Source organism: Pullulanibacillus pueri (genome assembly GCF_014639255.1).
In the GTDB taxonomy this organism is placed as follows: Bacteria; Bacillota; Bacilli; order Bacillales; family Sporolactobacillaceae; genus Pullulanibacillus; species Pullulanibacillus pueri.
In genome coordinates this window covers 1-46,316 of sequence record NZ_BMFV01000037.1, presented here as the reverse complement: position 1 = coordinate 46,316, position 46,316 = coordinate 1, and the positions used below count along the sequence as shown (strand labels likewise).

The window sequence follows — 46,316 nt, the reverse complement described above, 5'->3', positions numbered from 1 at the left end:
CCGGCCGGTAGTTTAGGCTTATAGCCTTTGTGCAAACCACCCTTTGGAAGGGTGGTTATGATTTTAGCATTTATAAGTTGTCTTTTATTATTTATTATGAGTGCCCTTTTTTGTTTAAGAAAAGAAAATTCTGAATGTCGCTAGAATGGACGGTGTTGATCTCCTCTCCAGAATGCTCGTTTTCCTCATGCCCACACGACTAAGGAAAGCTGCTAAGAGAATAATCCTCGCAGAAAAATCGTGTTTTTACGATTTTTTGATGTGGGTAGGGTCGGCGTTCGACGCACCATCGGGGTCCCCGAAAAGTGTTCTTTACTTTTTGGGGTGGTTGAGGTGCTAGCTTCGACGTTGTCACACGGATGGGACGGTTTTAGTCGAAGTCCCTTAATGACGTGACGTTTTTAGCCGATCGTCCTTAGGGGCCTCAGCTAACTTGGGAATGGAATATTTGTTTTCCCAAGTGGATCTTCGGACGCGTGCTGTTCCCCCAGGAGTCTCGCATCTTCCGTTCCGATCAACTTGTTTACCGAGGGGACAACTTTGTATAAAAAATTATTTCAGTGGTAAGACAAGAACCAGGGGCTTGGTTTATTGTCTATATGCTTGAATAGAGAAAACCATCCTTCTTTTATCAGCTATTTATCCTTAGCCATCAGTTTAGGGATGGTTTTACTTTTAGTTGGATTTCAAGCCTTTATTTTTCTGTGGAATCATGCAACAATGTAAAAAATATGCAAAGTAAAATGATTAATTTAACATTAATTGGTAAAAATGAACATCCTGCCATTCGCTAAATTTTAGACCGGCTTCTTTTATAACCCCCGTATGGTGGAAGCCAAACCTTTCGTGAAGTTTGACACTTCCTTCATTTCCACCAGTAATGATGGCGATAATCGTATGAAAACCTTTTTGTTTAGCCAAATCAAGAATTTCCTTGATAAGTGGTTTTCCAATACCTTGTCCACGAAATTTTTCTGAGAGGTAAATAGAGATTTCTGCCGTATACGCGTAAGCTTGTTTCGGACGATAAGGGCTGAGTGAGCAATAGCCGGCAATCTCTTGATCAATCACCGCAACAATAAGGGGATAATTCTCACCATGGGCTTCGAACCAAATCTTTCGTTCTTCCAGTGTTTGTTCCTGTAGATCAAAAGTGGCCGTTAAAGTACGGATCGCCTCGTTGTATATCTCTAATAGTTGTGGTAAATCTTCTTTTTGCGCTTTTCTAATTTCCATAGTCTAGACTCCTACTCCTCTTAACGACAATAATACTAATACTATAATTTTTTTAGATATATTTCATCATCTATGGTGATTATAAATACTTATGGCTGTTGATTAGAATGTTATATTACAGCTTATGTTAAGAGGGCGCTACAATCAATAAAAAGGAGGGAGAAGGATGAAGGCCGTTCTTGTTACAGCAAATGGGAGTCCAGAGACTATGTAGCTCACAGAAGTGGCATGTCCTGAGATTAGTAAGGGGCAGGTCTTAATACAGGTGGCTGCAACAAGTGTTAACTTTGCTGATATTAAATCACAAAATGGCAAAAAGGTGGCGGGCGCTTTACCCTTTATTCCAGGTCTTGATGCCACTGGAACCATTGTCAAAGTGGGTTCAGATGTACAAAACTTTAAGAGTGGTGATCGTGTGATTGCTTTTCCTAAAAATGGCTCTTACGCCGAGTTGTCGTGGCGGATGAAGCTCTAACGTTTAGTCTCCCTGATAATATAAATTTTGAAACCGCTGCGGCTTGTCCTGTTGTCTCTTTCACAAGTTACACATTACTCGCGGATGTCGCCCGCTTGGTGCCTGGGGAAACGGTGCTTATTCATGCTGCAGGGGGTGGGATTGGAACAACAGCCATTCAACTTGCGAAATTACTAGGAGCTGGTTTGGGTATTGGAACAGTAGGAAGTGATCAGAAAGTCGAGATAGCGTTAAAGGCTGGGGCAGACTATGTGATCAATTACGAGAAAGAAGATTTTGCTGAAAACGTCAATAAGTTAACCCACGGACAAGGAGCAGACATCATTTTGGATTCTATTGCTGGAGGTGTTTCTGAAAAAAGCCTAGACTGTTTAGCCTATTACGGGCGATGAGTCCACTTTGGCAACTCTAGTGGTGAGGTTGGCAGGTTTCGCACAGATGAACTGCATGCAAGCTGTCGATCGGTATTAGGCTTCAGCTTTGGAACCACGCGGAAAAGACGACCGGACTTATTGCAGGAAACAGCTAAGCGGGTTTTACATTATATTGCCGTGGAAAGTTTAACTATAAAAATAGGAAAAATCATGGCTCTTGAGGAAGCTTCCCTGGTTCATAAATGGGTGGAGAGTCACCAAAGTACGGGTAAAATTGTTTTAAAAGTAGCCTATTATAATAGAGGGATAGCATAAAAATTATCGTCCTCAGCGAAGAGTATACGGGAAGATATAACTGAGGAAATATTAACAAAGGACTCTAAAATATTTCCCTGGCAAGCGCAGGATTCGTCAAAGACCGACAAAATGATTGAATATACCGAATATTTAAGACGTTTGCTATTTAATATATAAGATGGAAATAGAAGATAAAGTTATAGAGCTTTGGGAAGAAGGAGTTCCTAGTAGCAAGCTAGGAATTTAGAACGGATGGGCAAGCCTTGATAAAAGAACAAGCGGGCTCTCTAAGTTGAGTGATTATGTTGTGGCTGCACGCGCAGGACATATTAAAGATAGGAATTGAAGCTTAGAGGGGTTGCTTTCTCTTAAACGCTTTAATATAATAAACACGAACTAACATTCCTATTTGAGTTTAAAAAGTGAGGGTCTATGAATTGCCAAACGTTGTTAATGTTAGTCTCGAAGGGTACCAACCTAAATACAGAGAAGTTTTAGAGTCATTTGTATTATCTGAGGAGCAAACGCAATTTACTGCTCTCCCTATTGAAAAGCTACAGGAATCGATGGATGAGGCGCAAAAGGTCGTGATTTTAGCAGATCAACGGCCTGTAGGTTTCTTTGTATTACAAGAGGGTGAAGAGGTTTTGAATTATACTAAGAATGCAAAGGCTTTGTTATTAAGAGCGTTCTCTATCAATTTTTCTGAACAAAGAAAAGGCTATGCGAAAATGGCGATGCAAGTTTTACCTGAGTTTGTTTCTAAACATTTTTCTAGGGCAGATGAAGTGGTGTTAGCGGTGAATGAGAAAAATAATGCAGCGCAACAACTCTATAAAAAAGCCGGTTTCCTTGACCAAGGTAAAAGAAGAATGGGAAGGAATGGCAGGCAGCTCGTTCTACATTTACCTATTAGTCAAAAGAGAGAAGATGAGCGTCAAAGATAAAGAGCACCTTCATAGTGTCCCTCAATGAATCAATGACTTATGTTAGACTAAATATATAATAATTGTAAATCGTTATTCGGGGAGAGCATGTGATCTTACATCGAACCATTTTTGGGGATGGCGAGCCGATTGTTTTTTTGCATACAGGATTAGAAACGGGTTTAAGCGATTTTGAGTTTCAAAGAGACTATTTTAAGGAACATTATAAAATCATCTGTCCTGATTTACGTGGGCATGGAAAATCCGTGTGTGATGATGTGTCTAATTTTTTCGAAGACTCTGTGGAGGACTTGATCGCAACATTAGAAGATTTAGCAATAGAAGCAGCACATATTGTCGGTTGTTCGTTAGGTGCTTCTTTGCTAAACGGCATCCTGAGCGGGTGAGGAGCTTAACGTTATCAGGGATCACGGCAAAAAGGACAAGCGCTTGGTCTGAATTACAAGAAAAGGATATCAATAATCAACAAAAATTATTAGAAAATGAAGAAGTCGTTAATTATTTCAATTCCCTCCATGATACTGATTGGCGAAAATGTTAAAACTTTCACAGCATCAAGACTGGTATCCCTTTCATGAAACGGGTGATGTATCAAAATTGCAATGCCCGACACTATTAATGGTCGGAGAGGATTTTGCTCATGAAACTCAAGGGGCTATGATATACCCGAAGATGAACAAGCATATCCATGTCGCAATTATCCCCTTTGCCGGTCATTTGGTTCATGATGAACAGCCTGAACTTTATACAAGCATATTGGAAAAATTCTTAAGTCATATTTCTAGCCGTAAAACAACCAGCTATTTAGAGGTGAGATAACTGTTATGAAACCTAAAGCTGTGAGTCTTCTGTTAAGGGATCTAATATGACTTGTTGCTTGTTTGCGTGATACTCAAACATTGGACGTGCCTGAATCCGATCAGGTCATTTTAGTTGAGAAGATCAGTAACAATAAAGCTGTGGATTCCAAAAGGGTGAAAGGTGTTCAAAAGGGAGAAAAAATTAGAAAACGGCTGAAGGGTCTCAAAGGTTCAGAAGGAACACTCAATGAATATCAGCATACATTAAAGAGTAACACAAGCTATCTCCTCAGTTTTGCGAGCAGTGAAGACGCATTAACATCCGACATGCATCCTTTCACTCTATGGATGGCGAATAATGGGAGGGGAATGTTTTCAGACTCAAAGAATAATACAAAGCCATTAAAATTTATAACAAATAAAAAACATCCGCAATTAGTGAAGGACATTAAGCATATTTTAGGGGTATAAAAGACTTTTGATTCAGGAGGAACGGTCGTGCGTCATGTCTGGGGATGGCTCGTTATCGCTAGTTTTGGCCTGGCCCTTATAGGGATATCTCATTATGGGGCTTCCAAGCCGCCTGATATTGTTGTGAAATCAGGAAATATCTCTCTTATAACCAAAAGTGGAGGATATGAGTGGCGTGATGATCACCAAGCGCTGGTTGCTGATGGGACCGCTCCGGAGCAAATCGCAGAGAAAATGAAGGGCGATGAACTAAAATCTAAAACACCAATAATACTTTCTTTTGCTGATGACTCTCATCCCCAAGTCAAGCTTTACTTGTGGAAAAATGAGAAGCGTGAGCGTGTAAAGTCTGTGACTTCTCAAGCATTTACGACTCCTGATGAAGGTGGACGCTATATTTATGAGGCGACAGCTTTATGGGAAAAAGGGAAGGCCACTTATATTTTTGTGGTCAATGTGAAGGAGTAAGAGCTATGTCCTGGTTAATGGACTATGCTTATCGTTGGGAATAGGAAACGAGTGACACCCGAGTGTTTACATAGTGTAAAAAATGTAGAGCTGACTTACCTGCTGTTAAAATGATTTTGTTGACGATCTGAAGAGAGGCTACCCTATGAAAATATCACAACTTGAGCCTGAGCATTTAACTCAGGAACAGATCACACAATTGATATTTAATGGATTAGAGGATGATCAGAAAAACGGAGACTGCATTATGGTCTTTGGGAGTAGTTTAGCCCACAAATATAGACTCCCTAAAGCGATAGAACTGTATCAACATGGTCGGGCAGGGAAACTGCTTTTTTCCGGTGGTGTCACATGGAAAGGAAATGCGCACCCAGAAGCCATATGTTTAAAGGAACGTGCTTTAGAATTAGGTATACCAGAAAAGGATATATTGATTGAGACGCTTTCGAAACACACAAAAGAAAATGTCCTTGCTTCTTTATTAGTTTTGGATCGTGCATTTAACCTTCATCATATTAAAAGACTGCTTGTGGTTACTACAAGGTATCATATAAAGAGAGCCTATCTCACTTTGAAAACCTATATGCCAGATTGGATTGAGTTTTCCCTTTGTCCGGTTGATGATCAACTGACACAAGAAGCCCATTGGTTTTTGACGCCAAAGGGTTACAAACGAGTCGAAACTGAAGCGAAAAAACTTATCCAGTATGTCCAACAAGGCGTGATTGTTGATGATGAGGTATAACTTTTACTATGATGGGAGCGGCTTAACAAAACCATCCCGACATGAGATGGTTTTGTTAAGCAATCCTATTTAGGAATTGTTTAATAGCCCACCCAATAACAATTCCAGGTAAGACAAGCGAAATGGGGAGAAAAACAGGGCCCAACAATATGCCGAATAATGTCCATTTCTCGGAAAAAATCAGCCCTAAGGTCACCAAATATCCACTACAAACATATGGAAGAAAGGCATATGGATTTTTTCCTCCACCTGAATCCTTTACTGCATCCCATATAGAAAAAAAGTATACACACGGATAAAACATTAACCATTGATAATTAGTTAGATGTATAGCATTACTGATTTCTCCATGAAAACTTTGAAGAATAATCAGATTAAAATGTGATTTTATATTAATTAGAAATTCGAGAGTCAAAAAGACAGTACCTTTAATATATTTTTTGTTTAAATATTGCCCAAGTCCTGGTAGAGCAATACTCCACATTAATCTTTCTATAAAATACTTATTCACTTGAATATACCCTCGCATAGAGCAGTCACTGTTGTTTGGAAATTTCCTTTCTATTGGGAGCCAGAGGGGGTTGTTCTAACCAATTATTTTTCACCATAATATCAAACCAATTTTTAGTCACCATTAGATTTTTGAGAATAACCTTTTCATACGAAGCCACAAGATCTGTTCGCATAGCAGATGCTAGTCCAGCCCCATGAAACACTTGGGAAACTTGAAACAAAAATCCCATGTGGTACATTATTAATTTATCCGAAAAAGGAGAATCTCTTGAGGTTGTGACTTCTGTTTCCCATGATGTAGGAACTGGCAAGTTATCTTTATGCATAAGTTTTGCAAACGATTGAATCTGCTCATCAGCTGTTTTCTCTGTTTCCATTAAAAACTTTCTAACCTCTTTAGACTGAGCCACTTGACTAAATCCAATTGAGAGGGTTTTGGACATAATATTTTTCTTTAAATTGAATGAGAGACTCATTATTTCTGGTGCAGATAAGCGTCTTCCTTTGCCAAAAAAACCATCTATAAAATCCTCGTCAGATATAAATTGAGGGTTTGCCTCGGGATAAATAAAGGGATCGCGTTGAAATTTACCTTTTTTTAGTAAAAGATCAATTGTTTCATGATACATTTTTTTGGCGTCATTATCACTGGCATCATAAAAATCGCGGAGGTCTTTTCTTACTGAGACAGATAACGCATTAGTATGCCCTAATAACCCATGAAGTGTCATTATATGTAAATAATTCAAACAAAAGATATCAGAAAATAATCTACTTGTTTTTTTGTTGATATCTGAATCAGTAAATCCGACGGGAATTGGAAAGCCTTCTTTTTCTATGAAGAATTCAATCTGCTCTTTTTGTTTGGCGAAGAGCATGATCGCCTCCTCGAAAACCGCTTTTATTTCTTCATCCTCAATTATTGAAACCATATATTTATTTACCGTGTCAGTCATCGTTCCATTAATGTATTCTCCCCATAATGTTCCTATCTCAGAAGATGTAAGTTTTATTTTATTTTCTTCCATGTGATCACCTCATCAGTAGTATTAACTATTTTAAGGTTATCATGATTTTTTTAATGTCTTTTTTTATAGAGAGAATTTTATCCTTTCAAATTCGCTAAATAAGTATATCCTTAAGTGAATAGAGCCATTTATTTCTTTTGTTTGAAATGTCATAGGACATATTCTAGTCAATGCATTGAAAAATGTCTAAGGGTCGAAAAAAGTATCTATATCTGATAATCTTAGTAAATAATCTTAATAATAAGGGGGGCTCAGATAGTTTGATGACACCTCAAATAAAGGAACAGAATTTGTAACTGAAAATAAAAAAAGTGAAATGTATATTTTGATACATAGCATAAATTCATTAATTATGGAGGAAATCGAAATGAGTAAAGTAGGTTTTATCGGTTATGGAAGTATGTCTTCAATGTTGGCAGCAAAAGTGCTTAAACATCAAGTGGTTGCTGAAGAAAACGTCGTGGTGTTTTCAAGATCCCGACATGAGGGAGTCTTGCAATTTAAGAAGGGCTTTCCAGGTATCGTGTTAGCAGAATCAGCTCAGGATTTGGCACGATCGTGTGATCTTATTTTTATTTGTTTAGAGCCTTTTGATGTTAAAGAGGTGGTGAAGGAGATTGCCTCTGAACTGAACCCTTCAAAGCATCTTATTTCGATTGCAGCAGGGATCACACTTGATCAACTTAGAGCGCTTGCAGATGTGCAGGTTTCGAAATTAATGCCCTCACTCTTGTTTGAGGTGGATTCAGGGGTTGCTCTGCTCGCTCATGATGATAATGTCATTCCAGAGGAAAAAGCCTTTCTTGAACAATGCTTAGCATCGTTTTCAACTGTAAAAGTCATTCGGGAAGAGGATATGGAAGCGGCAACCAACTTGACGGGTTCCTCTCCAGCCTATATAGCAGCAATCCTACAGGAATTTATTCAGGCAACAGTGGATCGTAGTGGCTTATCAGAATCAGATGCTTTTATCATGTTGCTTGAGTCTATGATTGGAACAGGAAAATTGCTAAAAGAAACGCATATGACGTTTGCAGAAACTATTGATCGTGTCGCGACGAAAGGCGGAATTAGTGAAGAAGGGGTCAATATCTTGCACCGTCATTTACCTAATGCCTTTGGTGAGCTTGTTGACAAGACATTAGGGAAATACCAAGCGTTCAAGTTAGAAGTTGAAAAGCAGTAGATCTATCCGTCCCCATCATTAAAATGAGGGGACTTTTATTTATTTGTCGCAAAGGCTTGGCATAATGTATACTATTAGAATACATTATAAATTTAAAAAATTATAATCCTTGGAGGCTTTTTGTGATAAACTATTACTAATTTACTTTTGAAAACGCCACCAAATGAATAGGAGACTTCCCTGGTCGGAATGTGTTTGCGATATAAAGTTTCAAAAAATCATGGGAGAGAGGAGAATCCATGTGTCTCATCAGTCATTTATTGATCTTCAACAACAGATCATTGATTTTACAATTGAAGGGAAATATAAGGCCGTTCAACAATTATTAAATGAAAAGGAAAGTGAATTTGCTGAGAAAGTAGATCAAATGGTCTTCTGGAAAGCATGTGTACTAGCTTCATTAGGTCAAAAGTCGGAAGCCGTTCAAGTTTTGGAAGAAGCAGTGGATAATGGGGTATGGTGGCATCCCGACCTTTTAAAAAAGTCAGCGGATTTATATTCATTACAGGGTGATCGGAGATTCAATAAAATCATCGAACGATGTGAACAAATGGATGCTCTAAAACTGCGGTAAAGTGAACATCAATTAAATAAAACTGTTAAATAGAGGATGTCATAATGGTTAAAAAAACAGCTATAAATAATACTCCAAGAATACCTAGTGGATTAGAACCATTGATATTTCCTGAGGCGCTTGATGAAGCCCGTTATTTTAATATTGGTTTGATTTCTGACTGTGAAATTTTTGAAAAGGACATTGAAAAGCTTTGTTTTGAACAAGTTATTTTTCAAAATGTGACCTTTATTGATGTTTCGTTTCGTTTTATTGAATGTGTGGATGTGATATTTGAAAAATGCGATTTGTCCAATGTGGATTTCAGTGATGCCATTATACATAGGGTACAATTCAAAGACTGTAAGTTATTAGGCATAAACCTTTCGGAATCAACCCTACATCATGTTGTTTTTGAGCATTGCTATAGTGATTTTGCAACTTTTGGTTACACCGATTTTAAACACGTTAATTTCGAAAGGACGTCTTTACGTCAAGCGGATTTTGGACAGTCAAAGTTCCAATTGGTTAAGTTGCAAGAGTGTTCCATAGATCAGTGCAATTTTACAGGCGTTGTTTTAGAGGGAGTTGATCTTCGAAGTTGTTCTTTTGAGAGTTTAATGGTGAGCCTAGAAAAACTAACAGGTTGTTTAATCAAATCTGAGCAAGCCATTGGGTTTGCTAGAGCATTAGGGTTGGTGGTTGACTCTGAAGAAGATTAAAAATTGTAAGGAAATAAGAAATTTCAATTGGTCATAAACCATTCTTGGCTATGTAGTAAGCGCCCGTTATAGGATCAATGGTGATGCTTTGTACTAACTGTTTAAAGTTTTTCTGTAAAAATCGTCTTTTAAGATTTTCAGTGATCCACTTGGAGTTAAAGAGACCGCCACTTAAATATAAAGGGTGTTCCCCAATCTTATGCATGACAACTAAACAGTCGTTAACGAGATGATCGATTGCTTGGTTCAAAATTTCAAGACAAATCGGATCATCTTTTTTAGCAAGGGTTTCAACAATGGGAACGATATGAGCAATTTTTTTATCAGAAATTTCCCCGGAATAGATGGATGAAATTAAATCCCATTCATCATTATAATTTAGAAAGTTTTTCAATTGGACTTCAAGAGATGTTTTTTTACGGGTGACTCTGGCACTGCCCTTTAATGCAGCTTTTATTGCTTCTATACCTATCCAATAACCACTACCTTCATCCCCTAATAGATGTCCCCAGCCACCAAAACGGTAAGAGGCGCCATCTGAATTTTTTCCATAAACAACCGTCCCACCGCCACAAATAATTATAATTCCGGGTTTTCCTCTTGTAGCTGCGAACCAATTTCCAATATAATCGGGAACAATATGAAGGCTATTTGTAAAGATTCCTTTTTCCCTAATGGTCTGTTTAATTAAATTTGGAACAACATCATTTTCACCATGATAGCCGCTTAAACTAAAGCAAATAGAGAGCTCATGATCTTTATTCACATCTTTAAGCATGTCACAGAGAGATAAAGTTATCTCTCTGAAACTATTCAAACCACCCGCTTTAGCTGGATGAATGATGGGAGAATCCTCCTTTTTACAAAGGACTTCGGCATTCTCATTAAGTAGGCAAAGGGTTGTTTTGGTTTGACCCGCATCAACACAAGCAATCATCATTCAATGACCTCCCCATCTTTATTCATTGTTAGGGCCTCTCGGTACCAGGTTGTAATGGCTAAAGGATCTGTAATCGCAGTACCAACAACAGCAAAGAAGGCCCCACAATCTATTGCTTTTCTTGCTTGCTTGGGAGATTTAATGTGCCCCTCACAGACAGTTCTAACGCCTTGTTCGGATAATCTTGAAACCAATTCAAAGTCAGGTGTGCTTCGACTTTTGCTGATATCAGTGTAACCCGATAGAGTGGTCCCCACTAAATCTACACCGATTTCCCATGCGCGGAGACCTTCATCAAAGGTTGAAATGTCCGCCATAACGGGGATATTTAAATCCTTTTTTATTGATTTAATTAATTCTCTCAAGACATCTGAATTCGGCTGGTTTTGAAAGGTTGCTTCAAGGGCAACAATGTTAGCCCCAGCCTTAACTATAGCCTTTGCGTGCTCAAGCGTAGGGGTAATAAAAAAGCGAGAATCATAAAGATGCTCCTTGTAGATACCAATAACGGGGAGGTTTGTGCCGTTTTTTATAGCGGAAATGTGATCCACACCATTAGCTCTTATAGCAACTGCTCCACCAAGTTCAGCACATTGAGCGAGTGCAGTGATGTAGGATGGTCGATTGAATGGGTGATCAAAATGGGCTTGGCAAGATACAACTAAACCACCTTTTAAACGTTCTAAAATCATATTTTTAACTCCCTCAGATAAATATAGTTTCCTTTATATTTTTTTTGAAGAACCATGAACCCATCAAATTAAAACAGAGCTAATATAATTTTCTACTTGTTGCTTTAGCCGTTAACCTAATCATTTCAATACCTTTATCTCCTAGTTTATTTAAGAGCTCAATAAATAAAACATCTAACACGTGAAGTTGGGAAATAGCGGAGGAAAAGGCACTGCCTTCTGTTGGTGTTTCCCTTGAGGCACTGAGTAAAACAATATCTGCATATCGCGTTGCGGGCGATTTAATATGACTTGTCATACATATGACCTTAGCGCTACTTTCATTTGCTCTTTTTGCAATTTCCACAATATCGACAGTACTTCCTGAAACAGAAATAATGACGGCGAGGTCATTTTCAGTTAATAGCGTTGCTCTGATCATACCGAGGTGACTATCAGTAATAACTTCTACTGGTAATCCCGTTCTAGCAAATCTAAAATTGGCAAATTCAGCAGTAAGACCGGAGGATCCTACTCCGAAGAAAACGATTTTACTTGCAGACAGAAAAAGTTCCACAACTTCATTCAATACATTTTCATTCATCAACGAGGTTGTTTCTTCAAGAGTTTGAATATTTTTTTTCATGATCTGAAGCGGAACTCTGTCAGAAGAATCAACCTCGGATGGCGTCTCTAATTCTTGAGCTAGGGCTAATTTAAACTCTTGAAACCCTTTATATCCAATATGTCGGCAAAAGCGTAAAACAGAGGTATCACCTACATTTGATTTTTCGGCTAAATCTGTAAGGGAGTTATAAATTATGTTTTTTTCCTCTACAAGAACAACATCCGCTACCTTTTTTTCAGCCTTTGTTAAAGAAGGATAAATACTTCTTATGAGTGCAATAATGTTTCCAGAATGGTTTTCGTTCTTCATCATTTTCACCTTTATTTTCCTTTTTGTGATTATTAGTAGATTAGCATACTAGGTTTAGTGCAACAAAGAATACGATGTATGTAACACGATGAATGGACCAGATTTAAACTATTTTCTGCTCTAGAATGTGTTTTAAATAATGCATTGATTTTATTGATCCTTCTTTTTCTTCTTCAGTACCTTCAAATTCAACGACAAGCCAGCCATCATAGTGTATTTTCATTAGTGTTTCTAAGATAAATGGGAGATCAATCTCTCCAGCACCAGCAATTTTCCCGAGATAAAGGTTACCATTTGTAGACTTCAAAGCATCTTCATGATGTGTTACTTGTTGGAAATCTTTAATATGGACATGACTAATTAAATCACTCATATCAACAACAGCATCAGTAGGGTTTTGACCAACAAGTAAAAAATTTCCTGTATCAAAAGTGCTTCGCACATTTGGTGAGCCAACTTGTTGAATAATTTCCCTCATTTGATTACTTTTCCCAGCAAAGAGACCGTGGTTCTCAATACAAAGTAGGATTCCTTTGTTCTCGGCATAGGAAGCTGCCCGTGATAAGCCCTCAATAACGTATTGAAGTCCTTCTTCATATGTGATTGAGGGCTCCGTTATGTGTCCTGAAAAAACACGGACAATATTTGTTTCAAAATGTTGGGCTAAGTCAATAGCATCCTTAACCTCCATTAATTGTTTTTCTCGTTCCTCACTATCTCTATGAACAAAATTATTGCTCGCTGCGTAACTTGAGACTTTTAAACCATTTTTCCTCAATGCCTGATCCACCAAAGGGAGTTCCTGAGCAATATCCTTCCAAAAAACGCTGAGAAGTTCGACCCCTTTTGCTCCAGAGGAAGATGCGAAATCAAGAAAGTCACAAATTTCTATTTGATGATTGTACCAAGCTTTATGAAGACTCCACATGCTTAGACTAATTCTCATGCTTAATCGACCTCCAATATGAATTTGATTTATTTTATCACAAAACTCTTTATTTTAGGAGTATTTTTTTATTTTATTAAAAAAAGAGGAATAAAACTTTATTTTTATCTTTACAAATATAAAAAATAAAAATATAATTGTGTAAAATTGAGATAATTAAGAATACTGTTTGGGTTTTACTATCAATTGAATGATTGAATTTCTTAAAGAGGTGAGTTGTTATGCTGTCACTAGATGGCAGTTAAATCTATCATGATTGTTTCGTATATCGAAAATGTAAAACCGAAAAAAGGAGGGTGTCTTTCATGGCTTTTACAGTTTCTGAGGCAAGTAAGAGAAAGCATTCAAAAAAGGAGTGGCATAAATTTTGGCTAGGGTTGGCTTTTTCTTCACCGTTTATCATTGGGTTTTTAGGACTGACGGTATTCCCATTTATTGAATCTTTTTATTATAGTCTGACAGACTATGACCTATTCAATTCTCCAAATTGGGTTGGTTTTCAAAACTATTTAGATATATTTCACGATGATGCGTTTTATAAATCTATTATAAATACAATGTTTATGGCATTTATTGGAACCCCAGTCTCTTTGATCATAAGTTTGTTAATAGCACTTCTGCTAAATATGAAAGTAAAGGGTGTTTCGATTTATAGAGCTATTTATTACTTACCTTCCGTTATTCCTGTGGTCGCAAGTTCTATTTTGTGGATGTGGGTTTTTAATCCTCAGTATGGAATAATAGATACTTTTTTAAGAGCAGTGCATCTTCCAGATCCTTCTTGGTTTTTAGATCCAAATTTTACAAAGCCAGCTTTAATCATTATGGGGTTGTGGGGAACGGGAGGAGGAGCCCTTATATATTTAGCTGCCTTACAAGGCATTCCTAAGGAACTATATGAAGCAGCATCAATAGATGGAGCGACAATGTGGCATAGGTTTCGTTTTATCACATTGGCAGCACTATCGCCAATTACGTTATTTCAATTAATTATGGGTTTAATTGGATCATTTCAAATATTTACAGAATCATTTATTCTTGCTGGAAATTCCGCTCAAGGTGGGCCTGATCAATCCATGCTATTTTATGCAGTTAATCTTTATCAAGAGGCTTTTGTAAACCTACATATGGGTTATGCTTCGGCACTAGCTTGGATTTTGTTTGTTATTGTTATGTTGATTACTCTAATCATATTTAAAACGTCACTTCGTTGGGTCTACTATGGGGGTGAATAGTGTGGAAACTAAAATTTTGAGTTCAAAACCAATTCATTCGAGAACTAAAAGAAGTTTTTCGTTTAGGTTAAGAAAACAAATTATTCCTCATGTTGTTTTAATCCTACTTGGGCTAGTATTTTTATTTCCATTTATATGGCTTATCCTTACATCCTTAAAATCTGAAACTGAAATATTTGCGATGCCACCAACAATATTTCCTAGTCATCCTCAATGGAAGAACTATGTGGATGCTCTAACATCAATGCCTTTCTTGCTTTATATAAAAAATACACTTGTTTTGGTGGCGATTAACATTATAGGACAACTATTTTCGGCACCTTTAATTGCTTATTCAATCGCTAAAATCAATTGGAAGGGACGCAATATCGTATTTGCATTAGTCATTGCAACCATTATATTACCTCCTCAAGTAACAATGATCCCGGTTTACATTATTTTTTCACAATTAGGTTGGGTTAACACATATTTGCCTCTAACTATTGGGAGTTTTTTAGGGACGGCATTTAATATTTTCCTTTGTCGACAATTTTTACTAGGAATTCCTAATGAATATTCAGATGCAGCACGTGTGGATGGAGCAGGGGAATTTCGTATTTATTGGAATATTATGTATCCCCTTTTGAAGCCCGCTTTAGCCACTGTTTCAATATTTACCTTTGAAGCTGTGTGGCATGATTTTTTAAGTCCACTTATTTATCTAAATGATCAAAGCTTATGGACGATTTCATTAGGTCTACAAGGTTTTCTTAGCCAACATGACACTCAATGGGAACTACTAATGGCGGCAGCTACCATGTTCACAATACCATCAGTTCTTGTTTTTTTCTTTGGTCAGAAATATTTTTTGCAAGCGGGAACGTCTCTTACCCAATTTAAATAGATAAACAAAAATAAGTTTGTGGGAGGTGAAGTTCCAAAAACTAAAAGCATTATAGAAAGGATCAAAATTTTGCTTACAATAAAAGGGAGGTTTATCTTTTGAAAAGAAAATCCATTTTAGTTTTAGTAAGTATATTGTTGATACTAACAGTGATAACAGGATGTTCTTCAAATTCTTCTGGAGAGTCCAACGATAAGGGTGTCGTGACTTTGAATTTTTGGTATGGATGGGCTGGGTCTGAAGGTGAGTTAATGGAGGATCTCATCTCCGAATTTAATAAAACCCATGACAAGATAAAAGTAAAAGGTTTGAGTGAAAGTGATTATCAGAAGCAACTTACGGCCATTAGTGGCGGTAACCCACCAGATATTGCCTCTCAATTTGGGGACGCTGTTGTCCCATGGGGTGTAAAGGGGGCAATGACCCCATTGGATGATTATATAAAGAAAGATAATGTGGATTTAGATGATTTTATTCCAGGGGCATTAGAACAGACCCAATATGAAGGCAAAACTTATGCTATCCCTATTGCAATGCATATTCCAATGTTGTTGTACAATAAGGATTTGCTTAAAAAGGCAGATCTTAACGGCCCGCCGCAAACTATTTCCGACTTGAAAGAATATGCAGATAAATTAACGGTGGTGGATAAAAGTGGCAGGATAGAAAGACTGGGATTTCAAGCGACCCCTAGTGTCTACTCTATGGCTTTTGCTTTTGGCGGACAATTTTGGGATCCAGATACAAAAGAAGTTACTCCGGATAATGAAGGCGTTAAAGAAGCAGTAAAATTAGGAGCTGACACTTGGAAAAAATATGGAGAGAAAAATATCAATCGTTTCCAATCAGGTCTTGGAAAAAGCTTCACTGCTCAAGATCCCTTTTTCGTAGGTAAACTAGCAATGGCTATAGAAGATGAGTACGTACCGACTTTTATAAAAAAATATGCTCCAAAATTAAATTACGGTATTGCTCCTATTCCTTATGATGAAAATAAGCCTGATTTAAAAAACCCGGGTGATGTGAGAACAAGCGTGTTTTATATTCCAAAGGGGGCCTCTCACCCTGATCAGGCATGGACGTTTTTAAATTGGTTAGTTTCAAAGGATCAAATGGTGAAATTTACTGCTGGTCTTGGGAATCTACCAACACGTAAAAGCGCGCTTAGTGACTCAGCATACGACAATATACCTGGGTTCAAGGAATATTTGGAGTACTCAAAAAGTGAAAATTTGCATTCATTCCCGGCATTACCTATAAGTAGTGAATACACAACAGAATTAACAAAAGAAATTGATGCCATTGATCGTGGGAAATTAACGATTGATGCAGGGCTTAAAAAAGTTAAAGAGGAAATCCAACCATTAGTCAAAGATAAATAAATCTAACTCATTAATAGTAGTGGTCTGATTGAAGATAAAGGGGAATGAGGGGTTCCCTTTTGTCTTTCTATTTTCTAAAAAGTGATAAATAAATATAGCTGGATTAAATTATTTAAAGGGGTGATATTAAATGACCAAAATTGTCTTTCTACCATTAGATGAACGGCCCTGCAATTATGATTATCCGAAACAATTAGCATCAATGACGGAACTAGATGTAGTTCTACCCCAACGAGAAATATTAGGGAAGAAGAAGCTGCCTGCTCAGTTTTCTAATATCAGAGATTGGCTCGTACAAGAAACGAGAAGTGCTGACTATCTTATTTTATCCATTGACATGCTCGTCTATGGAGGGATTGTCCCCTCAAGACTTCACCATTTGTCCGAGAATGAGTGGCGTCAGGCTTTAAATGTGATAAGGGAAATGAAGGAAAATAATCCTTCATTAAAAATATATGCTTTCAATCTTATCATGAGGGCACCTGCATATAATAATAGTGAGGAAGAACCAGCTTATTATAGTAAATTCGGGAGGGCTATTTATAGATATGGTTGGTTAATGGATAAGAAAGATCGAGAAGGATTAACAAAAATAGAAAGGGAAGAACAAGATAAAGTCGTACGGGAAGTCCCTGATGAAATACTTAGAGACTTCCTTAATCGAAGAAAAATGAATGCAAAAATTAATCATATGTCTATTGATTTAGTCAATGGTGGTTTAATTGATTTTCTTATTATTCCTTTAGATGATAATTCTAAATATGGCTTTACTTCTAAGGAACAGCGCACTTTGATCTTTAATATTGAAGAAAAAAATCTATTTGATAAAGTCCATATTTATCCGGGAGCAGATGAAATAGGGTGTACACTACTAGCACGCGTTTTTGCTCAAGTTAACAATTATACACCATTGATTCACGCTCGCTATTCATCAACACAGGGACCTTTGATCATTCCTAAATATGAGGATCGAAGTTTGAATGAAAGCTTAAAAGCTCATGTCACGGCTATTGGAGGGATTTTAACAGACACTTCGATAAGTGCTGATGTTCATTTATTCATTCATTCACCTGCTGTTGGAGAAACTGAGGTTGCTGAACAAGGACCTTATGATGAACGCCATCGCTCTTATTTTTCAGAAATTAATATTCGTGAAATAGTCCATGTCATGGACTATTTATTAAAGGAAAATAAATTTGTAGCCTTGGCTGATGTTGCAACGTGTAATGGGAGCGATCGTGCGCTTATGAAATTAATGGCTAAAATAAAATTGCACAATCGTCTTCATGCCTATGGGGGATGGAATACTTCAGGAAATACAATGGGGACTGTATTGGCCCATGGGATTATTGGTTCATTTTATTTTAATAGGAATTTGTGGGAGAAGGTAGCAAATAATAGTCGAAAGTTTTATACTACTCGAATTATTGAGGACTGGGGGTATCAGGCAGTTGTTCGGCAAGAGGTTGTAAAAAAGGATCTGCCGAGGTATTCAGCTAACTATTTTAATATAAACGGGGCTCAAAAGTCTATTGAAGCGTGTATCCAAGAGAGGCTAAATAACTTTGTTAATAGCGAATTACAATGGAAAGATGTAGAGGTTTCAAATGTACAACTACCTTGGAAACGGATGTTTGAAGTTGGGTTTCAAGTTGATTTTAAAAATACATAACTTACTTGATTTTAAGCTTAGTAATAAAAGGCTATTGACAGATTGTATTTTTTAGTTTTAAGTGCAATTAAGGGGAATAACTTTTTAGAAAACGAAAAAAAATCGAAGTATTTGCAAAGGGGTTTTGTGGCCCCTATAATTTAAAGAGATAAAAATACATAGAAAGAAGGGACACGATGTTAAAAGGTATCAATCAGTGGTGTTATCCTGAAGGCACCCCTCTTGAAGACGTATTAAAGGGTAGTCAAGTCGCAGGGTTTGATGCAGTGGAGCTTAATTTAAATTCAAAGGGCGGCATTGGATTAACGATGGAAACCCCAATTGCTGAGGTCGAACAGATTTCTAGGCAAATCGAAACTTTCGGCCTGCAATTAAGAAGTCTATCAACCTCTTTATTATGGCAAACGCCCTTATCTTCGCCTGATGAAGCCATACGGGATCAAGGGAAAAAAGTCGTTCAAAAACAATTAGAATTTGCCTCCTTATTAGGGGCGGATACTGTTCTCGTGGTCCCTGGGGTAGTGACACCGGAGACAACGTATGAGCAGTGCTACGAGCGGAGTCAAGCAGCTTTACAAGAATTATTGCCTATTGCTGAACAATATAATGTGAAAATAGGCATTGAAAATGTATGGAATAAATTTTTACTGTCTCCTATGGAAATGGTGCGCTACATTGATGAATTGGATTCTCCATATCTTGGGGCCTACTTTGATGTTGGGAATGTTGTCAGATTTGGGTACCCTGAACAATGGATTGAAAGTCTGGGAGAGCGCATTTTTAAAATTCATGTGAAGGATTTTAGTGAGAATAATGGATTTGTCCCCTTGTTGGCAGGAGCGGTCAATTGGTCTAAAGTGTCACAGGCTTTAGCGAAGATTGGGTATAAGGATACAATTACTGCAGAACTTACTCCTTATAACGAAGCACCGAAACAATTGGCGGTTGATACCTCGAACCAAATGGATGTGATCATTCATTATGCTAAAAAGGTAGAATTATAGTTTATTCCTTTTTCTTGGCTATTAATTATCGATTTGTGCATTTGCAGCTTTACAAGGATAGGAGGAGAAGTCATGATAGAAGGAAAGGTAAAAGTGGGCTTTGTAGGAGTTGGGGGAATTGGTTCAGTCCATCTCAATAATGTCTTGAACAATCCTGAGGCAGAAATTGTTGCAATTTGTGATATCAATGCGGCTGCCGCAGAGGCAAAGGCTACAGAATTAGGGATTCCGGCTTTTTACACGGATGTCGATGCCTTGTTAGAAAATGAGACGTTAGATGCCTTATTTGTGTGTGTCCCTCCTTTTGCCCATGGTGAAATTGAGGAACGGGCGGCGCAGCGTGGCGTTCATTTATTAGTGGAAAAACCTGTTGAACTTGATTTGAAAAAAGCGTATTCAAAGGCTGAGGTCATTGAATCGAGTGGCATTATAAACGCATCGGGGTATTGTCTCCGTTATATCGAAGTTTTAGATAAGGCTAGAGACTATCTTAAAGATAAACAAATTGCCATGGTGCGTGGCCAATACTTAGGCGGATTCGTTCCGACCCCTTGGTTTAGAGAAAAGGATAAATCAGGAGGGCAACTTGTTGAACAGGCAACACATGTCCTTGATTTAATGCGTTATTTAGCGGGAGAAATTGTAAGTGTTTCCGCAGATATGTCTCTACAAGTCCTAAAGGATATTGAGAACATCAATATTCCTGATGTAAGCTCCGTTAATTGTCAATTTGAGTCTGGCGCCGTAGGTCATTTGGATTGTACCCTCACGCAACCTGATTTTAGAACAGGAGTGGAATTATTAGGGCGTGATTTTAGAGTGGAGGTCACCTTTTCAACGGTTACGATTATTGAAAAGGGGAAGCGCATTGAATTCACAGCTACTAAAGACTTTTATCTGGCCCAAGACGAAGCCTTTATAAGTGCTGTAAAAACAGGGGACTCCTCTATGGTTCTCGCTTCTTATCGAGAGGGTTTGAAAACGCTAGCAGTCTCTCTTGCTGCTAATCAATCGGTAGAAACAGGGGATGCGATTAATCTATCAGACTTTAATCGTGCGGCGTTATCTATTTAATTTCGTTCAATTCAGATTGACTGTTGAAATAAATGACGACATAACTGCTAGGTAATGATTTATGCTACATGAAGTGGCTTTCCGCGGGCAGGGCTTCAGCTAACTTGGGAATGGACGAATTGTATTCCAAGTCTTTAAACTTCAAATTCCCGGTTCCTGCGTTTACTCGGATTGCTTCGTATAGTAAGCTTTTTCGGAACAACTCGAAGTGTATTCGTGAAGTAACGCTCGTTGCTGTCCCCACAGGATTTGGTTCCACTCTGCTCCAATCAACTGAAATAATATGACGGAGTTGCAGTGAACAAGGTCATAGAAGTACATAAGGAGAGACCTAATACTAAAGGGCGTATGAGGTCAGATAAGGGGCTAGGTCCCACTTATATGTTTGTAAGAAAAAAATATTAAACCGTAAGAAAAAATGGAGTGATCGTAATGAAATTTGGTATAAGTTCTTATAGTCTATTTTCAGCCTTAAAATCTGGGGATATGACGATTACAGATGTGATCGAGTGGGCAAAGGAACAAGGAGCGGAGCATCTCGAAATTGTCCCATTAGGTTTCGATGTTCAAGAAGATGAGACGCTTTTGGATGCGATTCGTGTGAAAGCCGAAGCAGTCGGTATAGAGCTTTCTAATTATGCCATTGGAGCAGATTTTGTAAATAAAACCGACAAGGAATACGAGGATGAAATTGCACGGGTGAAAAGTGAAGTAGACAGAGCCAACCGATTGGGCGTTCAACTGATGCGTCATGATGTCGCGTGGCGGGCGCCAGAGCAAACGACTATTACTCAGTTCGAAGAAGATTTGCCAAGACTTGTCGAAGCCTGCCAAGACATCGCTGACTATGCCGCAAAATATAATATTACCACGAGTGTAGAAAACCATGGATTTCATGTTCAAGCTGCTGATCGCGTGCGGCGTCTTGTGGAAGCGGTTAACAGGCCGAATTATAAAACAACATTGGATATTGGCAACTTCTTATGTGCTGATGAAGATCCAGTTGCATCCGTACAAAAAAATATTGCAATAGCTTCAATGGTTCATTTTAAAGACTTTTATCGAAGACCGGCACATTTAAACCCTGGTGATGGTTGGTTTCGTTCCGCGGCAGGGCATTATCTTCGGGGTGCCATTGTTGGTCATGGTGATATTGATATTCGCAGTGTACTAAAAGTGGTGAAAAACTCTGGTTATGATGGGCACATTTCGATTGAATTTGAAGGGATGGAAGAGTGCCGTGTGGGGACGAAAATAGGATTAGAAAACCTTAAACGGATGTGGGATGAGGTATAAAAGGAAAACATGAAGGATGTTAGATTAACAGCCTCAACGATATTACGTGTCTTTTATTTCTGTCTGTTTTTTAGTGTTGGCGCTTTTCAATTTTTAAATCTTTACTATGGACAGATTGGTTTTAGTCAGAGAGAAATCGGTATCCTCTTTGCGGTTGGCCCCTTTATGATGCTTGTGGGTCAGCCCTTCTGGGGTTATGTCTCTGACCGTTGGGATGCACCCAAGTGGGTTCTTGGTATTCTGTTATCAGGTTCAGCCCTGACAGCGCTTGGTTTTCTTTTGACAGATCGTTTTAGTCTCTATCTTGTACTCAATGTTTTTTATTGGTTTTTTCAAAGCGCGATTAATCCGATTATTGATAGTACAGCCTTAAAACTCCTCCCAGATAAAAATCAATACGGAAGCATTAGGATGTGGGGCGCTTTAGGCTACGCTTTGAGTGTGGTCATTGTGGGTTGGTTATTAGATGTTGTGGGGTTGTTTTCTTTATTTATCATTCATGCTTGTTTGTTAATCTTTACCTTGGCCATTGGCTTACAGCTCCCCATAAAACGAGGAAATGAAATTAAATTTGATTGGAAAGAAGCGACACAGCTGTTTAAAAGTAAGCCTTATGTGGCGTTCTTAGTCTTTAATTTTCTGTTGCAGTTAACGGTATCCATTAACAACTCTTTTTATGGGCTTTATTTAAAGGAATTGGGTGTAGGTGTGACGATGGTAGGGGTGGCCTTATTGATTAAGTCCATTCTTGAGGTTCCTTTCTTTGGTTTATCCAATAGGCTCATTACGCGCTTTTCCTTTCGCTTTTTATTTGCTTTAGGCGCTTTTGTTTACGCCTTGCGCTGGCTGATACTGGGGATTAGTACAGCGACTAGCTTGCTGATTATTTCCCAAGTCTTATTAAGTCTTTCATTTAGTTTACTTTCGTTTACCTCGGTTTTGTTTGTCGATCGGATTATGCCTGATCATTATAAATCGACAGGGCAAACCCTTTATTGGGCGACATCGATGGGGATTTCTGGAGTGGTCGGTAATGTTTTAGCGGCATGGTTTTTAAATAACTATAGTATGGGAGAAATGTATCGTTGGATCACGGCAATGGCGCTTCTTGCTGGTCTGATCATATGGTTTTCGTTAGGAAGGGAAGAGTCCAAGGCGCATAGGAAAAAGACAACAAAAGAGATGAAAATGTAGACAGAAAAGAAGAAACAAGGAGGAGAGCCTATGGAAGTAAGACGACTATTGCCTGAAGATAGTCAACAGGCCATTCGATTATCCGATTCAATCTTTCGTGATGAAGAACAAAAATCGATGGGAGAGGCATTCCCGGCAATTTTTTCTCCAGATGTCATTTCCCAATCTTATGGCATGTTTGATGAGGGAAAATTAATTGCGTTTATGGGACTAGTCCCTTCAATGATACGGATTGGTGATGCGACATTACATGTTTATTCTCTGGGGTCTGTATGTACTGATCCTGAGTATCGCGGGAAGGGCGCTGCCGGGCAAATTTTAAGTATGATTTTAGACGATCTCCAAAAAACAGAAGCTTCATTATTATTAGTTTCGGGAGACCGTAGCTTATATACCCGTGTAGGCTGTCAGCACTTTGGGAAAATGCATAAGTTTAAGTTCAACGATGAAATGGTATCTTTTTCACAAGAGTCAACAGTGACATACCGTGAAGGGCACAGCTTGGATGTCCAAGCAATAGCCAGGTTAGCCGATCAGCGGAAGGTGGCTTATATACAAACGCCCTATGATTTAGTGCAGTTAATACACGCTGAGGCTTATGCCAGCTGCATCAAACGGTATCATAAAGTTTTAGTGGCTGAAAAGGATGGGGTTCAAGCCTTTCTTGTCGTCGGTGTTCCCTATGGTGAAGACGCGGGTGAGGGCATTGTGGTTGAATGGGCAGGGTCTGTAGAGTTTATCTTACCGTTGCTTGAGGAAGCCAAACGGTGCTATGGACTGAAACAGCTCACGTTCAAAGTCCCTTGGCAAGAAACAGAACTTTTAGCCAAACTTTCAGCCTTTCCTCATTCCGTAGAGGGCAACCAAGGGACGCTTTATATCGTGAATGAAAGGCGTCTATTCCAGCAATTAAATCCGTATATTACGGATCGTTACGGGCTGGAGTTGGGTGTGAACTATGATGTGAAAAGCACGGAGGATACTGTCGAATTCACAATCAATGGAGATAAGTCGGTTTTCTCACGTACCGAGTTTCTTTCTTTCGTTTTTAATCCAGATGCTGAGGCGCAGCCAGGCTTCCCTAACATCTCCGTTCCATTGCCTTATACAGCAGGATTAAATTATATATAACAATAAAACTTTTTTAGGAGGACGACTCATGAGTAAACTTAAAGTCGGTGTTATTGGTGTAGGTTCGATTGCAGAATTAGGGCATTTTCCTTTTTACCAAAAAAATCCCGATGTTGAATTAGTGGCGCTAGCTGACTTGGATCATGAACGAGCTGAAGCGATGGCAAAAAAATTCAACATAGCAAAGGTCTATAGTCATTATGAAGATATGCTTCAGGAAGAGCAATTGGATGCGGTGAGTGTATGTACACCCAATGGGGCACACATTCAACCTGCCATTGCGGCAGTAAAACAGGGTGTTGATGTCCTCGTGGAAAAACCTTTGGGCACGAGCTTTGAAGAATGCAACCAGCTGTTGGATGCAGTGAATCAAGAAGGACGCATTGCCATGGTAGGCATGACCCATCGTTATCGAAATGAAGCAAAGGCCCTCAAAACCTTTGTGGAAAATGGCGATCTTGGAGACATTTATTATGCCAAAGCACGTATTTTAAGAAGGAGAGGAACGCCGACAGGTTGGTTTACTGATTTCTCAAAATCAGGAGGCGGCCCTTTAATGGATATTGGGGTTCACGCGTTAGATCTTGTGTGGTGGCTTCTCGGGAAACCGGTCGCAGAAACGGTGTCTGGCCATTTGGTTACAGGCATTGGTCGTTATGAAACAGCGATGCAATCACGTTGGACTTCAGCTGTTCCGTATAATCAGAAGAATGAAGTTTTTGATGTCGAAGATTTTGCGAGTGCCTTTATTCGTTTTCAGAATGGGCTAGCTGTAAATCTTGAAGCCAGCTGGGCAACAAATGGTGCTCAAGATGAAGGGATCAAAATTGATATTTTTGGTTCCAAGGGCGGTGTGTCTATCGAACCACTAAAATATTACACCGAACAAAATAACATTTTTGTGGAATCTGATATTGCTATTGATAAAAACAATCCTTATGAAACAGAGATCAATCACTTTGTGTCCTCTGTTCTTGAGCGTAAAACACCCATTAGCCCGGTGACGGATGGAGCTAAAGTCGTGCAAATTTTAGAAGCCATCCAAAAGTCTTCTGAATTGAAAAAAGAAGTGAGTTTAAACGTCTCCAATACAACTGCTTAATCGTGATAAAAGTATGAAGCCAAGCCCTGATCAGGTTTGGCTTCTTTAATGAAGGAGTTGAAGCAATCATCTTAAATGGATGAATTTCACTATCAGGGTGCTCGCTTTTCCCTGGGCACAATTGTTAAGCTGAGTGAGAGAAAGTGATGGCATTTAACGAAAATGAGGAATGACAAATGATTCAGGAAATAATCAATGAGTTAATTAGCAAACAAGTGATTTATAGTCCTATTAAAGATGTGCAGCCTCTACTAGGCGGGACGACAAGTGAGTTATACCGTGTCCAAATGTTGGATGGAGAAGATTATGCTATAAAGGTCAATGAGCCGCAGGTCCTTCATTATGAGTCCGACTTCCTAAAGTATTATGGTGGAATCGACCTGCTACCGAAACTTCGCTATGTTGATCCTCATAATAAGTTCATCGTCTACACGTATATTTCAGGGTCTACAGACTATTTAAAGGGAAATAAAACAGAAATGCTGAACGCACTTGTAACAAATCTTATTAATAATTATCGCCCTGTGCAATCTGAAAAGGGCTGGGGCTGGGTGGAAGCTTTAACTCCTTCCTGGTCTGACTTTTTATTAGAATGTTATTCTGAAGGTACAGAAATATTAAGACCATGGCTCGCTGAAAAGGATAGACAATTTGTCCGTGACATTATAAAAAGAAGGCAACCGACAACACAAGAACCCTACTTTTTACATGGGGACTGTGGTGTTCATAATTTTATCTTTCAACATCGGCAATTATCTGGCGTTATTGATCCGACACCGGTCTTTGGCGAACCATTATATGATTTGATTTATGCCTTTTGTTCTTCCCCAGATGATTTAACTTTAGAAACACTTCGCTCAGCAGCTGCGGGACTGACCATAGGAAAGGTGAGCGATGACGACTTGATTAGAGGTGGATTCGTTGGGCTTTATTTGCGAATGGCGACATGCATTCAGCACCATCCTCATGATCTGCAGGACTATCTTAAAGCTTGGGCACGCTGGAAACATGATTTTGTTTCGCTATAGGAAAGCACGAACAGCAGGCGGTGTAGAACGAAACAGTGAAGAATAAGTCCAGCGATGATAATTTCATTTGAATCTTTTCTTTGGGCTTGACCGTAATATAGATAGGAATGAAATTCAAGGTGGCCGTTAAGCATGGATATATTCTACCTCTTTACGTTTGATCCAGATCTCTACTTTATGACCCTTATCTTATTATTAGGCCTATCGTATGGTTCTGTTTTAGTTTATTTTTTACATGAAAATGAAGGGCGCATGGCTTATCATACCCATTCACTTTATTCGTCTTTGGCGATGAAGCGACAGCCTGGTTCATGCTTTATTTATATATGTGCTATTATTCAGTGGATTACGACAGGAGTCAAACGCAAGGATAGTCCACCGGATGATAAGGACGATCATCACCTCCTTCTCACTTAATGTAGATGTGATTGAATGAGGAGGAGTATCGTGAAGAAAGTTTTAGTATTAAGTTTGCTTGGTATTTTTATCCTAACAGGATGTGGGACTCAAGGATCATCGGGGATGTTCCATAATACCTTTATTGTGCCATTTATTGGATTAATTCATTGGACGGCATCGCTATTTGACGGAAGTTACGGCATGGCCATTATTTTTTTAACCATTGTCATTCGTTTCATATTGTCACCGCTTATGTTAAGACAATATAAGCATCAAGCGGATATGAAAGAAAAAATGGAAGCTTTAAAGCCGGAAATGGAAGCGATCAGAAAGCAGCTCAAAGAAACCTCTGATCAGCAAAAACAAAAAGAACTACAACAGGAAATGATGGGGCTATACCGGAAACATGGTGTCAATCCTCTAGGGGGTGGATGTTTACCGCTCATTATCCAAATGCCTATCCTCATGGCCTTTTATTATGCGATTCGGACTTCTAAGGACATCGCCACGCACAATTTCTTATGGTTTAGTTTAGGGCAACCTGATCACATCTTAATGCTGATTGCTGGCGCGGTGTACTTTCTGCAATTTCGAGTCCAACAGTCCTTTTTACCTAAAGATCAGGCCAATACAATGAAATGGATGGGCTTAGTGTCTCCGATCATGATCATGTTTATGTCATGGCAGGCTCCTGCAGCCTTTCCGCTTTATTGGACGGTAGGCGGACTCTTTTTAATGGGCCAATCATGGTATGGGCAATATTTAATTAAGAAGCAAAAAGAAAAGTTGCTAACCACTAAAGGGATTGAGAAATAAATGGTTTTAATTTCAATTTTTACTTGTGTAAAAAAGGGAGTCACTCCAAATCATAAGAAAGAACAATTCATTTTGTTCATAACCCACAGGGAGTGATTCTGTTATGGCAAGTAACAATAAGTTATTAGTGCCAGGTGCAGATAGAGCGTTGGATAACATGAAAGAGGAGATCGCAAAAGAATTTGGTGTTGAACTGGGCGCTGACACCACTGCACGTGCAAACGGATCCGTGGGGGGCGAAATGGTCAAACGCATGATTCAGATCGCCGAACAAAACCTACAAAATCAAAATAAATAGTAGGTGATAAGGGGCTCAATATACTGAGCCTCTTATTTAATTGTTTCGCAATTTTTAGTCTGACCAAAGTGGGTGTGTTTTTTAAATGATGTTCTTTAAAGAATGGATATCAATGCCTGCTGCTCGCATTTTTAATTCGTCTTCTTTTTCAATGCTCTCTTTTAATTGAGTTAAAAAGGAATCAAAGGCGACGTGGCGATTTAATTGGTCGCCATAAGCGAAAATCGCCATGTATGTTCTGCAACGCTCTCTTGCCGCTGGTTACTTAACCAACGGTGACGCAGTTCTTTCTTTAGATTTTCTGCAAGATGAAGCACGTCCATTATTTTTTGAATGCAATCCATTTTGAATGATCCTTTCAATATAATAAGTCTAACGGCCACATCTTTATCATAGCATGAAGGGGACGATCTCTCATCACATGAGATTTCGTAAATAATAAAATTTTTCTTTTTTTCTTTTACTTTTGTTCTATAATAGGTTTAATCCTCTCGAACGGTGCGACACAACTCTAGAGGAAATCATTGATTAATGGATAAATCGCGATAGAGGGTGATACTTTGGACTTTTTACCTGATTATTGGCAAGTCATGACGATTAGGTTATTATTAGCGGCTATTTTTTGTGGACTTATTGGTCTTGAACGTGAAGTAAAGGGACATCCCGCAGGTTTTAGAACACATCTTCTTGTGGGGATTGGCTCTTGCTTAATGATGCTCCTTTCGAATTATGGATTTGAGGATTTCATGGCAGCCCATGAGAATGCTCGTATGGATCCTGCCCGGCTTCCGGCTTATGTTGTCAGTGGTATTGGTTTTCTCGGTGCAGGGACTATTCTTGTACATGGTATTAAAGTAAAAGGGTTGACAACAGCTGCATCAATATGGGTTGTCGCAGGGATTGGGCTTGTCGTTGGGAATGGTATGTATTATGCGGCTATTTTAGCGACTGTAGTTGTTATTTTAAGCTTATTATTCTTAAATAAACTTGAAGGTGTTTTTATTAACAAGCCGAATGTGAGGCAATTAAATATTGTCATAGAGAATAAAAGTATCTCAATAAAAAAAGTTGTCGAGCTTGTGGAGAGACAACGCATGAGCGTAGAAAAGGTTTCCGTTGAGGATTACAGAAATAATCGGGATAGAGATTATATGAAGGTTGTTTTAATGGTTAAAACGCCGAAAGAAGGGGTTTCTCCCGATATGTTTGATCAGTTAAATGAGCATGACCACATTTATAAGGTTTATACATAATTTTCACGAATACTGGCGGATTTAGGACATTCTCGGGTTAATATTATAAGTATATCTTATGAAGAATAATAAAAACATTCTAATTTCCTTATGCCTTTACTTAGAGTATTCTTGATTTAGATCATAAAGTAAAGGCAGGGGATAAGGATGACTATCCATTATAAAGGGATTGATCATGTACAATTAGCAGCGCCAAAAGGTTGTGAAGAAAGAGCGAGAGCGTTCTTTGGCAACTTGCTTGGGATGACGGAGATTGTTAAGCCGGCTGAACTTGCGAAAAGAGGAGGCGTTTGGTTCCAATGCGGTGTTCAGCAGTTACATATTGGTGTCCAAGAGCATTTTAGCCCTGCGGAAAAAGCGCATCCTGCCTTTCATGTTGAGAATATTGAAGCGTTGCGGCAGCAATTGCTGACACATGGAATCCAAGTTAAAGACGATGAAGCCTTACCAGGGGCGACGCGATTTTATGTTAACGATCCCTTCGGCAATCGGATTGAGATGCTGAGAAGGGAAGAATAAAAAAGGAAAAGGTATTGGATATCAAAATACAGCGAAAGCTATTTAGTTAAGATAATTGGAGCCGAAAGACGCGAGATTCGGAACGCTTATATTCAGTGTGTTCCTTAATGCTGCTGATTCACGGATGCCTAAACTAGAGTCCTTCGTGAAGAGCAATGCGGGTGATTTCACGAATAAGCTTCGAGTTGTTCAGAGGAATTTTACTACGAAACCCTGCCCAATAACTCATCCCAAGTAGTGGAGGCGGGATTGGCTAAAATCGTTCCGTTATATAAGGAACTTTGGCTAAAACTATCATGGCAGTGTGATAATGCTGAAGCTAGCATCTCGTTTTCTATAAAAAGTAAAGAACGCTTTTTGAGGGCCCTGATTGTGAGCATGAGGAAAGCAAACGTCTTATAGCGAGAATAAACAGTGTCAGCAATATACTAAACTAAAGAAATAGTGGTACCCACCAATTGTATTGGCGAGTACCACTATTCTTTATGACTGTTTTTTCAACTGCTTAATTGATGGCATTATGATTAATGAAGTGCTGATGCTGTGGCGGGTTTAGGCAGTTGATTCACAAGATCTAGCTGTAAGAAGCCGTTCCCTTCTGCACTTCCACGGTTGCCGAGAGGCAGAGTGCGCCGGATCAGCTGAGCATAGAGCTCAGGCTCAGTGAGTGTTCTGTCAAAATAGTTTTTTGTAAGGTTGATTAAAAGCGCAATGGCTCCTGAAATATGTGGAGTTGCCATTGATGTTCCAGAAAGGGTAGCATATTGATTCTTAATATAAGTCGATACGATATTCACCCCAGGGGCCACCAGATCAACTTCATTATTGGTATCTGAGAAATCTGCTAATTTTAAATCTAAATCCACGGCTCCCACTTCAATTACTTCATTATAGCTTCCGGGATAAGAGAACTCAGAGGTTTTTTCATTGCCGTCACCTTCATTACCTGCAGCAACAACGACGGGAATACCATTATTGACAGCCTCAATAATCGCTTCATGCATTTCAGGGACGTCTTCTGGTCCACCGAGAGACATGGAGATTACACCTACTTTTTCACCGTTTGCCCCTCTCCAATTGGTGGCATATTGAATGCCTTTAATAATCCAATCATATTGTCCACTTCCTTCAGATGTCAGCACTTTAAGAGCAAGAATACTAGCCTCAGGTGCAACGCCAACCACACCCTTCTCATTTTCCGCAGCAGCAATTGTTCCGGAAACATGGGTACCATGGCCATTATTATCATAAAAATTATTCGGGTCACTATCGTAATCGGTAGTAAAATTATAGCCGCCAATAATTCGATCAGCTAAGTCAGGATGATCTGTCTGAACACCAGTGTCAATAACAGCAACGACGACACCACGCCCTTTTTCACTGGCTCCCCAAATGGCAGGTGCTTGAATCAGTTCTACACCTTTAGGTATTTCTGAAGATAAGTCAGCTGTCGTACTTTCCACACGATAAGGAATAAGTTTAAACTTGTCCATGTTTCAGCCACATCCTTTTTCAGAATTATTTGGTTTATTCAGTTATACCCCTGATAGTTGCATATGTAAACCAAATTCATCATTTTTGATTCTAAGTACCCATAGAATGAAAAAAAGACTAGGAGAAAAGGGGGAGAATCTTATTCCATCGTTTATGTGACAAAAGTATTAATGAAAGATCTAAAAATACCTTGTCATACGATGTGTGTCGTGTTATGTTTGATTTAACATATCTATTCTTGGAATAAAGGGGAAGTCTCTTTTTTTAAAAAGAACCCTCGTATTACGAAGTATTCTTATACGGAATGGAGGGACGTTTCTTATGGATAAGGAGATTCAAAAGGGCAGTATTGACGTCCTGCTTTTGTCATTACTCGCACATCGAGATATGTACGGATATGAAATAGTGAAAGTATTAAAGCAAATGAGTGAAGATTTGTATCGGTTAAGTGAGGGAACGCTTTATTCCGCACTAAAACGTTTTGAGCGTAAAGGATGGATTGAATCTTACTGGCAAGAGACGGAGTTTGGCAGACGGAAGTACTATAAAATAAACGAAGAGGGAAAACGACAACTAGAGAAGAAGCGGAAAGATTGGCAGGTTCTAGAGCTCCTCATTCGGAAAACCTCGGAGGGATTGATTTGACTCCAGATTTTGATGATTTCATAGAAACGATTGTCAATCATACGGATTGTACTGAAGAAGAGAAGAAGGATTTGTTTGAAGAATTATCGATCCATCTTAAATTGTCTTATGAAGACTTTATACATCAAGGGTTAAGTGAAAAGGAAGCAGAAGAGAGGGCAAAAAGGGATTTTGGCTCTGAACAAGAAATTGGTGAACAAATTCAGCAAGCTTTGTTCCCTTACAGAAAAGAATCGCTACTCTTTTTAGGAGCTGTGTCTCTTATTTTTTCAGTGTGTGTTTATTTAATTCAGCTGTTTACTGAAGGGAGTGCTTACATCTTATGGCTTATTTTTTCGTTTTTGGTCAGTCTTATCATTCTCTTCCTTCCATTGGATATATTTTCGAAACTAAGAACGAAAGCCGGTCTAAACACCTTACTCCTATCAGAGTTGGTGCTTTCCCTTTTTGGATGGGGTATTGTAACGGAAATTTCTCAGAGCAGTAGTATCATTCTAACCTTCTGGAATTGGCTGATTATCATTCTTACTGTGATCATGATCTACCGCGTAACCTTAACGACGTATCATACGGATCATAAGAGTAGAAAAATGAAAAAAGTGCTGCATAGTGTTAATTTAACTTTTGGGTTTATCATAGGAATATTCACTCTTTGTATAGCCTGGCTCCTCGCTTTTGCAGGCATGAATAATGCTAGTCTCCTTTTACTGGTTTTACCTTTTATAGTATGGATTTGTTTTTATGTACTGCAATTAAAATTGTATAGGCATTCTAAAGTCATCTCTACAATATTAGCGATTATCGCACTACCTGTGTCTTTACTTTTTTATATTATAATCCCGCTGGTTGCTCGGATAATGTAAGGAGGATTGGATGAACAAACCATTAATGTACAGTGCGTTTTTGGGATTTCTCGTGGTTTTACTGGTGCTCATCGCCCTCGGATTTCGTTTCAATAAGACGGAAGAAGAGAAGCAGGTAGCCTTTTCTGCAACGAACCTTGCTGAAGCGTTTACCGTCTCAGAAAATGGTACGATTGCTTATCTTACGCATGGGGGAGGCAAGTCGACCCTTCATTTTTACAATCCGAATAGCAATCTGACTGATCCTAAGCTTACATTTTCAAGTGAAATCACAGATCTAACCTTTTCTCAAGATGGCTCGAAATTGGCCTATGTTTCTGTCGAAGAAATGACGAATAAAAAACAGAGGAGTATCGTACGTCTGTACGATCTAAACTCAAAAAAAGATACTCAGTTGTTCTCTGACCCAAGGATTGTTCGAGAAGTCGCATTCTCTCCTGATGCGCATACTTTGTTCTTCCTGGGAGGCTCTTCTTTTACCCATTATTCCCCAATAACGGGGGATCGTCCTCATGATTATGACCTTTATCAATATACGATCCAGACAAAAAAGTTAAGGCAAGTAACGCATCAAAAGGCTTATGAAATGGATTCATTAGTTGTTTCAGGAGATGGAAAATCAGTATATGTAGAAATGAGTGAAGAGGCGAATACACCCGAGGAAATTTTTGCGGCAAAACAACGAATCTTTAGGCTACCTCTGGATAATCCTGAACAGAAAGAAAAGATCCCTGTACCAAGCGCTCAAGGCGACATCTATGATTTTGCAATAGCACCTTCAGAACAAACCTTCATTTATCAATCCACCCATGGAGAAAAAAATGGCGTCTATAATTATGAATTGTTTCGTTTTAATAAAAGTACAGGAATGAATGAGGTGCTCACCCATCTTTATGAATATGCGGAGCATCCGGTGATCAGTGCTGGAGGAAAGAAGATTTATTTTATGGTTGACAAACAATTTGCTAGGAAGTATCGAGAATACCATCTTTATGTTATGCACAGTGATGGATCAAAGGTTAGAGAAATCACTCTTCCGGCAGTGACTTATAAATAGTCAGTCGGCATGTTTGAAGGAAAAGGGAGTTGAGAGTGGCCAGTGCTCTTTTTTATTATTTTTATCGGCATGTGTTACGGTACAATGGCGTTTCTTATGAGCTATATTCTTACAAAAAAGAGTGGGAAACGTTTTTATGCCCCTCTTGTGACCTTTATTGTTGGAGGCCTTCTATTATGGTATTCGATTTTTATAGTAGGCGGCTTTGAAGGAATGGGTTATGGCCTAGTGAGTCTAGGCATTCTGGCTGTGGCTGTCTTTAGTGTTGTTCCTTTGGCGATTTTAGGGAAATTCTATACAGCTAAACAAAACCATTACTCGCGCATTGATAAGGTATTTTTAGGTGTTCTGCCAGTCATTTTTATCGCTGGACTCTTGTTCCTTCATCACCTTGATGATAACTATTGGGTAATTGATCAAGGGGCAGTAGCTGTTGCGAAAAGTGAGTTAAATCAAAGCGGGTACTCTCTCTCAACCATTGGAGAGGGGAAGAAGAGTTTGACCTTGACATTGGGAAAAGAGTATCGCGGTAAAAAAATAAGTATAGAAAAGGTGAAACAATGGCGGTCAACAACGGTGATTGTGAAACTTACAGAAGGCGGAGAACTCGAGAAAACGCCTTTTATAACAGTGGGCTTAGATGAAATCAAAGAGCCTTTAACGGTTAAGACCACAGATGGAAAAATTTTTTCAGCCTTTAAATAAATGAAGGAATGAGTAAGCCCACTCACAATAGTTCTGAGTGGGCTTGTAAAGAGAAGCTATTTTTTCTTAATTTTAATTTCTTTCGTGAGTGTATCCGTTTTCCCACGATTGTCGGTGACTGTTAAGGTGACTTTAAATTTTCCTTTTTTTGCAAAGGCGTGTTCAATGTTTTCACCTTCAACCTTCTTGCCATCGCCAAAGTTCCAGCTATATTGGACGATACTGCCATCAGGGTCGGAGGACTTTGTTCCATCAAAGTGGATGGACTCTTTTTGTACTGCTTTTTTGGGGACATCAAATTGAGCCGTCGGTGCTTTGTTGGGAACATTAATATAAAGTTTACCGCCCGCTGTTTGACGTGTTTCGTTGCCATAATCATCCTTTACCTTGACCTCGATTTGTGAGCCATCCGCAACGAGATTAGAGGTGGCAGTCCAATAGCCCACATAATGACCGTCAGAGGTTTCGGTCATTGGCAGTTCGGTGGCGTTTTCGCTTGTCCTGGCTTTTGCGTTGGTTAAAGGCATCTGTATGACGTAAGAAGCGTCGAGTCCAGGTTGGCTATTAAACTCAATTTTGACGCTTTCTCCAGCATTAAGATAAAGATCATCGGCAGGCTGGAGATCACTAATTTCAGGTGCAGTATAGTTCACGTCAACGGTGACGGTTTGGGTTTTCTTGTTGCCTGCTTTGTCCTTGGCAATGACCTTGATGGTGTTCTCGCCATTATCAAGAAGAATACGCTTAGAGTAGGTTCCATCATCAGCAATATCTGCTTTTTGGCCATTGATTTTCACCCAGTCGAGGTGTTCATCACTGACAGTGCCTTGAACTGTAAGTGTTTCATGGTTCGTTTTAGAGCCATCATCTGGGCTATCTATGGTCAATTCTGGTTTATCTTGATCAAGAGTAACGGTCACAGGTTCTGATGGATCTGTTGTGCCGTTATCCGTTGATGCTGTTGCGGTCAGCGTGTTTTCTCCTTGTTGGAGGGTGATATCGGTTGAGAATGTCCCCTTATCGGTGGCTTGAGTCGTTGCGACTTCTTCACCGTTATTGAGCAGTGTCACATTTGTCGAAGGTGCTGAAGTTCCTTCGACAGTGACGTTCTCTTGATTGGTATAAGAAGTGTCTTTGGGTGAAGTAATCACAGGTGCGGTCACTTCATAACTAACCTGTGCACGGATCATATAATTCCCTTCATCAGCTGGGGAAGGGGTCCATGCTCCCGAGACAAGTTGCCAGCTTCGTCCCGCATTGGTGCCGTCTTCATCCGTCGCTAAGCCAGGGGATTGGGTATTATCATGCGTTTGAATGTAGACGATATAGAAATCCCCGTCAACAACGATACCTTTATCTGAGAGATCCACCTGAGTCCATGTACCATCGCGGAGTGCCGTCGCATCAATGGGCCCAGCAAGTTTTTTACCCGGAGCACCATTGTCACCACTAGCGTCATAGACAGCAACTTGGAAATCAGTACCTCCTGGAACCGGGAATTCGTCTGTCCAGAATCGGAATAATCCGCCTGTGACCATCGCTTTTTCATGGCCATCTGGAAGTGACATTTTGACCGCCCAACCATTTCCAGCATCATAGAAGGCATGAGCATTTTCTGCCGTTCCATCATCATAGCCAATTTCGCCAGGATAACCAATAAAGGGTTTTAAGGCAAGATCTTGTTGGGTCGTGCTATCCCCTTCAACGGTGACCTCCACGTCCTTTGTATTAAATTGAGGGGCAGAAGCGTGTAAGGTGTAAGTCCCCTCATAGACTTTAAGACTGAAATGTCCGGCAGCATCGGTTTGAACAGGGGCAATGTTGGCATCTTCCATGACCCTAACGGTTGCCCCAGAAATCGGATCACCTGTAGCATCATTGGTAATGGTTCCTGCTACCGTACCTTGAGCGATCGGCTGTAAGGTGAAGTTAGCTTCAGACGTTCCATCACGCGAGACATCAACCGATTGTTCCTGAGATTCATAGCCATAGGTTTCTGCTTTTAGTGTGTACGAGCCAGCAGCATGAAGTAAGGAATAGCTCCCATCCCCAGGATTCGTATGTGCCGTGCGTCCGGTTTCAAGAACACTGACAGTGGCGTCAAGTGGAAGTGACTGTGTATGCGCACTCGGTTTAACTTTTGATTGCTCGTTTTTTGGTAATTTTATCGTTTTTATTTTGCTTGGTTTAATTGAGCGGGGATCAACGACTTTTTGACCTTTTTTAGTTTTAACATGTTTATCAAGTTGTGATGTTTGATCTTTGGTCACAAGTCCAAGTTGTGCTTTGGTTGTCCCGCTAGACGGTGTATCTGAGAGGCTAACATCGTCAATGTACCAACCAGGTTTTTGAACACTGCCATCTGTGGTGAGATTAAATCCGATAAAAATGTTTTGCCCAGCATAGTCAGATAAATTGACTTCTGTTGCTTCCCATTCCCCATTACTTCCAGTAAAGTTAGCCAACGCTTCCCAGTTTTCTTGATCAGTGGAGACGAAGACTTGACCGTGGTCATAGCCGCTTTCAATATCATACCAATGGTTAAAATCAAGATAACTTTGCCCTTCAGGAAGATAAATCGGGGGCATAATTAAAGTGGCATTTGTGCTATTATCATAATCCCCATCAAGATTGGTGCCGTAAACATTCTCTCCAGAAGCGGCTTGTCCAGGACCTGAAGTCGGGGTTCCCCATGCCCAGCTATCATTGGTACCCGAAGAGAACCAACCAGTAGGTGTGGATTCAAAATCTTGAGTATAACCGGTTGTTATCGGAGGATTAAGGGTGACAGTATAGGCATCGGAAGTCACATCATTGTCTCCATAATCAACAATATGCCATTTATAAGCGATGGAAGAACCCGTCATCGCTTCTGCTGGAATCGTCCCTTGATATATGCCTTGATGATAATCTCCGTCTGTTTGTTTGGCATCTACTGTCTGCCAATCTTCATTTTCCTTTTGATAAAGGATTTCTACCTTTTTAACGCTGACATTGTCTTGAACACTAATATCTAGTGGAAGCTCAAAGCCTTCAAAAGCTTCAGTTGTCGGTGTATGATCATAAGTTGGAGGTTCAGTATCTTGTCCTTCAGTAACCACTTGTCCTTTGATGGTACCAAGACCTTCGGTGATTGAAGAGACAGCACTAAAAGCATCAATGATCCCATAGCCATAGCCGTTGTTCGGCGACTCAGGGAAAGTGCTATCTGTTTCAGGTGTAGCTGTATCGATTAGAATGTGTTCGATCTCGTCAACAGTAAGTGAAGCATCTGCTGATAACATTAAGGCAACGGTGCCAGAAACATGTGGCCCTGCCATGGAAGTCCCACTATAGCTACAATCATATTGGCTGCCAGGTACGGAGGAACAAATATTAACGCCAGGCGCTGAAACTTCCGGCTTAATTTCGTCATAGGGAGAAGGGCCTTGAAGTGAGAAGCTTGCTAAGTTGTCATTACTATCGGTAGCACCGGTAGCAAAGGCCTCAGGGTAATTCGCTGGTGAGGCAACAGAGGCTGGGCCACCAGGGTTCGTTAGCGTCGTATTCCCCGCTGAAAATTCAGGGAAAATGCCAGCGGCACGCCAGTTTTGGACCATTGGTCGATACCATTCATCAAGACCAGGACCGCCACCCCAAGAATTATTAATAATGTCAGGTGCCATTTCTGGATGAGGGGTGCCTTCAGAGTCGGTAGGGGCCAGCATCCATTCACCTGCACTTAATAAATCGGCATCGGTGCCACCATCTGCTGTAAAAGCTTTAGCAGAGATCCATTGCGCTCCTGGTGCGACACCGACTTGATTGCTTCCATCACTCTCGGAGCCCACCATTGTCCCGATCGTATGTGTGCCGTGACCAACATCATCATACGGAGTAGACTCATTAGCAACGGCGTCAAACCAATTGTATTCATTGTTGGGCTGATCCGGATTGGATGGGTCATAGCCTCGGTATTTTTCTTTTAATGCGGGATGATCCCACTGAACGCCAGTATCGATGCTACCGATAACGACGCCTGACCCGTCAAAGCCCATGTTCCAAACGCCGGGTGCTCCGATGCGTTCTACGCCCCAGGCAATATCCTCGTCAGCTGCTGCTTTTGCTTTTGATGCCGTTTCTTTTGTTTTTGAAGTACTATGAGTGGATTGTGAACGAAGGTCCGTTTGCGTTCCTGCCATTAATTGGCGAGTGCGGTTAGGGAGGATTTTTTCAATTTCGGGAAAAGTAGATAGCTTGTCCATAACATCTTTTGTCCCAGTTACCGCGATCCCATTGACAATGTAGTAGGGGTGAAAACTCTTAACCTGTCCAGCCTTTTTCTCTTTTTCGAGATACTTGATGACGGTGGCTTGAGTTTCTGAGGCTGTGGTTTGTAGTGCAGTAACAACAGCTGACTTAGCCGTATAGTCGGCTTTTGCTGTTGTCATTTTCTGTTTCTTAGCCAGCTTTTGGGCATTTGCAGCTGCCTTTTTTGTGTCGGCTTGTTCTTTGAACTTTAGGAGATAAGTGACGTATTTCTTGGAGTTGAATTGCGCTTTTAAATCACTATTTACTTTACTTTTTGCTAGACTGCTTTTTTGATCCGTGACTGAGGTACTCACTTTTCCATTTTCTGAAGCGCTCACCTTGCCTTGTGCTGAGGCTGTTCCTATCTGTAAATAGGTTGGGGCGAGGATGAGTAAGCATAACAAGAGACTGGTCCATTTGTAAGGTAGACTTTTCCGCCATCTCCTCATGACAAAACTCCTTTCAATTTTTACTTCAGTAAAAACGGTTTAAGTCGAAATCCCTCCTTTTTTGTCGGATTGTGTCAACAATAGGAAAGTTCTAAGATGTTAGTCTTTATAATATAGGACAGCACGAATATTGTCAGTAAAAAAGACTAAATATATTGAAAAATAAGAAAATGGTCACAGGCAAGTTTTTATATATCTAGTTCGATATACCCTAATGCTTGATGAGTAGAAGATGAAGTAATAAAAAAGTCCCGGATTTGACCGGGACTTTGGACTTTCGATAGGAGATAAGAGATAAGATGTGCTTGGTTAAGTCAGCCATCATCATGAAAACAAATGTTTTACATACTGCTTTTCTTTCAACAGCTTATACTCTTTTGAAAAACGCAAGCAGTGAGTGATAAAACCACACTGCTTGCTTTAATTTTTAAATTAAAATAACTCATGATCCGGGCGGATGGGAGAGTGAGGCAGGTGGGGGTGTTTATTAGGATTCACATACCTGGAAAGCAGTGCCGCTGCGACACCAATTTCATCTATATGGACAGCATCGGGTTCAGTGGCAAGCGGGCTGAAAAGTTTGGCTGCTTGTTCATCTTCCTCGGTGATAGTGGCAAGACAGCGATTATAGACATCGATGAGAATACGACTGCCTTTTTTTAATCCTCCTGTCAGTGAGGATTGCATAGCCACTTCTTTAATTTCTCTTAACATCGCATAAATAGTTTCATTGTTCATTTCATTAGCCATTATTGGATCGTCCCTTCATTTTAAGTTTTGTGAGCAGATTCATTCTCAAGAGCTTCTTAGCTTGAAAGATGCGCCATTTGATGGTGCTTAAAGGCAAATTTGTGAGATCTGTTATCTCCTGATAAGAGCATTCTTGATAATAGCGCAACCGTAAAATCATTCCCAAGTCACCTGGAAGTTCATCGAGTGCATCAGATATTTCCTTTCGTAACTCAAAGCGTTCGATCAAATCATAAAGGGAGAAGGTATCACTTAACACATGATCTAAAAAGAACGACCAATTTTCTGAGCTAAGATAAAGTTCCTGCTGTCGTTTCTTTTTGAGAACTTTTCGGTAGTTAGCACATTGATAATAGACGACTTTTCGTACCCAAGGAATGAATTTTTCTGGGTCTTCGAGCTGCCAAAGCTTTTGATAAATGAGTAGCCATAAGTCTTGTGCTAGGTCCTCGACAAAGCGTTTCTCAATATAATAGGAAATGATCGCCTTTAGGAAGGCATCATATTTAATGACGAGTAAAGAAAAAGCGTCTTTATCCCCTTCCATAGCGCGTGTAACCCATGATGATTCATCCATTACTTCACCTCTAATTCTCGTCCCCGCTTTCATCGGTTTTTGAAGGCCTTCACTACTATAGACAATCAAAAGGAACAAAAAGTTAGCCTGTTTTAAAAAGTTTTTAAAAAATAAAGGGAGCTGCTGTATTTGAAAACCCATTTGCAAGCTTAATGTGAGGGCGAACAGACCTTTCTTGTATGTAAATTAAGGTCACCCACTTGTTAGTTCACTGCGTTTTGGATGACGGATGGTCATGGTCTCCAAGTCCTATTTTATCATCCTCGTTGTGAATCTCTATGCCTTAGTCAAGGAATTACTTTATGGGAGTGTTTTATTATACAAACATTCTTTAACTATTGGCATCACCATTTTTTGTGTGATTTTGGCCATGTTTATCGCTGGAATGCTCTTTCTTGAAGATAATGGGAAATTAAGTTAGAGAAGGTATCACTGAAATGTTAAGCAAGCGTCTGTTCATATTCAGTTCATAGAGTCCTGCTAAGCTTTATCTTAAATAAAAGTCATTAAGGATAACATATCCACCCTTAAATGAAGAATGAGCAGGTGAATAAATTGGAATTAAAGAATGAACAGAGTGAAGGTGGTTGGCAAAAGTTTTATCGATTAATGAAGCAGACGAAGCCTTCGAAATGGTTGTTAAGTATTGCATTATTCATGAGTGTGGTCACGACCGTTGTGGGGCTCGTGATCCCTATGTTTACCAAAAACTTAGTTGATGGTTTTCAGCTTTCAACGATTAGCCCCACTCAAATCATTCTTTTAGCCTTAGTCTTTATTGGTCAGGCAGTTGCGAGTGGACTTTCGATCTACATGCTAAACAAAGTAGGACAAAATGTGGTTGCTAGTCTAAGAGACCGTTTGTGGAAAAAATTATTGGTACTCCCAATTCCTTATTATGATCAGCATCGGGCGGGGGAAACTATTAGTCGGATGACAAATGATACAGGTGTTGTTAAAGCGTTAGTCACAGAACATTTACCACAATTTTTTACAGGGATCATCTCCATTGTGGGGTCATTAATCATCCTCTTTCTATTGGATTGGAAAATGACATTGTTAATGCTTATAGCGGTTCCATTAACACTGCTCATATTAATGCCTCTTGGGAAACAAATGTTTAAGATCTCTAAAGGGTTACAGGATGAAACCGCAAACTTTACTGCATTAATTAGTCAGGTGTTATCAGAGGTCCGTCTTGTGAAGTCATCAAATGCAGAAAAGCTTGAATATGAAGGGGGGGCTCGTGGTATTCGCCGTTTATTTCGCTTTGGAATGAAGGAGGCGAAAGTTCAAGCGCTTATTGCGCCCTTAATGTTTTTTGTCATCATGGCTGTTCTCGTTTTAATTATTGGATATGGAGGGATGCGCGTTTCTACAGGGATCTTATCTGCGGGTGATCTAGTAGCGTTTATTCTCTATCTTTTTCAGATCGTCATGCCATTAACGTCTTTTACGACCTTCTTTACACAGCTGCAAAAGGCAAAAGGAGCAACGGAACGGATCATTGAAATTCTAGATCAAGATGAAGAGGACTATAGATCTGGCAAGGAATTAACGCAACCCTCTTTGCCGATTCAAGTTGATCATCTTTCTTTTTCGTATAACAGTGATGAGCCTGTCTTACAAGATGTGAGTTTTTGTGCTGAACCCGGTAAAGTAACGGCGATTGTTGGTCCAAGTGGTGGGGGGAAAACGACCTTATTTTCTTTAATTGAACGATATTATCAGCCGACAAAAGGAAGAATTGTACTTGGGGATGAACCCATAACCGACTTCTCTTTAAGCTCGTGGCGGAGCGTCATCGGTTATGTTGCTCAAGAAAGTCCTTTGATTGCGGGAACCATTCGAGAAAATATGTGCTATGGGATGGATCGAGAGGTTACAAATGAAGAATTAGAGCGTGCGTCAAAAATGGCGTATGCTGATCCATTTATTAAGGACTTTCCTAAGGGCTATGACACTGAGGTTGGCGAAAGAGGAGTTAAACTTTCAGGAGGACAACGGCAACGCATTGGTATTGCTAGAGCCTTATTGCGTGACCCTAAGATTCTCATGCTTGATGAGGCCACATCGAATCTTGATAGTCAGTCAGAAGTTGTTGTCCAGAAAGCTTTAAAAAATCTGATGGTCGGTCGAACAACACTTGTGATTGCGCATCGTTTATCCACAGTCGTTGACGCCGATCGCATCGTGTTCGTTGAAAAAGGTCGCATCACAGGAATTGGCACACACGAAGAATTAATACGAACGCATACCTTGTATCGTGAGTTTGCTAACCAACAGTTGAGGATAAAGGATGGTGTATAAAAGAAGTGCGAGAGACTCTTTAATATTAAGAGTCTCTTTTTCTATTGTATAAAAAAGGCTGGAATTCAGCTTCCAGCCCTGCTCTTCTAAACTTTCTCTATATCCGCTTTCTCAAGTCCAGTGATTTCCAATATCTTTTCTAAATTCATTCCGATATCTAGTAATTTTATAGCAATAGCTCGTGCATTCTCCCGTTTTCCTTGCTCTAACCCCTGTGATATGCCTTGAGATATACCTTGTTCAATTCCCTTTTCAATTCCCTCTTCTAAGCCCTTCTTTATTGCCTTTTCATACCGTTTTTCTGCTTCTCGAACGGCAGCCATATCGTCAAGGACAGCTTTTAGATGAGATTCATATTCAAAACGCGCTTTTGGGTCACGACTCAAATCTTCCCACTTATCCATTGCCTCTTTCATAATAGGGTCACCTTCCTTAGCAATCGTTTTAAGTTGCCGAAAAATATCTTCTTCTATTTCATTATGATTGACAGCTCCAAGAAGCAATAACCAACGCGCAAGTAAATTCTCCCATGGGTCAAGTTAACCCCTCTTCCATTGAACAAGAAGTTTAGGAATTTCAATAAAATGAATCTCCATGACATCTGTTAGGCAGAAACTCTCCACATCCTCATATAAATGATATGACGTATGAAACATTGATGTTTCCTTTAGTAACCTAAAATTCAAGATATTAATCGTGATTGTCTGGGTTAAATCAGAATAAGCTTTTCCTTTTTCCATTTGACCCGCGAAGATACGACTCCAATAATACAATGTACGCTCTTTCATATCATTTTTATTGGCCATTTGAATTTCAATATTAATATGCACATTTTCTTTTGTTATAGCATAAATGTCCAATACTGACGATTTATCGTCCTGGTGTTCTGGAATCACTTCCGAGTTTTGGATGGTGATAGAGTCAATTCTTTCCTATGCAGTCTTATTCAAAAGCGCGTTTAAAAAAGCAATTAAGAGAGTCTCATTGCCCCGACTTCCAAACAGCTGTTTAAATGCATAATCTACTTTAAGATCCATTAACTGGACCACGAGTATCCTCTCCGTTTCCATTAGTATAACATAGCAATAGCTTGAGGTTAAAAGTCAAAAGCCCTTTTGATAAAGATAAACGGATGCATCCTCTTTTGAATCTATTATACCAAAATAAGAACAAACGTTCCACTACGAAATAAAAATAATTTCATATCAGCGTATAACTTAGTGGAAGGTAGTGAAAAACCCATTATGGCTTGGTAGCAATTTTAATGTGTGCTGAACATCAGGATCTGCTTAGCGAAGTGGTGAAGAATAAGCCTAGTTTTCTTTTTAGACTTTTTTTAAGAAACCTTTTTGATCCGCTTATCGTTTTTAAATTGTAGTGTGATTGATTCAGGGGGTTAGAAAGGTGAAAAGTATACTTTCATTAGAAAATGTGTCCAAGACAATTAAAGGAAAAGTCATTGTGGATGGTTTAAGCATTGATGTAAAGGCAGGTGAGATTTACGGTTTTCTTGGTCCAAATGGTGCAGGGAAAACAACAACGATTCGCATGATTGTGGGGCTCATTCAACCGTTGAAGGGGAAAGTTAGAATTGCGGGTTTTGATGTACAAAAACAGAGAGCTCAAGCCCTTGCTCAAGTGGGAACCATTGTTGAAAATCCAGAGATGTATTCTTACTTAACTGCAAGGCAGAACCTTATTCACTATGTGAAACTGGCCGTATAGACAAACATAATATAACAAAGCGTATCGATGAAGTCATCAAGTGGGTAGGGTTAAGTCGTCGTGAGGACAATAAAATAAGCACCTACTCTTTGGGGATGAGACAAAGATTGGGTTTAGCTCAAGCCCTTATTGCTCAACCAAAGCTTCTTATTCTTGATGAACCGACAAACGGTTTAGATCCAAGCGGCATGCGAGAGCTTCGTGAGCTTTTACATAAGATTGCGAGCACAGGAGTGGCCGTCTTTATTTCAAGTCATTTATTACATGAAATTGAACTGCTATGTGATCGAGTGGCCATCATTAATCAAGGAACGTTAATTGCAGAGACAGAGATACATAAATTGACAAATGCAGCTCCTATTGTGACCTTAGAGGTCAGTCAGCTAGATAAAGCTAAAAACCTTCTGAGTCCCTTACCTGGGATTGAAGTTAGCCTTTCTGAGCAACATATTCTTCTCAAGCCGAGCGAGAAAAGGTAGCTGAAGCAATTTCTACATTAGTTCATGAAGGTATTCAAGTGTATTCAGCGATTCCAGAAAAACAAACGTTGGAAGGGTCATTCTTAGAGCTGATTAGTGAGAGGGGAGAGGGCTAATGATGAAAGATTTAATGAATGTCATCTCCATTGAATGGATGAAGCTTATACATAAAAAGAGATTATGGATTACCCTTATCCTTGGCGTTGTTTTTGTCATTGGACTTTCTGCACTTGGATATCTTGACGGGCAGTACGATGGGATAAAAGTAACTAAACAACAAATAAAATATCAAGAACAGAACCTTGCACGCATACAAGCTGGAAAAGAAAAGCCTCAAAATAAAAAAGAACTGGTCCAAGAACTGAAGCAACAGTTAAAAGAGATGCAACAGCTGCAATCCGGGAATTGGCGTCCCATTTCTGAAAAACAACTTCAAAATTATAAGGATAGGGAGAAAGAGAATCAACTGGATGCGTACGGCAAGACAGAGATGGTGAAACTGCAATACCATTTAGAGCATAATGTGCGGCTCTTGCCAGACTGGACGACCACAGGTTACCAACAAACAAAAGATTTAATGACATATACATCAGCTATTTTTCTACCCATGCTTGTTGTCGTCCTCATAGCGGATATTCTATCTGGGGAAACGACGAGCGGGACAATAAAGCTTTTACTTGTCCGCCCAATATCAAGAACGACAATTTTATTTGGAAAATGGATTGTTTCGTTATTGGCAACGATATTCTTGTCACTCTCTTTCTTATTTGCCTTGTGGGGAGCTAACTTAGCTTTTTATGGTACAAAGGGGGCTTTCCAACCCATCGTTGTAGGGTTGCGCTATACTTTTAAAGAAAAGCTGGTAAATGGCATCAATCAATTACAAACGATTCCCCATATGGATCATGCTGCAGTGCTTCCTGTTTATCAATTTTAGTGACTTCAATCTTGTTAACGACTTTCGCGATGCTAACGGTCGCTAGCTTATGTTTTCTTTGTTCAACTGTATTTAAATCATCGATGGTAGGCACAGGGGTCTCTTTCTGTTTAATTGTATTGGGAACAATTTTGGGTGAAATAGTAACTAAAGGAAAATATTTGTTTTAGTTGTTTTCTTCTCACCTTAATCTATCGGCAAATTGGACTGGAGAAGTCTCTGAGTGATACCATATGAATATGCCCCTCAGCTTTGGTTTCACGGTGTTAGCCATTTGGCTCATCCTTTGTCTTCTGTTTGCACTCTTCATTTTTCGTAAAAAAGATATTTTTAATGCTTAATAGGCTTTTAGGAAAAAACTGCCATAAGGCAGTTTTTTTATTTTACGACTTTAGTCAGTTGAGCTCGCGATAGCGTGCGAAACAATAAACCACCTGCTA

45 protein-coding genes and 4 pseudogenes are annotated in these 46,316 nt (G+C 39.5%); 34 read left to right on the top strand and 15 right to left on the bottom strand.

What is annotated here, in order from left to right; all coding sequences use genetic code 11:
- Positions 1 to 747: 747 nt before the first annotated feature.
- Complete coding sequence (locus tag IEV91_RS18115; RefSeq protein WP_188498847.1) at positions 748 to 1,236, bottom strand: GNAT family N-acetyltransferase; 489 nt, start codon at positions 1,234 to 1,236, stop codon at positions 748 to 750.
- A gap of 223 nt (positions 1,237 to 1,459) precedes the next feature.
- Between IEV91_RS18115 and IEV91_RS18110 the strand changes: the two are divergent.
- The 6 genes and pseudogenes from IEV91_RS18110 (at position 1,460) to IEV91_RS18085 (ending at position 5,813) form a co-directional block, all read left to right on the top strand.
- Positions 1,460 to 2,400 (top strand): annotated as a pseudogene (locus tag IEV91_RS18110) (quinone oxidoreductase family protein).
- Between the two features lie 419 nt (positions 2,401 to 2,819).
- Positions 2,820 to 3,329 carry a GNAT family N-acetyltransferase gene (locus IEV91_RS18105; protein WP_188498846.1) on the top strand — a complete coding sequence of 170 codons (510 nt, stop codon included), beginning with the start codon at positions 2,820 to 2,822 and terminating at the stop codon, positions 3,327 to 3,329.
- Positions 3,330 to 3,418: 89 nt separating this feature from the next.
- A pseudogene (locus tag IEV91_RS18100) lies at positions 3,419 to 4,148 on the top strand (alpha/beta fold hydrolase).
- 62 nt (positions 4,149 to 4,210) lie between these two features.
- A complete protein-coding gene (locus tag IEV91_RS18095; RefSeq protein ID WP_188498845.1) occupies positions 4,211 to 4,600 on the top strand; it encodes a hypothetical protein in 390 nt (129 codons plus the stop codon).
- Positions 4,601 to 4,627: 27 nt separating this feature from the next.
- Positions 4,628 to 5,068, top strand: coding sequence for a hypothetical protein (locus IEV91_RS18090; RefSeq protein ID WP_188498844.1), 441 nt, complete (start codon positions 4,628 to 4,630; stop codon positions 5,066 to 5,068).
- A gap of 145 nt (positions 5,069 to 5,213) precedes the next feature.
- Positions 5,214 to 5,813 (top strand): YdcF family protein, encoded by a 600-nt coding sequence (locus IEV91_RS18085; protein WP_188498843.1) that lies wholly within the window; start codon positions 5,214 to 5,216, stop codon positions 5,811 to 5,813.
- Positions 5,814 to 5,868: 55 nt separating this feature from the next.
- On the opposite strand, the gene IEV91_RS18080 is transcribed toward IEV91_RS18085, so the two are convergent.
- Entirely contained in the window at positions 5,869 to 6,324 is a 456-nt protein-coding gene (locus IEV91_RS18080) for a hypothetical protein (RefSeq protein WP_229745646.1), read from the bottom strand.
- 25 nt (positions 6,325 to 6,349) lie between these two features.
- Positions 6,350 to 7,354, bottom strand: coding sequence for a DUF3231 family protein (locus IEV91_RS18075; RefSeq protein WP_188498841.1), 1,005 nt, complete (start codon positions 7,352 to 7,354; stop codon positions 6,350 to 6,352).
- Between the two features lie 367 nt (positions 7,355 to 7,721).
- On the opposite strand from IEV91_RS18075, the gene proG reads away from it, so the two are divergent.
- From proG to IEV91_RS18060, 3 genes are all read left to right on the top strand, one after another.
- Positions 7,722 to 8,540 carry a pyrroline-5-carboxylate reductase ProG gene (gene proG, locus IEV91_RS18070; protein ID WP_188498840.1) on the top strand — a complete coding sequence of 273 codons (819 nt, stop codon included), beginning with the start codon at positions 7,722 to 7,724 and terminating at the stop codon, positions 8,538 to 8,540.
- A 241-nt stretch (positions 8,541 to 8,781) separates the two neighbouring features.
- Complete coding sequence (locus tag IEV91_RS18065) at positions 8,782 to 9,114, top strand: TPR end-of-group domain-containing protein (RefSeq protein ID WP_188498839.1); 333 nt, start codon at positions 8,782 to 8,784, stop codon at positions 9,112 to 9,114.
- A gap of 44 nt (positions 9,115 to 9,158) precedes the next feature.
- On the top strand, positions 9,159 to 9,815 hold the full coding sequence (locus IEV91_RS18060) for a pentapeptide repeat-containing protein (RefSeq protein ID WP_188498838.1): 657 nt from the start codon (positions 9,159 to 9,161) through the stop codon (positions 9,813 to 9,815).
- A 31-nt stretch (positions 9,816 to 9,846) separates the two neighbouring features.
- Here the strand turns inward: IEV91_RS18060 and IEV91_RS18055 are convergent, their stop codons facing one another.
- The 4 genes from IEV91_RS18055 to IEV91_RS18040 form a co-directional block, all read right to left on the bottom strand.
- Positions 9,847 to 10,755, bottom strand: a complete 909-nt coding sequence (locus IEV91_RS18055) for a BadF/BadG/BcrA/BcrD ATPase family protein (RefSeq protein WP_188498837.1) — start codon at positions 10,753 to 10,755, stop codon at positions 9,847 to 9,849.
- A complete protein-coding gene (locus tag IEV91_RS18050) occupies positions 10,752 to 11,447 on the bottom strand; it encodes an N-acetylmannosamine-6-phosphate 2-epimerase (RefSeq protein WP_188498836.1) in 696 nt (231 codons plus the stop codon). The genes IEV91_RS18055 and IEV91_RS18050 overlap by 4 nt, the downstream gene beginning before the upstream one ends.
- Positions 11,448 to 11,526: 79 nt before the next feature.
- Positions 11,527 to 12,366 carry a MurR/RpiR family transcriptional regulator gene (locus tag IEV91_RS18045; protein ID WP_229745648.1) on the bottom strand — a complete coding sequence of 280 codons (840 nt, stop codon included), beginning with the start codon at positions 12,364 to 12,366 and terminating at the stop codon, positions 11,527 to 11,529.
- Between the two features lie 100 nt (positions 12,367 to 12,466).
- The gene (locus IEV91_RS18040) at positions 12,467 to 13,309 is read right to left on the bottom strand and encodes a sugar phosphate isomerase/epimerase family protein (RefSeq protein ID WP_188498834.1); all 843 of its coding nucleotides are present in this window, start codon (positions 13,307 to 13,309) and stop codon (positions 12,467 to 12,469) included.
- 305 nt (positions 13,310 to 13,614) lie between these two features.
- Between IEV91_RS18040 and IEV91_RS18035 the strand changes: the two genes are divergently transcribed.
- From IEV91_RS18035 to IEV91_RS17970, 14 genes are all read left to right on the top strand, one after another.
- Entirely contained in the window at positions 13,615 to 14,544 is a 930-nt protein-coding gene (locus tag IEV91_RS18035) for a carbohydrate ABC transporter permease (RefSeq protein WP_188498833.1), read from the top strand.
- A gap of 1 nt (position 14,545) precedes the next feature.
- Positions 14,546 to 15,427 (top strand): carbohydrate ABC transporter permease, encoded by an 882-nt coding sequence (locus IEV91_RS18030; protein ID WP_229745645.1) that lies wholly within the window; start codon positions 14,546 to 14,548, stop codon positions 15,425 to 15,427.
- A 98-nt stretch (positions 15,428 to 15,525) separates the two neighbouring features.
- Positions 15,526 to 16,809 carry an ABC transporter substrate-binding protein gene (locus IEV91_RS18025; protein ID WP_188498831.1) on the top strand — a complete coding sequence of 428 codons (1,284 nt, stop codon included), beginning with the start codon at positions 15,526 to 15,528 and terminating at the stop codon, positions 16,807 to 16,809.
- Between the two features lie 130 nt (positions 16,810 to 16,939).
- Positions 16,940 to 18,481 (top strand): DUF4127 family protein, encoded by a 1,542-nt coding sequence (locus IEV91_RS18020; RefSeq protein WP_188498830.1) that lies wholly within the window; start codon positions 16,940 to 16,942, stop codon positions 18,479 to 18,481.
- 176 nt (positions 18,482 to 18,657) lie between these two features.
- On the top strand, positions 18,658 to 19,485 hold the full coding sequence (locus tag IEV91_RS18015) for a sugar phosphate isomerase/epimerase family protein (RefSeq protein WP_188498829.1): 828 nt from the start codon (positions 18,658 to 18,660) through the stop codon (positions 19,483 to 19,485).
- A gap of 72 nt (positions 19,486 to 19,557) precedes the next feature.
- Positions 19,558 to 20,559: a Gfo/Idh/MocA family protein gene (locus IEV91_RS18010; RefSeq protein WP_188498828.1), complete on the top strand. Its 1,002-nt coding sequence runs from the start codon at positions 19,558 to 19,560 to the stop codon at positions 20,557 to 20,559.
- Between the two features lie 432 nt (positions 20,560 to 20,991).
- Positions 20,992 to 21,855: a sugar phosphate isomerase/epimerase family protein gene (locus tag IEV91_RS18005; protein WP_188498827.1), complete on the top strand. Its 864-nt coding sequence runs from the start codon at positions 20,992 to 20,994 to the stop codon at positions 21,853 to 21,855.
- A gap of 9 nt (positions 21,856 to 21,864) precedes the next feature.
- Complete coding sequence (locus tag IEV91_RS18000) at positions 21,865 to 23,049, top strand: MFS transporter (protein ID WP_188498826.1); 1,185 nt, start codon at positions 21,865 to 21,867, stop codon at positions 23,047 to 23,049.
- Positions 23,050 to 23,079: 30 nt separating this feature from the next.
- Positions 23,080 to 24,180, top strand: coding sequence for a GNAT family N-acetyltransferase (locus IEV91_RS17995; protein WP_188498825.1), 1,101 nt, complete (start codon positions 23,080 to 23,082; stop codon positions 24,178 to 24,180).
- Positions 24,181 to 24,208: 28 nt separating this feature from the next.
- Positions 24,209 to 25,282 (top strand): Gfo/Idh/MocA family protein, encoded by a 1,074-nt coding sequence (locus IEV91_RS17990; protein ID WP_188498824.1) that lies wholly within the window; start codon positions 24,209 to 24,211, stop codon positions 25,280 to 25,282.
- 176 nt (positions 25,283 to 25,458) lie between these two features.
- Positions 25,459 to 26,310 (top strand): phosphotransferase family protein, encoded by an 852-nt coding sequence (locus IEV91_RS17985; RefSeq protein WP_188498823.1) that lies wholly within the window; start codon positions 25,459 to 25,461, stop codon positions 26,308 to 26,310.
- A 132-nt stretch (positions 26,311 to 26,442) separates the two neighbouring features.
- Positions 26,443 to 26,727 carry a hypothetical protein gene (locus IEV91_RS17980; RefSeq protein ID WP_188498822.1) on the top strand — a complete coding sequence of 95 codons (285 nt, stop codon included), beginning with the start codon at positions 26,443 to 26,445 and terminating at the stop codon, positions 26,725 to 26,727.
- Positions 26,728 to 26,757: 30 nt separating this feature from the next.
- Positions 26,758 to 27,525, top strand: a complete 768-nt coding sequence (yidC, locus tag IEV91_RS17975; protein WP_308420048.1) for a membrane protein insertase YidC — start codon at positions 26,758 to 26,760, stop codon at positions 27,523 to 27,525.
- A gap of 103 nt (positions 27,526 to 27,628) precedes the next feature.
- On the top strand, positions 27,629 to 27,823 hold the full coding sequence (locus tag IEV91_RS17970) for an alpha/beta-type small acid-soluble spore protein (protein WP_188498820.1): 195 nt from the start codon (positions 27,629 to 27,631) through the stop codon (positions 27,821 to 27,823).
- Positions 27,824 to 27,904: 81 nt separating this feature from the next.
- On the opposite strand, the gene IEV91_RS17965 is transcribed toward IEV91_RS17970, so the two are convergent.
- Together IEV91_RS17965 and IEV91_RS17960 are read right to left on the bottom strand one after the other, a co-directional pair.
- Complete coding sequence (locus IEV91_RS17965; RefSeq protein ID WP_188498819.1) at positions 27,905 to 28,054, bottom strand: hypothetical protein; 150 nt, start codon at positions 28,052 to 28,054, stop codon at positions 27,905 to 27,907.
- Positions 28,033 to 28,167 (bottom strand): annotated as a pseudogene (locus IEV91_RS17960) (HD domain-containing protein); the annotation flags it as partial. The gene IEV91_RS17965 and the pseudogene IEV91_RS17960, both read right to left, overlap by 22 nt.
- A 216-nt stretch (positions 28,168 to 28,383) precedes the next feature.
- Between IEV91_RS17960 and IEV91_RS17955 the strand changes: the two are divergent.
- Positions 28,384 to 29,076, top strand: a complete 693-nt coding sequence (locus IEV91_RS17955; RefSeq protein ID WP_229745644.1) for an MgtC/SapB family protein — start codon at positions 28,384 to 28,386, stop codon at positions 29,074 to 29,076.
- A 147-nt stretch (positions 29,077 to 29,223) separates the two neighbouring features.
- Entirely contained in the window at positions 29,224 to 29,595 is a 372-nt protein-coding gene (locus IEV91_RS17950; protein ID WP_188498817.1) for a VOC family protein, read from the top strand.
- 524 nt (positions 29,596 to 30,119) lie between these two features.
- On the opposite strand, the gene IEV91_RS17945 is transcribed toward IEV91_RS17950, so the two are convergent.
- The gene (locus IEV91_RS17945) at positions 30,120 to 31,088 is read right to left on the bottom strand and encodes a S8 family peptidase (protein ID WP_188498816.1); all 969 of its coding nucleotides are present in this window, start codon (positions 31,086 to 31,088) and stop codon (positions 30,120 to 30,122) included.
- A 322-nt stretch (positions 31,089 to 31,410) separates the two neighbouring features.
- Between IEV91_RS17945 and IEV91_RS17940 the strand changes: the two genes are divergently transcribed.
- Genes IEV91_RS17940 through IEV91_RS17925 form a run of 4 tightly spaced genes read left to right on the top strand, consistent with a single transcriptional unit; the run spans position 31,411 to position 34,359 of the window.
- Positions 31,411 to 31,734 carry a PadR family transcriptional regulator gene (locus IEV91_RS17940; protein WP_188498815.1) on the top strand — a complete coding sequence of 108 codons (324 nt, stop codon included), beginning with the start codon at positions 31,411 to 31,413 and terminating at the stop codon, positions 31,732 to 31,734.
- On the top strand, positions 31,731 to 32,597 hold the full coding sequence (locus IEV91_RS17935) for a permease prefix domain 1-containing protein (RefSeq protein ID WP_188498814.1): 867 nt from the start codon (positions 31,731 to 31,733) through the stop codon (positions 32,595 to 32,597). The genes IEV91_RS17940 and IEV91_RS17935 overlap by 4 nt, the downstream gene beginning before the upstream one ends.
- Positions 32,598 to 32,607: 10 nt before the next feature.
- Complete coding sequence (locus IEV91_RS17930) at positions 32,608 to 33,654, top strand: DUF5711 family protein (protein WP_188498813.1); 1,047 nt, start codon at positions 32,608 to 32,610, stop codon at positions 33,652 to 33,654.
- A 42-nt stretch (positions 33,655 to 33,696) separates the two neighbouring features.
- Positions 33,697 to 34,359: a YesK family protein gene (locus IEV91_RS17925; protein WP_188498812.1), complete on the top strand. Its 663-nt coding sequence runs from the start codon at positions 33,697 to 33,699 to the stop codon at positions 34,357 to 34,359.
- A 56-nt stretch (positions 34,360 to 34,415) separates the two neighbouring features.
- On the opposite strand, the gene IEV91_RS17920 is transcribed toward IEV91_RS17925, so the two are convergent.
- The 3 genes from IEV91_RS17920 to IEV91_RS17910 all read right to left on the bottom strand — a co-directional run bounded on the left by IEV91_RS17920 (position 34,416) and on the right by IEV91_RS17910 (position 40,425).
- Entirely contained in the window at positions 34,416 to 39,098 is a 4,683-nt protein-coding gene (locus tag IEV91_RS17920; RefSeq protein ID WP_188498811.1) for a S8 family serine peptidase, read from the bottom strand.
- Between the two features lie 432 nt (positions 39,099 to 39,530).
- A complete protein-coding gene (locus IEV91_RS17915) occupies positions 39,531 to 39,848 on the bottom strand; it encodes a hypothetical protein (protein ID WP_188498810.1) in 318 nt (105 codons plus the stop codon).
- Positions 39,841 to 40,425, bottom strand: a complete 585-nt coding sequence (locus tag IEV91_RS17910; protein WP_188498809.1) for an RNA polymerase sigma factor — start codon at positions 40,423 to 40,425, stop codon at positions 39,841 to 39,843. The genes IEV91_RS17915 and IEV91_RS17910 overlap by 8 nt, the downstream gene beginning before the upstream one ends.
- 229 nt (positions 40,426 to 40,654) lie before the next feature.
- Here IEV91_RS17910 and IEV91_RS17905 point away from each other — a divergent pair, with 229 nt between their 5' ends.
- Together IEV91_RS17905 and IEV91_RS17900 are read left to right on the top strand one after the other, a co-directional pair.
- The gene (locus IEV91_RS17905; RefSeq protein WP_188498808.1) at positions 40,655 to 40,846 is read left to right on the top strand and encodes a hypothetical protein; all 192 of its coding nucleotides are present in this window, start codon (positions 40,655 to 40,657) and stop codon (positions 40,844 to 40,846) included.
- 110 nt (positions 40,847 to 40,956) lie between these two features.
- Complete coding sequence (locus IEV91_RS17900) at positions 40,957 to 42,735, top strand: ABC transporter ATP-binding protein (RefSeq protein ID WP_275584399.1); 1,779 nt, start codon at positions 40,957 to 40,959, stop codon at positions 42,733 to 42,735.
- 86 nt (positions 42,736 to 42,821) lie between these two features.
- On the opposite strand, the gene IEV91_RS21785 is transcribed toward IEV91_RS17900, so the two are convergent.
- Both IEV91_RS21785 and IEV91_RS21780 read right to left on the bottom strand, forming a co-directional pair.
- Positions 42,822 to 43,151 (bottom strand): RpnC/YadD family protein, encoded by a 330-nt coding sequence (locus IEV91_RS21785; protein ID WP_229745643.1) that lies wholly within the window; start codon positions 43,149 to 43,151, stop codon positions 42,822 to 42,824.
- Between the two features lie 123 nt (positions 43,152 to 43,274).
- Positions 43,275 to 43,772, bottom strand: a pseudogene (locus IEV91_RS21780) (Rpn family recombination-promoting nuclease/putative transposase).
- 367 nt (positions 43,773 to 44,139) lie between these two features.
- Here IEV91_RS21780 and IEV91_RS21775 point away from each other — a divergent pair.
- From IEV91_RS21775 to IEV91_RS17885, 3 genes are all read left to right on the top strand, one after another.
- Positions 44,140 to 44,460: an ATP-binding cassette domain-containing protein gene (locus tag IEV91_RS21775; protein ID WP_204871341.1), complete on the top strand. Its 321-nt coding sequence runs from the start codon at positions 44,140 to 44,142 to the stop codon at positions 44,458 to 44,460.
- Positions 44,457 to 44,939: an ATP-binding cassette domain-containing protein gene (locus tag IEV91_RS21770; protein ID WP_308420049.1), complete on the top strand. Its 483-nt coding sequence runs from the start codon at positions 44,457 to 44,459 to the stop codon at positions 44,937 to 44,939. Before IEV91_RS21775 ends, IEV91_RS21770 begins: the two co-directional genes overlap by 4 nt.
- Before the next feature lie 115 nt (positions 44,940 to 45,054).
- Positions 45,055 to 45,876 (top strand): DUF2705 family protein, encoded by an 822-nt coding sequence (locus IEV91_RS17885; RefSeq protein WP_188498806.1) that lies wholly within the window; start codon positions 45,055 to 45,057, stop codon positions 45,874 to 45,876.
- Positions 45,877 to 46,316: the final 440 nt, after the last annotated feature.

Excerpts from the sequence above, each read along its gene's own strand:
- IEV91_RS18115 (WP_188498847.1), bottom strand. The coding sequence starts at position 1,236 with ATGGAAATTAGAAAAGCGCAAAAAGAAGATTTACCACAACTATTAGAG.
- IEV91_RS18085 (WP_188498843.1), top strand. The coding sequence starts at position 5,214 with ATGAAAATATCACAACTTGAGCCTGAGCATTTAACTCAGGAACAGATC.
- IEV91_RS18075 (WP_188498841.1), bottom strand. The coding sequence starts at position 7,354 with ATGGAAGAAAATAAAATAAAACTTACATCTTCTGAGATAGGAACATTA.
- proG (WP_188498840.1), top strand. The coding sequence starts at position 7,722 with ATGAGTAAAGTAGGTTTTATCGGTTATGGAAGTATGTCTTCAATGTTG.
- IEV91_RS18060 (WP_188498838.1), top strand. The coding sequence starts at position 9,159 with ATGGTTAAAAAAACAGCTATAAATAATACTCCAAGAATACCTAGTGGA.
- IEV91_RS18055 (WP_188498837.1), bottom strand. The coding sequence starts at position 10,755 with ATGATGATTGCTTGTGTTGATGCGGGTCAAACCAAAACAACCCTTTGC.
- IEV91_RS18050 (WP_188498836.1), bottom strand. The coding sequence starts at position 11,447 with ATGATTTTAGAACGTTTAAAAGGTGGTTTAGTTGTATCTTGCCAAGCC.
- IEV91_RS18045 (WP_229745648.1), bottom strand. The coding sequence starts at position 12,366 with ATGATGAAGAACGAAAACCATTCTGGAAACATTATTGCACTCATAAGA.
- IEV91_RS18040 (WP_188498834.1), bottom strand. The coding sequence starts at position 13,309 with ATGAGAATTAGTCTAAGCATGTGGAGTCTTCATAAAGCTTGGTACAAT.
- IEV91_RS18035 (WP_188498833.1), top strand. The coding sequence starts at position 13,615 with ATGGCTTTTACAGTTTCTGAGGCAAGTAAGAGAAAGCATTCAAAAAAG.
- IEV91_RS18020 (WP_188498830.1), top strand. The coding sequence starts at position 16,940 with ATGACCAAAATTGTCTTTCTACCATTAGATGAACGGCCCTGCAATTAT.
- IEV91_RS18015 (WP_188498829.1), top strand. The coding sequence starts at position 18,658 with ATGTTAAAAGGTATCAATCAGTGGTGTTATCCTGAAGGCACCCCTCTT.
- IEV91_RS18010 (WP_188498828.1), top strand. The coding sequence starts at position 19,558 with ATGATAGAAGGAAAGGTAAAAGTGGGCTTTGTAGGAGTTGGGGGAATT.
- IEV91_RS18005 (WP_188498827.1), top strand. The coding sequence starts at position 20,992 with ATGAAATTTGGTATAAGTTCTTATAGTCTATTTTCAGCCTTAAAATCT.
- IEV91_RS18000 (WP_188498826.1), top strand. The coding sequence starts at position 21,865 with ATGAAGGATGTTAGATTAACAGCCTCAACGATATTACGTGTCTTTTAT.
- IEV91_RS17995 (WP_188498825.1), top strand. The coding sequence starts at position 23,080 with ATGGAAGTAAGACGACTATTGCCTGAAGATAGTCAACAGGCCATTCGA.
- IEV91_RS17990 (WP_188498824.1), top strand. The coding sequence starts at position 24,209 with ATGAGTAAACTTAAAGTCGGTGTTATTGGTGTAGGTTCGATTGCAGAA.
- IEV91_RS17985 (WP_188498823.1), top strand. The coding sequence starts at position 25,459 with ATGATTCAGGAAATAATCAATGAGTTAATTAGCAAACAAGTGATTTAT.
- IEV91_RS17980 (WP_188498822.1), top strand. The coding sequence starts at position 26,443 with ATGGATATATTCTACCTCTTTACGTTTGATCCAGATCTCTACTTTATG.
- IEV91_RS17970 (WP_188498820.1), top strand. The coding sequence starts at position 27,629 with ATGGCAAGTAACAATAAGTTATTAGTGCCAGGTGCAGATAGAGCGTTG.
- IEV91_RS17965 (WP_188498819.1), bottom strand. The coding sequence starts at position 28,054 with ATGGCGATTTTCGCTTATGGCGACCAATTAAATCGCCACGTCGCCTTT.
- IEV91_RS17950 (WP_188498817.1), top strand. The coding sequence starts at position 29,224 with ATGACTATCCATTATAAAGGGATTGATCATGTACAATTAGCAGCGCCA.
- IEV91_RS17945 (WP_188498816.1), bottom strand. The coding sequence starts at position 31,088 with ATGGACAAGTTTAAACTTATTCCTTATCGTGTGGAAAGTACGACAGCT.
- IEV91_RS17940 (WP_188498815.1), top strand. The coding sequence starts at position 31,411 with ATGGATAAGGAGATTCAAAAGGGCAGTATTGACGTCCTGCTTTTGTCA.
- IEV91_RS17930 (WP_188498813.1), top strand. The coding sequence starts at position 32,608 with ATGAACAAACCATTAATGTACAGTGCGTTTTTGGGATTTCTCGTGGTT.
- IEV91_RS17920 (WP_188498811.1), bottom strand. The coding sequence starts at position 39,098 with ATGAGGAGATGGCGGAAAAGTCTACCTTACAAATGGACCAGTCTCTTG.
- IEV91_RS17915 (WP_188498810.1), bottom strand. The coding sequence starts at position 39,848 with ATGGCTAATGAAATGAACAATGAAACTATTTATGCGATGTTAAGAGAA.
- IEV91_RS17910 (WP_188498809.1), bottom strand. The coding sequence starts at position 40,425 with ATGGATGAATCATCATGGGTTACACGCGCTATGGAAGGGGATAAAGAC.
- IEV91_RS17905 (WP_188498808.1), top strand. The coding sequence starts at position 40,655 with ATGGTCATGGTCTCCAAGTCCTATTTTATCATCCTCGTTGTGAATCTC.
- IEV91_RS17900 (WP_275584399.1), top strand. The coding sequence starts at position 40,957 with ATGAAGAATGAGCAGGTGAATAAATTGGAATTAAAGAATGAACAGAGT.
- IEV91_RS21785 (WP_229745643.1), bottom strand. The coding sequence starts at position 43,151 with ATGAAAGAGGCAATGGATAAGTGGGAAGATTTGAGTCGTGACCCAAAA.
- IEV91_RS17885 (WP_188498806.1), top strand. The coding sequence starts at position 45,055 with ATGATGAAAGATTTAATGAATGTCATCTCCATTGAATGGATGAAGCTT.